This is a genomic window from Mesorhizobium sanjuanii, from assembly GCF_002529485.1.
GTDB lineage: Bacteria > Pseudomonadota > Alphaproteobacteria > Rhizobiales > Rhizobiaceae > Mesorhizobium > Mesorhizobium sanjuanii.
Genome location: NZ_NWQG01000159.1, coordinates 1 through 43,602, shown reverse-complemented (window position 1 = coordinate 43,602; position 43,602 = coordinate 1). Strand labels below are relative to the sequence as shown.

At 63.2% G+C, this 43,602-nt stretch carries 50 protein-coding genes and 1 pseudogene; 20 read left to right on the top strand and 31 right to left on the bottom strand.

Translation table 11 applies throughout. From position 1 onward, the window contains the following. Window positions 1–100: 100 nt before the first annotated feature. Together gntR and CN311_RS22220 are read right to left on the bottom strand one after the other, a co-directional pair. Window positions 101–1,129 (bottom strand): HTH-type transcriptional regulator GntR, encoded by a 1,029-nt coding sequence (gene gntR / locus CN311_RS22225; RefSeq protein WP_097575853.1) that lies wholly within the window; start codon window positions 1,127–1,129, stop codon window positions 101–103. Between the two features lie 175 nt (window positions 1,130–1,304). Continuing rightward, window positions 1,305–2,537, bottom strand: coding sequence for an MFS transporter (locus CN311_RS22220; RefSeq protein ID WP_097575847.1), 1,233 nt, complete (start codon window positions 2,535–2,537; stop codon window positions 1,305–1,307). Between the two features lie 176 nt (window positions 2,538–2,713). On the opposite strand from CN311_RS22220, the gene CN311_RS22215 reads away from it, so the two are divergent. Continuing rightward, window positions 2,714–3,001 (top strand): DUF3175 domain-containing protein, encoded by a 288-nt coding sequence (locus CN311_RS22215; protein ID WP_097575846.1) that lies wholly within the window; start codon window positions 2,714–2,716, stop codon window positions 2,999–3,001. A gap of 20 nt (window positions 3,002–3,021) precedes the next feature. Here the strand turns inward: CN311_RS22215 and CN311_RS22210 are convergent, their stop codons facing one another. Further along, window positions 3,022–3,798 (bottom strand): FadR/GntR family transcriptional regulator, encoded by a 777-nt coding sequence (locus CN311_RS22210; RefSeq protein WP_097575845.1) that lies wholly within the window; start codon window positions 3,796–3,798, stop codon window positions 3,022–3,024. 91 nt (window positions 3,799–3,889) lie between these two features. Next, window positions 3,890–4,786 (bottom strand): NAD-dependent epimerase/dehydratase family protein, encoded by an 897-nt coding sequence (locus tag CN311_RS22205; RefSeq protein ID WP_097575844.1) that lies wholly within the window; start codon window positions 4,784–4,786, stop codon window positions 3,890–3,892. Window positions 4,787–4,904: 118 nt separating this feature from the next. On the opposite strand from CN311_RS22205, the gene CN311_RS22200 reads away from it, so the two are divergent. After that, window positions 4,905–5,843: an NAD(P)-dependent oxidoreductase gene (locus tag CN311_RS22200; RefSeq protein ID WP_097575843.1), complete on the top strand. Its 939-nt coding sequence runs from the start codon at window positions 4,905–4,907 to the stop codon at window positions 5,841–5,843. A gap of 90 nt (window positions 5,844–5,933) precedes the next feature. Here the strand turns inward: CN311_RS22200 and CN311_RS22195 are convergent, their stop codons facing one another. Both CN311_RS22195 and CN311_RS22190 read right to left on the bottom strand, forming a co-directional pair. After that, on the bottom strand, window positions 5,934–6,716 hold the full coding sequence (locus tag CN311_RS22195) for a FadR/GntR family transcriptional regulator (RefSeq protein ID WP_097575842.1): 783 nt from the start codon (window positions 6,714–6,716) through the stop codon (window positions 5,934–5,936). 207 nt (window positions 6,717–6,923) lie between these two features. Then, window positions 6,924–7,913, bottom strand: coding sequence for a sugar-binding protein (locus tag CN311_RS22190; RefSeq protein WP_097575841.1), 990 nt, complete (start codon window positions 7,911–7,913; stop codon window positions 6,924–6,926). Window positions 7,914–8,389: 476 nt separating this feature from the next. Between CN311_RS22190 and CN311_RS22185 the strand changes: the two genes are divergently transcribed. The 11 genes from CN311_RS22185 to CN311_RS22135 all read left to right on the top strand — a co-directional run bounded on the left by CN311_RS22185 (window position 8,390) and on the right by CN311_RS22135 (window position 18,458). Next, a complete protein-coding gene (locus CN311_RS22185; RefSeq protein ID WP_097575840.1) occupies window positions 8,390–9,133 on the top strand; it encodes an ATP-binding cassette domain-containing protein in 744 nt (247 codons plus the stop codon). 72 nt (window positions 9,134–9,205) lie between these two features. Further along, entirely contained in the window at window positions 9,206–10,204 is a 999-nt protein-coding gene (locus CN311_RS22180) for an ABC transporter permease (RefSeq protein WP_097575839.1), read from the top strand. A gap of 174 nt (window positions 10,205–10,378) precedes the next feature. Then, window positions 10,379–11,206 (top strand): AraC family transcriptional regulator, encoded by an 828-nt coding sequence (locus CN311_RS22175; protein ID WP_097575838.1) that lies wholly within the window; start codon window positions 10,379–10,381, stop codon window positions 11,204–11,206. Between the two features lie 130 nt (window positions 11,207–11,336). Continuing rightward, window positions 11,337–11,780, top strand: a complete 444-nt coding sequence (locus CN311_RS22170) for an SRPBCC family protein (RefSeq protein ID WP_097575837.1) — start codon at window positions 11,337–11,339, stop codon at window positions 11,778–11,780. 31 nt (window positions 11,781–11,811) lie between these two features. Next, entirely contained in the window at window positions 11,812–12,633 is an 822-nt protein-coding gene (locus CN311_RS22165) for an FAD binding domain-containing protein (protein WP_097575836.1), read from the top strand. 52 nt (window positions 12,634–12,685) lie between these two features. Then, window positions 12,686–13,168, top strand: coding sequence for a (2Fe-2S)-binding protein (locus CN311_RS22160; RefSeq protein ID WP_097575835.1), 483 nt, complete (start codon window positions 12,686–12,688; stop codon window positions 13,166–13,168). A 14-nt stretch (window positions 13,169–13,182) separates the two neighbouring features. After that, on the top strand, window positions 13,183–14,550 hold the full coding sequence (locus CN311_RS33685) for a xanthine dehydrogenase family protein molybdopterin-binding subunit (RefSeq protein WP_097575834.1): 1,368 nt from the start codon (window positions 13,183–13,185) through the stop codon (window positions 14,548–14,550). Window position 14,551: 1 nt separating this feature from the next. After that, complete coding sequence (locus CN311_RS33680) at window positions 14,552–15,556, top strand: xanthine dehydrogenase family protein molybdopterin-binding subunit (protein ID WP_097575833.1); 1,005 nt, start codon at window positions 14,552–14,554, stop codon at window positions 15,554–15,556. Between the two features lie 9 nt (window positions 15,557–15,565). Next, complete coding sequence (locus CN311_RS22145; protein ID WP_097575852.1) at window positions 15,566–16,447, top strand: AAA family ATPase; 882 nt, start codon at window positions 15,566–15,568, stop codon at window positions 16,445–16,447. Between the two features lie 5 nt (window positions 16,448–16,452). Then, entirely contained in the window at window positions 16,453–17,571 is a 1,119-nt protein-coding gene (locus CN311_RS22140) for a VWA domain-containing protein (RefSeq protein WP_165779801.1), read from the top strand. Next, on the top strand, window positions 17,571–18,458 hold the full coding sequence (locus CN311_RS22135; protein ID WP_165779800.1) for an amidohydrolase family protein: 888 nt from the start codon (window positions 17,571–17,573) through the stop codon (window positions 18,456–18,458). The genes CN311_RS22140 and CN311_RS22135 overlap by 1 nt, the downstream gene beginning before the upstream one ends. Window positions 18,459–18,496: 38 nt before the next feature. On the opposite strand, the gene CN311_RS22130 is transcribed toward CN311_RS22135, so the two are convergent. Beyond that, window positions 18,497–19,930 (bottom strand): DHA2 family efflux MFS transporter permease subunit, encoded by a 1,434-nt coding sequence (locus tag CN311_RS22130; protein ID WP_097575851.1) that lies wholly within the window; start codon window positions 19,928–19,930, stop codon window positions 18,497–18,499. A gap of 218 nt (window positions 19,931–20,148) precedes the next feature. Here CN311_RS22130 and CN311_RS22125 point away from each other — a divergent pair, with 218 nt between their 5' ends. Both CN311_RS22125 and CN311_RS22120 read left to right on the top strand, forming a co-directional pair. Beyond that, the gene (locus tag CN311_RS22125; RefSeq protein ID WP_097575830.1) at window positions 20,149–21,150 is read left to right on the top strand and encodes an ornithine cyclodeaminase family protein; all 1,002 of its coding nucleotides are present in this window, start codon (window positions 20,149–20,151) and stop codon (window positions 21,148–21,150) included. Further along, window positions 21,147–22,628: an HAL/PAL/TAL family ammonia-lyase gene (locus tag CN311_RS22120; protein ID WP_097575829.1), complete on the top strand. Its 1,482-nt coding sequence runs from the start codon at window positions 21,147–21,149 to the stop codon at window positions 22,626–22,628. Before CN311_RS22125 ends, CN311_RS22120 begins: the two co-directional genes overlap by 4 nt. Before the next feature lie 28 nt (window positions 22,629–22,656). Here CN311_RS22120 and CN311_RS33495 read toward each other — a convergent pair. Together CN311_RS33495 and CN311_RS22110 are read right to left on the bottom strand one after the other, a co-directional pair. Beyond that, window positions 22,657–22,833 (bottom strand): annotated as a pseudogene (locus tag CN311_RS33495) (3-methyl-2-oxobutanoate hydroxymethyltransferase); the annotation flags it as partial. Window positions 22,834–22,849: 16 nt separating this feature from the next. Next, complete coding sequence (locus CN311_RS22110) at window positions 22,850–23,800, bottom strand: heme/hemin ABC transporter substrate-binding protein (RefSeq protein WP_097575828.1); 951 nt, start codon at window positions 23,798–23,800, stop codon at window positions 22,850–22,852. Between the two features lie 182 nt (window positions 23,801–23,982). Between CN311_RS22110 and CN311_RS22105 the strand changes: the two genes are divergently transcribed. Beyond that, window positions 23,983–26,106 carry a TonB-dependent hemoglobin/transferrin/lactoferrin family receptor gene (locus CN311_RS22105; RefSeq protein WP_097575827.1) on the top strand — a complete coding sequence of 708 codons (2,124 nt, stop codon included), beginning with the start codon at window positions 23,983–23,985 and terminating at the stop codon, window positions 26,104–26,106. A gap of 2 nt (window positions 26,107–26,108) precedes the next feature. Then, window positions 26,109–27,194, top strand: coding sequence for a siderophore-interacting protein (locus CN311_RS22100; protein ID WP_097575826.1), 1,086 nt, complete (start codon window positions 26,109–26,111; stop codon window positions 27,192–27,194). Here the strand turns inward: CN311_RS22100 and CN311_RS22095 are convergent. The 12 genes from CN311_RS22095 to CN311_RS22040 all read right to left on the bottom strand — a co-directional run bounded on the left by CN311_RS22095 (window position 27,191) and on the right by CN311_RS22040 (window position 38,240). Then, entirely contained in the window at window positions 27,191–27,613 is a 423-nt protein-coding gene (locus tag CN311_RS22095; protein WP_097575825.1) for an aconitase X swivel domain-containing protein, read from the bottom strand. The two genes, CN311_RS22100 and CN311_RS22095, sit on opposite strands and share 4 nt — an antisense overlap. Beyond that, on the bottom strand, window positions 27,610–28,860 hold the full coding sequence (locus tag CN311_RS22090; protein ID WP_097575824.1) for an aconitase X: 1,251 nt from the start codon (window positions 28,858–28,860) through the stop codon (window positions 27,610–27,612). Before CN311_RS22090 ends, CN311_RS22095 begins: the two co-directional genes overlap by 4 nt. A 77-nt stretch (window positions 28,861–28,937) precedes the next feature. Beyond that, a complete protein-coding gene (locus CN311_RS22085) occupies window positions 28,938–30,005 on the bottom strand; it encodes an ABC transporter ATP-binding protein (RefSeq protein WP_097575823.1) in 1,068 nt (355 codons plus the stop codon). Further along, window positions 30,005–30,793, bottom strand: coding sequence for an ABC transporter permease (locus CN311_RS22080; RefSeq protein ID WP_097575822.1), 789 nt, complete (start codon window positions 30,791–30,793; stop codon window positions 30,005–30,007). Before CN311_RS22080 ends, CN311_RS22085 begins: the two co-directional genes overlap by 1 nt. Continuing rightward, a complete protein-coding gene (locus CN311_RS22075) occupies window positions 30,793–31,662 on the bottom strand; it encodes an ABC transporter permease (RefSeq protein ID WP_165779799.1) in 870 nt (289 codons plus the stop codon). Before CN311_RS22075 ends, CN311_RS22080 begins: the two co-directional genes overlap by 1 nt. Window positions 31,663–31,727: 65 nt before the next feature. Further along, window positions 31,728–32,789, bottom strand: a complete 1,062-nt coding sequence (locus CN311_RS22070; protein WP_097575821.1) for an ABC transporter substrate-binding protein — start codon at window positions 32,787–32,789, stop codon at window positions 31,728–31,730. Between the two features lie 55 nt (window positions 32,790–32,844). Next, window positions 32,845–33,822 carry a PfkB family carbohydrate kinase gene (locus CN311_RS22065; protein ID WP_097575820.1) on the bottom strand — a complete coding sequence of 326 codons (978 nt, stop codon included), beginning with the start codon at window positions 33,820–33,822 and terminating at the stop codon, window positions 32,845–32,847. After that, entirely contained in the window at window positions 33,819–34,877 is a 1,059-nt protein-coding gene (locus tag CN311_RS22060; RefSeq protein WP_097575819.1) for an ADP-ribosylglycohydrolase family protein, read from the bottom strand. Before CN311_RS22060 ends, CN311_RS22065 begins: the two co-directional genes overlap by 4 nt. 1 nt (window position 34,878) lies before the next feature. Further along, window positions 34,879–35,604, bottom strand: a complete 726-nt coding sequence (locus tag CN311_RS22055; RefSeq protein ID WP_097575818.1) for a GntR family transcriptional regulator — start codon at window positions 35,602–35,604, stop codon at window positions 34,879–34,881. A gap of 216 nt (window positions 35,605–35,820) precedes the next feature. After that, a complete protein-coding gene (locus tag CN311_RS22050) occupies window positions 35,821–36,429 on the bottom strand; it encodes a hypothetical protein (protein WP_097575817.1) in 609 nt (202 codons plus the stop codon). A gap of 258 nt (window positions 36,430–36,687) precedes the next feature. Continuing rightward, window positions 36,688–36,900 carry a hypothetical protein gene (locus CN311_RS22045; protein ID WP_097575816.1) on the bottom strand — a complete coding sequence of 71 codons (213 nt, stop codon included), beginning with the start codon at window positions 36,898–36,900 and terminating at the stop codon, window positions 36,688–36,690. Then, on the bottom strand, window positions 36,897–38,240 hold the full coding sequence (locus CN311_RS22040) for a PAS domain S-box protein (RefSeq protein WP_097575815.1): 1,344 nt from the start codon (window positions 38,238–38,240) through the stop codon (window positions 36,897–36,899). Before CN311_RS22040 ends, CN311_RS22045 begins: the two co-directional genes overlap by 4 nt. 146 nt (window positions 38,241–38,386) lie before the next feature. Here CN311_RS22040 and CN311_RS22035 point away from each other — a divergent pair, with 146 nt between their 5' ends. Then, complete coding sequence (locus tag CN311_RS22035; RefSeq protein ID WP_342586705.1) at window positions 38,387–38,836, top strand: hypothetical protein; 450 nt, start codon at window positions 38,387–38,389, stop codon at window positions 38,834–38,836. Between the two features lie 140 nt (window positions 38,837–38,976). Here CN311_RS22035 and CN311_RS22030 read toward each other — a convergent pair whose 3' ends face one another. The 3 genes from CN311_RS22030 to CN311_RS22020 all read right to left on the bottom strand — a co-directional run bounded on the left by CN311_RS22030 (window position 38,977) and on the right by CN311_RS22020 (window position 39,864). Beyond that, window positions 38,977–39,180: a DUF2934 domain-containing protein gene (locus CN311_RS22030; protein ID WP_097575849.1), complete on the bottom strand. Its 204-nt coding sequence runs from the start codon at window positions 39,178–39,180 to the stop codon at window positions 38,977–38,979. A 79-nt stretch (window positions 39,181–39,259) separates the two neighbouring features. After that, entirely contained in the window at window positions 39,260–39,466 is a 207-nt protein-coding gene (locus CN311_RS22025; RefSeq protein ID WP_097575813.1) for a hypothetical protein, read from the bottom strand. A 98-nt stretch (window positions 39,467–39,564) separates the two neighbouring features. Beyond that, window positions 39,565–39,864 carry a DUF1236 domain-containing protein gene (locus CN311_RS22020; protein WP_097575812.1) on the bottom strand — a complete coding sequence of 100 codons (300 nt, stop codon included), beginning with the start codon at window positions 39,862–39,864 and terminating at the stop codon, window positions 39,565–39,567. Window positions 39,865–40,112: 248 nt separating this feature from the next. Between CN311_RS22020 and CN311_RS22015 the strand changes: the two genes are divergently transcribed. Beyond that, window positions 40,113–40,433, top strand: a complete 321-nt coding sequence (locus CN311_RS22015; protein WP_097575811.1) for a DUF982 domain-containing protein — start codon at window positions 40,113–40,115, stop codon at window positions 40,431–40,433. A 27-nt stretch (window positions 40,434–40,460) separates the two neighbouring features. Here the strand turns inward: CN311_RS22015 and CN311_RS22010 are convergent, their stop codons facing one another. Continuing rightward, complete coding sequence (locus CN311_RS22010) at window positions 40,461–40,784, bottom strand: hypothetical protein (protein WP_097575810.1); 324 nt, start codon at window positions 40,782–40,784, stop codon at window positions 40,461–40,463. 151 nt (window positions 40,785–40,935) lie between these two features. On the opposite strand from CN311_RS22010, the gene CN311_RS22005 reads away from it, so the two are divergent. Beyond that, entirely contained in the window at window positions 40,936–41,340 is a 405-nt protein-coding gene (locus tag CN311_RS22005; RefSeq protein WP_133117235.1) for a hypothetical protein, read from the top strand. Between the two features lie 278 nt (window positions 41,341–41,618). Here the strand turns inward: CN311_RS22005 and CN311_RS21995 are convergent, their stop codons facing one another. The 6 genes from CN311_RS21995 to CN311_RS32675 all read right to left on the bottom strand — a co-directional run bounded on the left by CN311_RS21995 (window position 41,619) and on the right by CN311_RS32675 (window position 43,504). After that, window positions 41,619–41,915, bottom strand: a complete 297-nt coding sequence (locus CN311_RS21995; RefSeq protein WP_097575807.1) for a hypothetical protein — start codon at window positions 41,913–41,915, stop codon at window positions 41,619–41,621. 183 nt (window positions 41,916–42,098) lie between these two features. Then, window positions 42,099–42,203, bottom strand: coding sequence for a hypothetical protein (locus CN311_RS21990; RefSeq protein ID WP_097575806.1), 105 nt, complete (start codon window positions 42,201–42,203; stop codon window positions 42,099–42,101). Window positions 42,204–42,447: 244 nt separating this feature from the next. Next, on the bottom strand, window positions 42,448–42,786 hold the full coding sequence (locus tag CN311_RS21985; RefSeq protein ID WP_165779798.1) for a hypothetical protein: 339 nt from the start codon (window positions 42,784–42,786) through the stop codon (window positions 42,448–42,450). Then, entirely contained in the window at window positions 42,765–42,983 is a 219-nt protein-coding gene (locus CN311_RS21980) for a hypothetical protein (protein ID WP_097575805.1), read from the bottom strand. The genes CN311_RS21985 and CN311_RS21980 overlap by 22 nt, the downstream gene beginning before the upstream one ends. Next, complete coding sequence (locus tag CN311_RS21975) at window positions 42,968–43,237, bottom strand: hypothetical protein (protein WP_097575804.1); 270 nt, start codon at window positions 43,235–43,237, stop codon at window positions 42,968–42,970. The genes CN311_RS21980 and CN311_RS21975 overlap by 16 nt, the downstream gene beginning before the upstream one ends. Window positions 43,238–43,336: 99 nt before the next feature. Then, a complete protein-coding gene (locus CN311_RS32675; protein ID WP_165779797.1) occupies window positions 43,337–43,504 on the bottom strand; it encodes a hypothetical protein in 168 nt (55 codons plus the stop codon). Between the last annotated feature and the right edge of the window lie 98 nt (window positions 43,505–43,602).

Below are 43,602 nucleotides of genomic sequence, written 5' to 3'. Positions count from 1 at the left end.
TAAACAGCCTTCAGGCCTTGTCTCGGCTTTGCGGCAGCGACAGATGGTAGCGCTACCATGGCGGGGTGTAAAGGACCATTGTGCTACGCCTGGAATGCGTTCAGCGTGCCGTGCTCTCGCGGCGTATGAGCTCGAAGCCGAGGTCGACCACCCGCTGCTCCGGCCGTTTCCCTGCGATCGCCGCCAGCGCCATGGCGACCGAACGCCGGCCAATCTCGTAGCGATAGGTGCGGATGCTGGTGATCGATGGGAACGCGGATTGCATCATGTCGAGATCGTTGAAGCCGACGATGCCGATGGTTCTAGGGACAGAGATCGCGGCGCGGTGGCACTCGAACAGCACGCCGAGCGCGATATCGTCATTGTTGCAGAAGACGCCGTCGAGCGTCGGCGCCTTGGCCAGCGCATCGCGAAACAGTTCACGGCCAAGCGTGACGCTGGACGGCACAGGCGTGGTGGTGACCAGCCGTGCATCGAACAGGCCGGCAGCTTCCATAGCCGCGCGATAGCCAGCCAGACGCCGCTGCGACCGCGGGTCCATGCGCGCACCGATGAAACCGATCCGCCTGTAACCCGCCTCGATCAGATGCTCCGTCGCCGTGCGTCCGCCGTCGAGATGCGAGAACCCGACCAGCATGTCGACAGGATCGGGCCCGGTTTCCATGACCTGCACCACCGGGCAGCCAGCTGTCTCCAGCAATTTTCGCGCGGTCGGCGTCTGGTCGATGCCGGCCACGATGAGGGCTGCCGGGCGCTGCGGGCCAAATACCTGCAGCAGCCGTTCTTCCTCGAGGCCAGAATAATGCGTGTTGCCGAGCTGGACGCGGAATGGGCCATCCGACAGGCTGTCATAGATGCCGCGCACCACTTCGGCGAAAACGTTATTGGTGAGCGACGGCACCAGAACGCCGAACACGTCGGCGCGCGCCGAGGCCAGCGCGCGCGCATTCGGATCGGGCACATAGCCGAGTTCGTTGACGGCCGCCTGTATCTGGCGCCGCAAATCCTCCGAAACGCGCTCCGGCTCGCGCAAGGCACGCGACACGGTGATGGCGCCGACGCCGGCCTTGCGCGCGACATCGGCGATGGTGGGGCGGCCGCCGCCACGGCGCGAGCGCGGCTTGATCATGGCCTTGCCCCCGACACCGGGCCTTTGCCGATGCGCGGTCGCAGCGTCAACCTTGTCGCCATGATCATCCCGCTTCCTCGCCACGCCCCGTCAGTCCGGCGTCGCGCAGCCTCTGCCCATTGTCAAGGCCAACAGTCCGTGGCGGCATCAACGCCAGGACGCTGGCTCCAACTCCTCAGGCCGTCGCCATGGCGCTGCGCCGCGCCTTCCATATCAGAAGACCGATGGCCACCAAATTCACCAGATTCCAAGCGATACCGTTCAGGAATGCGGCTGCGTAGGAGCCAGTGAGGTCGTAGATCCAGCCCGACATCCAGCCGCCGACCGCCATGCCGAATATGGTCGCCATGATCACGATGCCGACACGCTGGCCGGCCTCCTTGGCTGGCATATAGTCGCGCACGATGATCGCATAGCAAGGCACGATACCGCCTTGCGACAGGCCGAAGACCAGCGAGACGACATAAAGCGAGGCAAGCCCATCGAAGGGGATGTAGAACAGCAGCGACAGGCATTGCAGCACCGAGCCGATGAGCAGCGTTTTCACCGCGCCGATGCGATCGGCGAGGAACCCCGACGCCAGCCGGCTGACGACGCCCGCCGCCAGCATGATCGACAGCATGTCGGCGCCTCGCGCCACGCCGTAGCCGAGGTCCATGCAATAGGCGACGATATGGACCTGCGGCATCGACATCGCCATGCAGCAACCGAAGCCGGCGACGACGAGCAGCACCTGCAGGGCAGTCGGCGACAGCGAGATCGGCCGAACTCGCTGGCTGCCGCGCGATCCGGCGGCGGCGGCAAGTGGCGCGCGGCGCTTGAGCAGCAGAACCAGCGGCACCATGGTTGCGAGGCAGACGACGCCGATCGCGGCATAGGTGAAACGCCAGCCTTCGCTCTGCATGACATAGGGCATCGCCATTGGCCAGATCGTCCCGGCGAGATAGCTGCCGGCAGCAGCGGCAGCCACCGCGACGCCGCGCCGGCGGTTGAACCAGTGCGAGATGTCGGCGATCAGCGGGCCGAAGATCGCCGACGTGCCGACGCCGATCAGGAGCCCCTGCGCAAGGGTGAACCCAAGGATCGAGGTGGTCAGCGACGCCAGCAAGAATCCGACGCCGAGCGCGATTGAAGCGATCAATGCCGGGATCCAGTAGCCTATGCGGTCGATGGCGCGCCCGACCAGCACGTTGCCGGCGGCGAAGCCGACCATGGTCGCGGTATAAGGCATTGAGGCAGCCGCCCGATCGACACCGAATTCGGCCTGCACGGCGGGCAGCACGACTACAACTGCCCACATGCCGACACCGCCGATTGTCGCCAGCAGCATCGAGATGGCGAGCCGTATCCAGGCGTAGGCGCTGTCGATGCCGGGGCTGCTTGCCTGGCGGGCGGCGGTTGTGGTCAAGAGGTTTCCTGTCCGCGGTTTTAAAAATCGACCGGTTCCTTCGCCACTATCGACGCATTCGTGGCGCTGAGCAGCGCCACATCAGCAATTCCGTGGCTCCAGGGATTTGAAGCCGCAATGGAACAGCGGCCACCGTCCGGAGTTCTCCATGAACTCACGGTGGAAGGAGTTTTACCATGACCGCAAAAAGAAAATGGTCGGCCGAGGTGACCGAACACAGCGACGCCATGGATCTCGAGGAACACGTCTTCGAATCCCATGACGCCAGGAAAATAGCGGCCTCGTTGAAGCGCTCGGCCGAACACAGCGACCGGCGCAAGGCCGAGCAGTTCCAGTCCGCCATGTCGATGCTGAACTTCTACATCAACCGTGCCGGCAAGAACCTGCCGGCCAGGCAGAAGAAAGTGCTGGAGAGCGCAAAGGACGAGCTGCGCGCCGCCTTCGGACGCCCGAAAGAAGATTAGGACCGCACCTCGGTATCGATCTATCTCGACCTGATGACGACGTCAGTATTGGCCAACAGCTTGCGCACCGCATTGCGCGCCGCATCCGGTCGCTGCAGGCGAATATTCTTCTCGATCGCCTCGTGCAGCTTCTGCGCGTGCTGCAAATCGTCCAGTTCCCGCGTCGTATAGGCGAACAGATGATCGAAAGCCGATTCGATCAGCACACCCAGCGGCACCAGGAGATCGTTGCCCGACGCCCGCAAGATGGCCAGATGGAATCGCGTGTCGGCACGGGTGCGCTCCTGCAGCGTCGCCGCCTCGCCCATCTCGCGGCAGGCCTGGCTGATTTCGGCCATCTGCTCATCGCTGCGCCGCATGGCAGCGAAGGCGCTGGCCTCCGGCTCGATGATATGGCGGAATTCCTGCACGGTTTTCAGGAAAACCTCGCGGTCGGGCGAAGTTGCGTACCAGGCGAGCACGTCGCGGTCGAGCAGGTTCCAGCGTTCCTTCGGCTCGACCCAACTGCCGATCTTGGGACGCGAGGCCAGCAGGCTTTTCGCCATCAGCATCTTGATGGCTTCCCGCACCGCCGAGCGGCTGACATCGAAGGTCTCCGACCATTTGGCTTCGTTAGGCAGGATGGTTCCCGGCGGATAGTCGCCGCGCACGATCCGCAAGCCGATCTCGTTGGCCAGCGACGCATGCACGCTCGACCCGGGAATGCGGGCCGATGCGGCCCGGCGAGCGGCGGTCGGACGTTCGGCGGGCGCCGCACCGGCCAATTTTCTTTCCCTGTTCGGCTTTGCGTCCCGCATCCGTTCCAGAAAGTCCGGATTTCAAAGCCTGTCAAGCACAGGACCGCAAAGCCTGTTTCTGTGCACAGATCAGCCCCGGATCGTCGGTCGATCAGACCGTTTTGACATATTTCCGCCAGCTGTGCTCAGGACGGAAGCCGAGCACGTCCCTCGCCTTGCGGTTGGAGAGCAGCGTCTCATATTCGCCGAGTTCAGCCTTGACCGGCACTTCGGGATAAAACCGCTTCAGCAACTCGGCTGTCGGCAGATCGGACGAACAATCGTCATTGGCGGCATTGAACACCTGATAGCCAAGCCCGTCCTTTTCGATCGCCCGCAGCGTGATCTGGCCAAGGTCGCGCGCATCGATGTAGCTCCAGGCGATGCGCTTGCGGAAACCCGGATCGGCGAACCATTTCGGAAACAGCTGATATTCATGCGGCTCGATGACGTTGCCGATACGCAAGGCATAGATATCGGTGCCGTTGCGTTGAGCAAACGCCCGTGCCGTCTTCTCATTGACGACTTTTGACAGCGCGTAGCTGTCCATCGGATCGACGTCGTACTCCTCATCGAGCGGGAAATATTCGGGGTCTCGCGGCTCGTTGGCGAAGACCAGCCCATAGGTGGTCTCGCTGGAGGCGATCACGACCTTTGGGATGCCGAGCTTCACCGCTGCCTCGATGATATTGTAGGTGCCGAGCGCATTGATGCGGAACACCTCGTTGTCGGTCGTGATCATGATGCGCGGGATGGCCGCGAAATGCACCACGGCATCGACCGGCTGTGCACGCAGCGACGGATCGAATTCATGCAAGCCCATATAGCTCGACAGCGCGTTAAACACTTGCCCGCTATCGGTGATGTCGGTGACCAGCGTGCGCACCTTGGGATTGTCGAGCGGCTTGGTGTCGATATTGAGCACCTGGCAGCCATGCTCGACCAGATATTGCACGACATGACGCCCGGCCTTGCCGCTGCCACCGGTGAACATGATCCGCTTCGTCATTTTGCTCTCCACATCGCTTGGGAATTATGTGTATTGTCAGACAATATTGCATTCCGCAACCGGTTGCGGCAAGAACGGCAGCGCTATTATCGATAATTTCCAGACAGGACAAAATGACATGACCACGACTGCTGCGAGCGAAAAGATCGGCTTCATCGGCCTTGGCCTGATGGGGCATGGAATCGCCAAGAACATCGTCGACAAGGGCTATGCGCTGACCTTTCTCGGCCGCAAGAACCGCAAGCCCGCGGAAGATCTGCTCGGCCGCGGCGCCAAGGAAGCAACCACCTCGCGCGATGTTGCGGCGGCATCCGATATCGTCTTCATCTGCGTCACCGGCTCGCGCGAGGTGGAAGCCATTGTCCGCGGACCAGGCGGCCTCAAGGAGGGCTTGAAGAAAGGCTCTGTCGTCGTCGATTGCTCGACCTCCGATCCGGTTTCGACGGTGGCCATCGCCGCCGAACTCAAGGCGCTCGGCGTCGACTATGTCGATGCACCGCTCAGCCGCACGCCGAAGGAGGCGTGGGAAGGTACGCTCGACGCCATGGTCGGCGCCTCCGACGCGGTTTTTGCCCGTCTCAAGCCGGTGCTCGACACCTGGGCCGGACGCATCGTCCATATTGGCGGCACCGGCGACGGTCACCGCATGAAGCTGCTCAACAATTTCATTTCGCTGGGCTATGCGGCGATCTATTCCGAGGCGCTGGTCTTAGCCGAGAAGGTCGGCATTTCGCCGCCGCGTTTCGACAGCGTCATCCGCAACGGCCGCATGGATTGCGGCTTCTACCAGACCTTCATGCGCTGGACGCTGGAGGGCGACCGCGACGCCCATAAATTTACCATTGCCAATGCCTTCAAGGACCTCACCTATCTCGAATCGATGGCGGGTGCGGCCGGCATCGCCAACCCGCTTGGCAATGCCACCAAGAACGCCTTTGCCGGCGCCTTCGCCGCCGGGCCTGCCGACCAATATGTGCCGATGCTGGCAACGCATGTCGCCAAGGTCAACGGTGTCGACCTGATGCCGACGAAGGATGGGAAAAAGCAGACGATCTGAGCGCGACCGGCCGGCCTCAGGATTCCACCTGATTCAATTCAGGAGGACCGACCTCCATATCATTGTTCGGATTTCGATTTTCGCGATCGATCACCGCCGCGATCGTCCGATCACATCATCGGTGTTGGCTAGCAATCTGTGCACTGCATTGCGCGCCGCGCCCGGCCGCCGCAGACGGATGTTCTTCTCAATCGCCTCATGCAGCGCCTGCGCCCGGCGCTGGTCGCTGGTTTCGCGGGTGACGAAAACAAAGAGATGGTCGAGCGCAGATTCGATCAGCACGCCGAGCGGCACCAGCAGGTCATTGCCCGACGCCCGCAAGATGGCGAGATGGAAGCGCGTATCGGCACGCGTGCGTTCCTGCAGGTTCGTGGCATCGCCCATCTCCCGGCAGGCCTGGCTGATCTCGCCCATCTGCTCTTCGCTGCGCCGGATAGCGGCAAAGGCACTGGCTTCGGGTTCGATGATATGGCGAAATTCCTGCACGGTGCGCAGGAACGCCTCGCGGTCGGGTGCGGTCGCATACCAGGCGAGCACGTCGCGGTCGAGCAGGTTCCAGCGCTCCTTCGGCTCGACCCAACTGCCGATCTTGGGGCGCGATGCCAACAGGCTTTTGGCCATCAGCATCTTGATCGCCTCACGCACGGCCGAGCGGCTGACGTTGAAGGTTTCCGACCATTTGGCTTCGTTGGGCAGGATGGCCCCAGGTGGATAGTCGCCGCGCACGATCCTCAAGCCGATCTCGCTTGCCAGCGAGGCATGGACGCTGGAGCCGGGAAAGTGTGCCGCGTCGGCGCGCCGAAAGGCAGTCGGGGCTCCGACCACAGCCTCCGCCTTGGCGGGCCGTTTCCTTGATTTTCCGTCGTTCGGCATCCACGTTCCAATGCGTCGGCTGTCTATCGCGGGCAATTGTCGGGAATGTGAGGTTTCTTTGCCGGATAGCCCTTCGCCGAAATGCGAACCATGGGCGCGTCGAAACCGGGGCATTCCGCCCCGACCGCGCTGTTTCGTCCCTATTATGAACCGGTTGACGGGGCGCCCCGCTCTACGACCAAGCGTCCGGCGCCCCGAAATTGCGGCTTACTTCTGGATGCAGGTGTCGACCGTATCCTTGGTGCATTCGTCGAGGCCGGTGAACACCGGATCGGCGACGGTCTTGCCTTCGATCAGGTCGATCATCACAGACGGCGCCTTGTAACCCATCTCGAACGGTCGCTGGCCGACAAGTGCGGTGACAAGGCCTTCACTGGCGATCGCCACCTCGTCGCCGATCGTGTCGGCAGCGCCGATGACGAATTCGTTCTTGGCGATCTTGTCGGCCATCGGCTTGAACAGGTCGCGATAGGGCTGCGGCGCGCCGAACAGCGGCCAGCCCCCCATGATGCCGAAAGCGTCGAGATCGGGATTGGCGGCGAGGATATCGGTCATCGCCTGCACGCCCTTGGCGCCGTCGTCATTGGTGAACACCGGGCAGCCGGCGACTTCCGTCCAGCCGCCTTCGCCAGCGAGCGCCGCAAGACCTTCCTTGCCCGAAAGCGCGTCACGCATGCCTTGCGCACGGCGCAGGATGTTGTCGGCCGCGGGATTGCCCTCGATGGTGCAGATCTTGCCACCATTCGGCTTGCCGTTCTTGATGTATTCGCCGATCTTGAACCCCATCAGGTAGTTGTCGGTGCCGAGATAGGTCTTGCGCAGGCCGGCATCTTCCTTGGCCAGGTCGGCGTCGATGGTCATGATCGGGATCGTCGGGTTGGCACTCTTGATCGTCTGCGCGATCAGCGGTGCATTGGACGGCGAAATTGCCATCGCCACCGTATCGGGCTTGCTCAGCATGTCCTGAACGATCTGGGCCTCACCGGCCTCATCGGAGGTCGAAGCCGGACCAGTGTAGAAGCACTCATATTCCGAGCTGGCGTTTTCCTTGTTCCATTTCTGGCAACCCTGGTTGATGGCCTCGAAGAACGGATTGTCGAGACCCTTCACGACGATGACGAGTTGTTTCTTGGCCAAAGCCGGCCCGGCGCCAAGCGCCATGACGGCGGCAGCAGCGAGCAATAATGATTTCCTCATGTCAGTCCTCCCTTGAAAACAGACGGACACGACGTGTCCGCCACACAGACCGACCCGGATCAAGCAATGACAGAGGATCGTTGCACGAACGCTCATGTCGCCAAGCCAGGTCGGTAAGCATTTCCAGATACGATCCCGAACCTGCTCGACAAACGCTGCTGTCGGCGTGCCCTTGACCCGGTAAGCCTCCGCCGACCCACCCGGCAAACCGGCACAGGGTCGGGATATTCTCCTCCGACGCTTAGCTAATATCGGCTCGCTGCCAACGTCAATCTCTATTTGTCCTACAAAACTGATTTTTAAAAGCGCTCTCCCCGCAATTCGTCGGACAATTGCGAGATCTTATTCGTCCGACAATTGACGCCAGTGCGGGCATTCGCATAATGGACTTCAAAATCGCTGTCCCGGGAGGAGCTGGGGCGAGCGGGGCCGCGGCAGAACCGCAGGCCGCAAAGCACGGGGAGGCATGAAGGCTGGTGGCGGTTCTCGAACTCACCAATATCTCGAAACATTTCGGCGCCATCCAGGCGGTCAACGACGTGTCGCTGTCGATCGAGCCCGGGCAGGTCGTCGGCCTGATGGGCGACAATGGCGCCGGCAAGTCGACCCTGGTCAAGATGATCGCTGGCAATTTCCGCCCGAGCCTTGGCATGATGCAGATGGACGGCAAGGAGTTGATCCTGCACAAGCCGGTCGAGGCGCGCCAGCACGGCATCGAGATCGTCCATCAGGACCTGGCGCTGTGCAACAATCTGACGGCCGCCGCGAACGTCTATCTCGGCCGCGAGCTGCGCCGGGGCGTTGGGCCGTTCCGCATCCTCGACTATGCCGCCATGTACAAGCGAGCCGGCCAGATCTTTGCTGTGCTTAAGTCCGAAACCCGGCCGCGCGACCTCGTCAAGCAGATGTCCGGCGGCCAGCGGCAAGCGGTGGCGATCGCCCGTACGATGCTTTCCCAGGCCAAGATCGTGCTGATGGACGAGCCGACGGCGGCGATCTCGGTCCGACAGGTGGCGGAAGTGTTGAACCTGATCCGCCATCTGCGCGACCAGGGTATATCAGTCGTGCTGATCAGTCACCGCATGCCCGACGTCTTTGACGTCGCCGACCGCGTCATCGTCATGCGGCGCGGCCGCAAGGTCGCCGACAAGACGATCGCATCGAGTTCGCCCGAGGAGGTCACGGGCCTGATTACCGGCGCCATCGAGCAGGCGTCATGAAAGTGGTCCGGAATTTCGAAGCTTGGAATTTGCCGTGCTGGCGCGTTTGGCCACCGGCATGAGAGGTCGATAATGGCAGTCACCCTTGACCAGACGATTGAACAGAAACAGCACACCTTGCTTTCCAGGGTGTTCGCCACCCAGACCTTCTGGGTGGTGATTGCGGTCATCCTGGCCTGCCTGTTCCTGTCGTTTGCCACCGATTCCTTCGCCACCCCGAAGAACCTCTACAACATTACCCGCAACGTCACCTTCGTCGCCATCGTCGCGCTCGGCATGACCTTCGTCATCATCACCGGAGGCATCGACCTGTCGGTCGGCTCGGTGCTTTGCCTGTGTTCGATGATATTGGCTGTCACCATGCACGCCGGCTACAGCATTGAGATCGGCATTGCCGCCGCGATCGCGACGGCGCTGATCGTCGGCGCCTTCAATGGGATTCTGATCGCCTATCTCGGCTTTCCGCCCTTCGTGGTGACGCTCGGCATGCTCTCGATCGCGCGCAGCCTCGCCATGGTCGCCTCCAATAACACCGTCGTCTTCCAGTTCGGACCCGACCACGACAAGCTTCTGGCGCTGGGCGGCGGAGCCTGGGTGTTCGGCATCGCCAATCCGGTGCTCTATACGATCCTGCTGGCGCTGATCACCGGCTTCGTCCTGCGCTGGACCAAATTCGGCCGGCACATCTTCGCCATCGGCGGCAATGAGCATGCGGCAACGCTGACCGGCGTTCCGGTGCGTCAGATCAAGGTCGCAGTCTACATGATTTCGGCGCTGGCCGCCGGCATAGCCGGTATCATCCAGACCGGCTGGCTGGGCGCCGTCACCACCAATCTCGGTAACGGCATGGAGCTTCAGGTGATCGCCGCCACCGTTATCGGCGGCGCCAACCTGGCCGGCGGTGTCGGCACCGCCTTCGGCGCCATTGTCGGCGCGGCGCTAATCGAGGTCATCCGCAACAGCCTCGGCCTGCTCGGCATCAATGCCTTCTGGCAAGGCGTGTTCATCGGCGGCGCGATTCTGCTCGCGGTCCTGTTCGACCGGATCCGCAACTTCCGGCGCAGCGACTAGGACCGGGCCTGGCCCGTTATTCGTTCTCGTTCCTATCGCTCAGTCTGAAAATCGGTCAACGCAAACCACGGCTGGCTTGAGCCAGGCGCATGCGCCTTGACGTGGACCCGAACTGGACCACAGTATCCCCATTGCAGGCGAAGGGAGGCCAGTCGCCTGCGGGAGGATATACCCATGACGGAAGCGATCAGGCTCTACTGGGGCCGGTTCGGACATGTTTCTGTCCTGAACGTCGCCAGCGACTTCGTCACCCATGCCCATGTCGAGGCGCATATCATCATCTGGCTGGAGGGCACGGCCGGCGAGATGACCATCGGCCGCGAGACTGTGCGGCTCGGACCTGGTACAGCCGCCGGCATCAATTCCTTCCAGCCGCACAGCCACGCCCTGTCGCGCGACGGCACGCCAGGCCTGTTCCTCGCCTTCTACATCGATCCGGACTGGGCCCGCCGGCGCCGCGACCTGCCAGCATCGGCGCCGCTGTTTTCGACCCCGGCGATCACGCTCGAGCCATGGCTGCACAAGGCAGCGGCCAGCCTTCTCGATCATCTAAGCGACAATGAGAGCATCGACGACATCGCCAATTACGAGATCGAGCGCTTCATCGACAGCGTGCTCGACGCCGCCGACGCCTCGGCGCCGCAGGTGGCACGCGCCCGCATCAACACCATGCAGGACTTCCGCGTTCGCAAGGCGATCCAGCTGATGAAGGCCAATGTCTGCGAGCGCATCTGCTTCGATGACGTCGCGCGCAGCGTCGGCCTGTCGCGCCCGCACTTCTTCGCTTTGTTCAAGGAGCAGACCAATCTGACGCCCAACGTCTACTGGAACACGCTGCGCATGGAGGAAGCGGTGCGGCAGTTGCAGTGGTCCGAGGCGCCACTGATCTCGGTTGCCTGCAACCTCGGCTTCACCACGCAGGGCAATTTCTCGCGCTTCTTCCGCGATCATGTCGGCGTCCCACCGACGCTCTATCGCGAGGCGGCCCGGGCGATAGCCTGAGCCGCGCGCCCATTTTTTCGGACTGCCCGCTTTTTCAGACTCCTTGATAGGCGGTCAAGACGCATTGATAAGCGCCGCCAGCGTCGGCGCCCTATCCTCCCAGGCAGCTGATTTGCAAGGGAACATCCATATGGCAAAAGTCACCATCTCCAGCGTCATCCACGCGCCGGTCGAAAAGGTCTGGGCGCGCATACGCGACTTCAACGGACTACCCAGCTGGCACCCGCGGATGGTCGAAAGCCATATCGAGGACGGCAAGGATGCCGGCACGATTGGCTGCGTCCGCAATTTCCAGCTCGCCAGCGGCGCCCGCATCCGCGAAAAGCTGCTCGATTTCTCCGACGACAATTTCCTGGTCAGCTACTCCATACTGGAGACGCCGCAGCCACTGACCAACCACAAGGCGACGTTGCAATTACGACGAGTGACAGACGGCGACCGCACCTATGCCGAATGGACCGCCAGCTTCGACGCAGCACCCGAAGAAGCCGACAAGCTGGCCGAAGGCATGGGCGCCAATGTCTTCCAGGGCGGCTTCAATGCCTTGAAGAGCCATTTTGGCGGCCAAGGCTGAACTGAATTGGGCTGATAAACAGGAGCGTGCCATGGCGCTTGCACTCCAGACTTTCTCAACGGTGAAGGATGCCAATGCGGCGCTGAAGGCAGCCGGCACCCGCTATCTCGGCGGCGGCACGCTGGTCGTGCGCGCCACCAATGAAGGCGACGTGTCGCTCTCCAGCTTCGTGCGCTCGACCGAGCCGTCTTTGTCGACCATAGCCGTCTCCGGCGGCAAGGTCCGACTTGGCGCCTCGGTGACCATGGCGACGGTCGCCCGTCATCTGGAACTCGGCACTCTATCGCCTGCCGCGCGCGCTGTCGGCGGTCCGGCGATCCGCAACATGGCGACCGTCGGCGGCAATCTCTTCGCACCGGCGCCCTATGGCGATTTCACCGTTGCGCTGCTGGCGTTGGACGCCACCGTCAGCACCGATGGCGGCGACCTGCCGATCGAAACCTTCCTGGCAAAACGCGAAAGCAACCACGCCATCGTGACCGCGGTCGGCTTTGCGCTTCCCGCGGGCGGCGGCTTTCGCTTCCTGAAAGTGTCGCGAGTCAAGCCGAAAGGCGTCTCGGTGCTCAGCATCGCCGCCGTGCTGGAACAGGCGCCGGATGGCGTCGTGTCATCGGCACGGATCGCGCTTGGCTGCATGGCCGACCGGCCGATGCGCGCCAAGGCCGCGGAGAAGGCATTGGCAGGCCGACCCCTGACCAGCGACGGTATCGCGCCGGCGCTGGCCGCCGTGGCTGAAGGCACCTCGCCCATCACCGATCCCATCGCCAGCGCCTGGTATCGCTCGCAAGTCATGCCGGTCCATCTCGGCCGGCTGCTGCTTGGCCAGGTCACCGGCATGGAAACAAAGGCTTAAGCCCGTTGGGCGCGCGCGTCTGCCCTTCAGGGCAGGCGCGCAGGGAGGAACAATGGCAAAGGTCCCGGTTCAGTTCACGCTCAACGGCGCGGAAAAGGCCGAATTCATCGACAGCGGCACGACGCTGTTTCATGCCTTGCGCGACAAGATCGGCGACACCTCGCCGAAAGGCGGCTGCCACCAGGGCACATGCGGCGCCTGCTCGGTCATCATCGACGGCGAGTTGCGGCTTTCTTGCCTGACGCTGGCCGAGACCTGCAACGGTGCCACCATCACCACGACGTCAGGGCTGTCGGAAGGCGGTGTTCTGCATCCGCTGCAGCGCGCCTTTCTCGACGCCTTCGCCACCCAATGCGGCTTCTGCACGCCGGGCATGATCATGGCGGCCAAGGTTCTGCTCGACCACACGCCGAACCCCAGCCGCGACGATGTCGTCGAGGCGCTGTCGGGCAATATCTGCCGCTGCACCGGCTATGAGCCGATCATCCAGGCGGTGCTGACCGCCGCGCGGTCCAATTCGCAGAACGCGGCTTGAGGGGAGTGAAAAATATGGAACTCCGCAAGAGCTACTTCGCCGACCAGCGCAAGGACGATCTGCACGAGATCGGCCAGCCCCGGCCGCGCTCGGATTCGCCCGGCCACGTCACCGGCAAGACCGCCTATTTCGCCGACCGCAACTTTCCCGGCATGCTGCACTTGAAGATGGTGCGCAGCCCGCACCACCATGCCCGCATCCGTTCGATCGACACTTCGGAGGCGGAAAAGCATCCAGGTGTGGTGAAGATCCTGACGGCCAAGGATGTGCCGCACAATGTCTACACCATCCTGATCCTGATCCAGATCGGGCCGGAGGACGAGACGGTGCTGGCCGACGGCAAGGTGCGCTGGAAGGGCGAGGCCGTGGTGGCGGTGCTGGCCGAGACCGAGCGCGCCGCGCAGGAGGCGGCGGCCAAGGTCAAGGTCGACTACGAAGTGCTGCCGGCCGTGTTCGACATGGAAGAGGCGCTGAAGCCCGGCGCGCCCATCGTCAACGAATATCACGGCCAGAACCACTATCTCTACGACAGCGGCGAGTGCCGCAAGGTTCGCTTCGGCGATGTCGAGGCCGGCTTCGCCCAAGCCGATCACATCCTGGAACAGACCTACCAGTCTTCGCCGATCGAGCACGCGCCGACCGAGACGACCGGCTGCATCGTCGCGCCCGAAGGCAATGACCGTTTCACCTGCTACACCAACACGCAGGCGATGTTCTTCACCCTCGACAACGCCTCGATCATCCTGCAGATGCCCGGCAACAAGCTGCATTTCGTCGGCGGCACCGTCGGCGGCGGCTTTGGCGGCAAGGTCGACGTCATCGTCGAGCCGATCGCCATCCTCGGAGCAAAACTAACCGGACGACCGGTCTGTTTCATCTACAGCCGCGAGGAGGAGATGCAGATCTCCTCGCCCCGCGCCGCCGAAAAAATCGTCATCAAGGACGGCGTCATGAAGGACGGCCGCATCGTCGCCCGCAAGGTCACCGGCTACACCGATGCCGGCGCCTATTCGCGCCACTCGCCCTACGGCGCGCAGAAGGGCGCGGGCCACTATCCCGGCCCCTACACCATCCCGAATGTCTGGATCGACACCTACTGCGTCTACACCAACCGTACGCCTTCCTCCGCCATGCGCGGCTTTGGCGTAACCATCGGCGATTTCGCGCTTGAGGTGCAGATGGACAAGCTCGCCCGGCTGATCGGCATGGACCCGCTCGAATTCCGTTTCGTCAACGCCTATCGCGACGGCGACATGAAGGCGCATCGCCAGCCGACGGAAGGGGCGGCGCTGATCGAATGCATGCAGGAGGCCTCGCGCGCCGCCAACTGGCCGGTGGCGGAAAAATATCTGGCCATGTCATCCTACGCGAAGGGAGCTTGAGATGGCGATCAGGCGCGGACGCGGCGTCGCCGCGATCAACTATCCGACCGGCATGAATCTCGGCGGCGACCCGACCCAGGCACTGGTGCATTCGACGCCGACCGGCAATTTCATGGTGACGCTGTCATCAGTCGATCTTGGCCAGGGCATGAAGCAGATCATGGCGCAGATCTGCGCCGAGACGATCGGCGTGCCGACCGACCGCGTCGTCGTCGACACCGCCGACACCGACACCGGCCCGCACTGCATGGGCACCTTCGCCTCGCGCGGCACGCACCGCGCCGGCAACGCCGTCATCCAGGCGGCCAGGGAGGCCCGCCAGGTGATGCTGGAAGTGGCGGCCGAGGAGCTGGAAGTCAACGCCTCCGACCTCGAGACCGATGGCCAGGGCAATATTCTGGTCAAGGGCGCGCCGCAGAAATCGATCTCGATTTTCGATGTCGCGCTGTCGGCGCATTTCAAGCGCGGCCGCTCGATCTCCGGCCGCGGCATGTTCCTGATCCCACGCTCCTATCCGGAAAAGGAAACCGGCGCGATGAAGCCGTCGACCTGCTATGCCCATGCCTGCACGGTGGCCGAGGTCGAGGTCGATGACGAGACCGGCGAAGTCACCGTGCTGACGGTGAAGAACATCTTCGAGATCGGCCGCGCGCTGAACCCGAAAATGGTCGAGCAGCAGCTCGTCGGCGGCTCGTGGATGGGCATCAGCCATGCACTCTACGAGACCACCGAGCCCTATTATCCCAGCCGCGACCATGGCGGCACTGACTTCAACCAGTACCTGATGCCGGGTCCCGGCGATCTTGCCGAAACCGAGATCATCGTGCTGGAGCGGCCCTCGGCCGATGGCCCCTACGGCGCCAAGGGACCTGGCGAGATGTGCGCCAACCCGCAAATCCCCGCTGTCGCCAATGCCGTCTTCGACGCGGTCGGCGTGCGCATCGACACGCTGCCGATCACGCCGGAGCGCATCCTGCGGGCGCTGAAGGCGCAGGCATCGAACTGAGTGCTGGAAATGACCAAGAGAAGCGCCGAGACTGTCGCGACCTCGCCGGAGGCGGTGGCGCAGCACCTCGCCGCCTCGCGCTATCTGGCCGATGAGAGCCTGGCGACCGCGATCTTCCTGGCGATCCGGCTGGGCAAGCCGCTACTACTCGAAGGCGCGCCCGGCGTCGGCAAGACCGAGGCAGCGAAGGCGATCGCCTTAGTGCTCGGGCGCGATCTGGTGCGGCTGCAATGCTACGAAGGCATCGACGCCGCGCATGCGCTCTACGAATGGAATTACCAGCGCCAGTTGCTCGCCATCCGTCATGCTGGCGAGCACGAGATCGACATCTACGACGACCGCTTCCTGATTGCCCGGCCGCTGCTGCAGGTACTGAAGGCACCGGAAAAACGCGTGCTGCTGGTCGACGAGATCGACCGTTCGGATCACGAATTCGAGGCCCTGCTTCTGGAATTCCTCTCCGATTTCCAGATCAGCATTCCCGAGCGCGGCACCATCCACGCGACGGCGCAGCCGATCGTCATCCTGACCTCCAACCGCACGCGCGAACTGGCGGAGGCGCTGCGCCGGCGCTGCGTCTACCACTGGATCACCTATCCCGACTCCGAGCGCGAGGCCGAGATCATCATGCTGCGCGCAGGCGACGTCGCTGAGGCTACGGCGCGTGCTGTCGCTTCTGCCGTGCGTGACATCCGCGCACGCCCGCTGGCCAAACCGCCCGGCATCGCCGAGGCGGTCGAATGGGCCAATGCCGCCACCATCCTCGAAAAAGGCGGCAGCCCGTGGCCGGAAGCCTTCCGCCGCGCCATCGGAGTGCTGATCAAGGACGAGGAAGACCTGTCCTATATCACGCCGGAGCTTGGCCGCATCGTCGAGGAGGCGCTCGCGTGAGCGCCCTGCCCCGCGCCGCGGCACCTTTTCTTGGCTTCGGCCGGCTACTACGCCGCTACGGCTTCCCGATTGCGCCAGAGCAAGTATCCGGCTTCATGCAGGCCGTGACGCTGCTCGGGCCACGCTCCATTGCCGACATCCACGAAGCGGCCCTCGCCACGCTGGCGCCGACGCCCGATCGCCGCGACGAATTCGAGGCGCATTTCCAGAGCTATTTCTACGGCAACACATCTGCCGTGGTCGAAGGCGATACGGATAAAGAAACCCGCATCAAGGATGATGGCGGCGAGAACGACGAACAGATCGAAGCGAAGCAGCACGACGAAGGCGGCGATCTGTCCTCGGCCATCGAACAGTTGAGCACGCGCGAATTCCAGCGAGATGACGCCAGGCTGACCACCTTTCGCCGCAAGCTGGCGTCCGCTTTGCCCGCGCGCCGCTCCTTCCGCACTGTGCGCACCCATTCACGCGGCAAGCTCGACCTGCGCCGGTCCCTGCGGGAAATCGTCAGCGCCGACGGTGACGTCCCCTCGCCGTTGCTGCGCCGCCGCCAGACCGTGCCGCGCAAGCTGCTGATACTGATCGACGTCTCCGGCTCGATGAAGCTGCATACGTCGGACTATCTCAAGCTGGCGCATGCCGCCGTGCAAGGTGCGGACCGCGCCGAGATCTTCACCTTTGGCACGCGGCTGACCCGTATCACTTCGGCGTTGCGCATTCGCGACTGCGACCAGGCGCTGGCCCGCGCCGCCGCACTGGTCGACGACTGGGACGGCGGCACCCGCATGGGGCCGACGCTGCTCGCCTTCCTCTCGGTGCCACGCTTTTCCGCTTTCGCTCGGGGTGCGGCGGTCGTCATCCTGTCCGATGCGCTGGAGCGCGGCGACCATACCGAGCTGGAGATCGCGATGCGCCGGCTGAGCGCCCGCGCCTTCCGGCTTTCGCTGGCGACACCGCTGGCCGGTGACCCGCGCTTCCGCCCGGCAACGGCGGCCCTGCGTGCCATCCTGCCGGTGCTCGACGACCTCGTCGATGGCTCATCCATCGCCGGCCTCAGCGATTTCATCCTGTCGCTCGCGCGCCCTGCCCCGGCGGCAGCGGCAATCTGGAAGAGGGTTTCATGATGCAGAAGGCGATCGACGCGCATTTCCACATCTGGCGCCAAAAGGACCAGCCCTGGCTGGTCGGCCCGATGGTGCCGCGCATCTTCGGCCCCTACCAGCCGATCCGCCGCGACTATCCGATCGAGGAGTTCCTCGCCGACCAGCGCGGCTCGGGCGTCGAGAAGGCGGTCTACGTCCAGACCAACTGGGCCAAGGAGGATTTCGAGAAGGAAGTCGCCTTCCTGCAGAAGACGGCCGACGAAACCGGCTGGCCGCACGCCATCGTCGGCTATGCCGATATGACGGTGGACGATGTCCGCCCGCAGATCGACCGGCTGAAAAAATACCCACTGCTGCGCGGCGTGCGCATGCAACTGCACTGGCATGAGACGCCGGCCTTCCGCTTCGCCGCCTCGGCCGATCAGGTCATCGACCCGAAGGTGCGGGCCAATGTTGCCCGACTGAAGGAGTATGGCTTGTCCTTCGACCTGCAACTCTTCCCCGCCCAAATGAAGGATGGGCTGACACTGGTCGGCGAGAATCCCGAGACGAATTTCATCCTCACCCATGCCGGCATGTTGACCGGCATGGAGCCGGAGACCGCGGAGGCCTGGAAGGCAGGCTTGCGCACCCTTTCGGCGGCACCCAACTTCTACGCCAAGCTGTCAGGCCTCGGCACCTTCGTCCACCGCAACGACCCGGCCCTGATCGCCTATATCGTCGACAACGCGATCGATATTCTGGGCAGCGACCATCTGATGTTCGGCTCGAACTTCCCGATCGAGAAACTGTGGACCAGCCACGCCGAACTGATCAAGGCGCACCGGGCAGCGGTGGCCAAGCATGGCGCGGCGGCCGAAGCGGATATTTTCCGGAACACGGCGGAGAAGGTATACCGGCCGGTGTGAGCGCTGCTTCTCGCTTCACCCTGAACTGCGGGGCGATTTCAATTCCGCGGAAGATGACCCGAAACCTCGGCGCCTGCACTTGCCGGCAATGCCAGGAAACGCAAGGCGGCCACAAGCCCGATAGCGCCGATCGCCAGGAAGGCGAGGCGAAAGTCTATGAGGTCGAGCGCCGGCCCGCCCCTGGCGATCTGCGACAGGTTTAACAGCGCCGCCGCCACCGCCACGCCGAACAGCATCGCCACCTGCTGCAGCATGCTGGACAATGTCGCCGCCGAACTGCGCTGTGACGCGGTCACGTCGGCGAAGGCCAGTGTGTTGAGCGCGGTGAACTGCATCGAACGCGTCAGCCCGGCGATCAGCATCAGCGCCACCACCAGCGCCTGCGGCGTCTGCGGCGAGATCGCCGCGCAGGCCATGATCGACAGCGATGCGATCACCCCGTTGACGATCAGCACTAGGCGGAAGCCGAAGCGCCTCAGCGTCGGCGTTGTCGCCGTCTTCATGCCGAGATTGCCGAGGAAATAGGCCAGGATCATCAGGCCGGCATCGACGGGGCTGAGGCCAAAACCGACCTGGAACAAGAGCGGCAACAGGAACGGCGTGGCGTTGATGGCAACCCGGAAGACTGTGCCGGCCGTCAAAGTCGATATGGCGAAAGTCTGCACCTTGAATGCCGTGAGGTCGAGCAACGGATGTTGGGTACGCGCGAGATGCCGCACCGCCACCCAGCCGACGAGGATGCCCGCGCCAAGCAGCGCCACGGTCGGCAACGCGCCGTCTTCCGGATGCGCGATGCGCTCGAGGCCGTAGAGCATTGATGCTAGCCCCACCGACGTCAGCAGGAAGCCCGGCCAGTCGAGCGGCCTGGTCTCGGCTTCACGATCGCCGGGGATGAAGCGGGCGACCAGCCCCAGCCCGGCCACCCCCAGCGGAATGTTGATGAAGAAGTTCCAGTGCCAGGAGAGATAGGTGGTGATGAAGCCGCCAAGCACCGGCCCGACCACTGGCGCAAACAGGGCCGGCCAGGTAATCAGCGCCGTGGCGTTGAGCAACTCGGATTTCGGGGCGTTGCGCAACACCAGTATGCGCCCGACCGGCGTCATAAGAGCGCTGCCCAAGCCCTGCACCGCGCGTGCGGCAACGAACTGGGTCAAATTCCCGGAGACGCCGCAGGCAACCGAGGCCATCGTGAACAGGGCGATGGCGATGAGGAAGATATTGCGCGCGCCAAAACGATCGGCGAGCCAGCCGGACAGCGGCACGAACACCGCCATGGTCAGCATGTAAACGGTGATGCCGATGCTCATCGCTACTGCCGGCACGCCGAAGGATTGGCCCATCTGCGGCAGCGACGTCGAGATGATCGTCGAATCCAGGAGCTGCATGAAGAAGGCAACGGCGACGATCAGCGCCACGCGGCGCGCCGCCGTCGCGGTTTCGGGCAAGGCTTTGTTTTCGGGAATGGCGGTCATGCGCAGGAGTGTCCGAAGCTCCATCGGCAACCGAACAATTGTCCGGCAAATCGATGACGCACCGGTTTGAACAGCATTTGGGCGGCGCCGTCCAGACATGGACCAACAAACTTTCGTGTCGTGTCGCGAGCTGCTATGCGATGACTGAACCTCGCCATCGAACCAGCCTTTGACACTTCGCGATTTCGGTTCATCTTTTCTGAGCAGGAACTGTGTGCATGAAACCAATCTACATCGACTATCTCAACGCCCTCGACATCGAAGCCCTTGCAATGACCGACGCCGAAATCGTCGATGCGGTCGAGGCGGGCCTGGTGGCTCAGGGCAACGGCCAGACGGTGATCGAGCCGCGCGTCCACCTCGAGCCGGACCCGTCCTTCCACGGCCATTTCAATGTTCTGCGCGGCTACGTCGCGCCACTGGATGCGGCTGGCGTCAAGATCGTCGGCGACTATGTCGACAACTATTTGCACGGCCTGCCGTCGGAATTCGGCATCCTCAACCTGTTCGATCCGCGCACCGGCACGCCGCGCGCCATACTCGATGCCACTGTCATCACCGATATGCGCACCGGCGCCGTCACCGCCATTGGCGCGAAGCATCTGGCGAAAAAGACGTCGAAAGTGCTTGGCCATATCGGCGCCCGCGGCACCGCCTACTGGAATGTGCGCCTGCTCGACCATCTCTTCGACTTCGACGAAATCCGCGTCCATTCGCGCCGGCCGGAAAGCCGCGACGGCTTTGCCGCGAAGCTTGCCGCCGATCTCGGCAAGAAGGTCACGGCGGTGGCCGACTGGAAAAGCTGTGTCGAGGGCGCCGACATCGTCGTCGAGGCCTCGCGCCTGCCGGAGCCGCAGCCGCTGCTCAAAACCGAATGGATCAAGCCCGGCGCGCTGGTGGTGCCCTATGGCACGATGAGCGCGGTGGAGCTCTCCTTGACCGACATCATGCAGAAGATGGTCGTCGACGATTGGGGCCAGTGCAAGGGCGGCAAGTTCGGCTCGCTGCGTGCCCATGTCGAGACCGGACGGCTGAGCGAACAGACGCTGCACGCCGAACTCGGTCAGATCGCCGCCGGCCTCAAGAGCGGGCGTCAAAGCGATGAAGAGACCATCCTGTTCTGGCATCGCGGGCTGTCGCTGTCCGACATTGCGCTGGGCAAGGCGATGCTGGCCAAGGCACAGACGCAAGGCATCGGCCAGAGGCTGCGCTTCGCATGAGCGTGCTCGTCCTGACCGGAGCCGGCGTCAGCATCGAGGATGTCGCCTCGGTCGCCCGCGACGCGCGGAAGGTGGACGTCGCACCCGACGTCATGGAGCGGCTCGACAAAGCGCGAAAGATACTCGACCAGACCGCCGTGTCCGGCCAGCAGATTTATGGTCTCAACACCGGGCTCGGCGCCAATCTCGGCACCACGGTGGAGGGTGATGCCAGCGCTTTCCAGCGCCAGCTCCTGGAAGGACGCAGCGGCGCGGTCGGCGAAGCGCTGCCGGTCGAGACCGTGCGGGCAACGATGTTGGCCCGGGCAGCGATGCTGTCGGCCGGCGGCTCCGGCCTGTCGCCTGCCGTGTTTGTCGCACTGGTCCATGCGCTCAATGCCGGCGTCCATCCGGTGATGCCATCACTGGGCTCGATCGGCGCCGGCGACCTGGTGCTGATGACAGCGCTTGCCCGTTTGCTGATCGGCGAAGGCGAAGCCGAATACCAGGGCCGGCGCATGCCGGCGGCCAAGGCGCTGATGATGGCGCGCCTCGCGCCCGTAAGCCTTGCGCCCAAGGACGGGCTTTCGCTGATCAACGCCTCGGCGGTTTCGGCCGGCAGCGGCGCGCTGGCAGCGGCCGACGCGCTGTCCGCCCTCGCGCAGCAACAGCAGGCCGGCGCGCTGACCATGGAAGCACTCGGCGCCAATCGCACAATCCTCGATCCGCGCCTGCAAGCGGCACGGCCTGCCGCCGGCCAGGAGCAGGCCGCCAAGGAACTGCGCGACCTGCTGGCCCGCGACGAGACACCGACGCCGAAGACCCTGCAGGATCCGTTGTCGATCCGCTGCATGCCGTCGATCCACGGCGCGCTGACCGAGGCGATCGGTCAGGCAAAGCGCGCCGTCGAGATCGAACTCAATGCCGCCGCCGACAATCCGCTGGTGCTCGGCGACGACGGCATGGTTATGTCGACCGGTAATTTCCACACCGCCTCGCTGGCGCTCGCCTTCGAGACGCTCGGCCTCGCCATCGCTCAATGTGCGGCGGCCTGCGCCGCCCGCTTCATCCAGCTCACCGGCTCCAGCCGCCACGGCCTGCCCAAATATCTGTCGCCGGTCGGCGGCGCCTCCGCCGGTTTCGTGCCGCTGCAGAAGACGGTGGCGGCGATCCTTGCCAGCATCCGCCATAAGGCCAACCCGGTGATGCTCGACTTCCTTCCCGTCTCGGAAGGCGTCGAGGATCATGCCACGCAAACGCCGCTGGCCGTTGCGAAATGCGCCGAGATGATCGTGCTGTGGCGGCGGCTGATCGCCTTCGAGCTGATGGCCGCAGCACAGGCCGTCGACCTGCGCGACGGGTTCGCACTGGCGCCGGCCACTGCCGCAATTCACGGCGCGATGCGCGCGCTTGTTCCCCAGCTCAAGGAGGACCGGCCGCTCGGCGCCGAGGCCGAAGCGCTATATGCGGCGCTGACGAATGGGACCTGGCTGCCCTAGCTGGTCTACGCTCGCTCAAACTGCGCCGTACCTTCTTCATGAACAGGCTGAGTTCGTTGGGGTCCATGTGCACGATGTGCCTGTCTTCCGGATAGGCGCCGCTGTTGACGTCGGCGACACCTTCCGAGAACGCGGCGACGCGTTCGGCTTGCAGGCGATCATATTCAGCGGCGAAATTGCGATAGACCTTGGAATGGCGGGGCATATCATAAGCTCATGTCCTAATCCGCGTCCGCCACCTCTGGATACAGTGCCTGCGCAAGGTCGCGGACCGCATCGGCGGTGCGCGGACCGAAGCCGATCATATAGGCGCCGTCCAGCACGATCAGCGCTTTGTTCTGCGCCGCCGGCGTGGCGCTCAGTGCGCGTGTGCCGAACACCTGCTCTGCGGTCGGCCCGCCCTTGCCGTCGCTCATCATCAGGATGACATCGGGCGCCATCTCGATCAGTTTCTCCTCCGATGCGGGCTTGTAGCCCTTCAGGATCTCCATCGGATTGATGCCGCCGGCATAGCGGATGATCGCATCGGCCGCCGTGCCGGCGCCGGCTGCGCTCAGCCGCACCAGACCGTGGAAGAACACCACCTTCTTGCGGCGCTCCGGGGTAACTTTCGATGCGAGATCGACTGCGGCTTGAAAGGCGCCGAGCACCTCGGCGGAAACCACCCTGCCCTTGTCCTCGCGCCCGAGCGACGCTGCGATCAGCGTGATCTTGCGTTCGATGCCTTGCGGGCTGTTGTCCTCGGGGATGAAGACGATCGGAATTGCCAGCGACTTCAGCACCTCGACCGCTTCGGGTGGCCCGCTGTCCTCAGCCGCCAGGATCAGATCAGGGCGCAGACCGGCCAGCCCTTCGACGGAGAGCTGGCGGCGGTAGCCGACATTGGGTTTTTGCGTGACGGATGGTGGGTATTTGCTGCCGCGGTCGACAGCAATGATCCGCTCGCCGGCGCCAAGCGCATGCACGATCTCGGTGACGTCGGAGCCAAGCGTGAGGATTCTCGTCGCCGGTCCCGGCGCGACGGTGCGCGCCAGCGCATCCACCACCGTCTCGGCGGCCAGCGCCTTGAAGCCGCAGGACGGCGCCAGCACGGACAGCGCCACAATGAGCACCGTCGCGATCTTGCCCGGCGGTCGGAACCAATGCACCCACCCGTCCTCAGTGCCGACCATGCTGTTCACTCCTGTCAGGATTTCGCTGATGGTGTTGGCCTATAAATTTAAAGTTGACTTGTGTCATCATGTTTTAATATGTGACCCATGCCCTGACCCGGTTGGTCGAGGGATTTCCGTCATGCCAGCCAAGGCCGCTCAGCCACCGCCAGCAGTTTGCTTTGCCTGTGGGCTGGGATCACATGAGAACGACAACCAACACGACTTTGATGGCGAGCACCGCGCTCGCCTTCGCGCTGAGCCTATACGCCGCGCCGCAGGCCAGCGCGCAGGAACAGGAAAAGAAGGGCGCCTCTGCCAAGACCGGCCGGCTCGCACCGGCCAACGCCGCGCAGGACGAGCCGGCCACCATGCTCGATGTCATCACCATCTCGGCGACGATGATCAAGACGGCGGTCATCGAATCTATGGCCGCGATTAGTGCCATCGATCAGGAAGAGCTCGAGCGCATCCAGCCTGATACCGCTGCCGACATCTTCCGCACCACGCCGGGCGTCGCCGCCTCGATGAACGGCGACGATCCGGCGACCGCCATCAACATTCGCGGACTGGAGCAGTATGGCCGCGTGGTGGTGACGCTCGACGGCGCCCGCCAGGACTACTGGCGCGTCGGCCACGGTTCGGGATCGTTCTATGTCGAGCCTGACCTGATCAAGGAAGCCACCGTCATCCGCGGACCGGTGTCCAATGCCTATGGTTCGGGCGGCATCGGCGGCGTCGTCTCCTTCGAGACCAAGGACGCCGGCGACTTCCTCAAGCCGGAGGAGCGCTGGGCGCTGAGCGAAAAGCTCGGCTATGAGGACAATGGCGACGGCTTCACCACAAGCACCACCGGCGCCTATCGCTTCAGCGAAGACGCCGACATCATCGGCAACCTCATCTACCGCGACCGCGACAGCTACACCGACGGCAATGGCGACACCGTGCCGTGGACCGGCGAGCGGGTGACCAGTGGCTACATGAAGACGACCCTGCGCCCGGCCGACGGCCATGAGCTGAAGCTCGGCGTCATCCTGCAGCGCTACAACGACCAGATCACCGGATCGAGCGGCTCGACCTCGCCGACGCTTAGCCGCTACGACACCAACACAACCAACCAGACCTACACGGCTGCCTACACCTGGAAGCCTGACGACAACGCGCTGATCGACTTCAGCGCCAACGCCTACCACAACCGCACGCGCGCCGAGCAGACGCAGGTCTGGCCGATTTCCGCAACTGGCAACTTCCGCTACTACGATGTCGCCACCACGGGCTTCAACGTCAAGAACTCCTCGCGTTTCGACGCCTGGGAGATGGCCCACACGCTGACCTACGGGCTCGACTACTACTATCTGGAGGCCTCGTCGGAAGCCGCGCATTTCGGCGCCGGCGAGCAGCAGGGCTATGGCGGCTTCCTGCAATGGCAGGGCGACTATGAGAACTGGCTCCAGCTCATTGCCGCCATGCGCTATGACGGCTACCAGCTCGACGGCGAGACAAAGACCTTGCCGCCGGAGAAAGCCTCAATGTCGGGCGACCGCTGGTCGCCACGCCTCACCGTCGGCGTGACCCCGCTCGAAGGCTTCCAGCTCTACGGCACCTATTCCGAAGGCTACCGGGCGCCCGGTTTGCAGGATGTTTATCGCGGCGGCGGCGCGCATGGCTCTGGCGACACCTACGTGCCCAATCTGCTTCTTCAACCCGAAACGGCCAGGAACTGGGAAGCTGGCGTCAATCTCAAATATGACGACGTGCTGACCGGCGGCGACCTGTTTCGTGCCAAGGTCAACGTCTTCCACACCGATATCGAGGACTATATCGATGTCGACCTGACCGTCCTGCCGCGCACGGCAATCAATATCGGCGACGCGCGGCTGAAGGGCATCGAGGCCGAGGCGGTCTACGACTATGGCTGGGGCTTCGTGAACCTTGCCGGCGCGCTGATCGATGCCAAGATCGTCAGCGGCGTCTATTCCGGCCAGGCGCTCAACAACACCCCGCTCGACCGCTTCTCAGCCACGCTTGGGTTCCGCATGCTGGAAGACCAGCTCACCGTCGGCGCGCAGTATCTCAGCGTTGGCAAGATCACCCGGACCAGCCGCACCAATCCAAACGCCGTGCCCGTCGTCAATGACAGTTTCGACCTGGTCAATGTCTTCGCCAACTGGCGCATCAACGACCACGCCAGGCTCGATCTCGCTGTCGATAACCTCTTCAACACCGCCTACACCGACCCGCAAAGCGCCTGGTCGACATCGGCGGCAACTGAACAGGGCAAGGGCCGCACCTTCAAGGTGGCGCTGACCGGCAGAATCGGAGGTTGAGCGTGAGCGAAGTATCGGCAAGCGGACTGACCTGCGAAGCGCGCCTGAACCTGCGGCATCTGCCGCATTACATGGATCGTATCAGCGACAGGCTGCTGAGTTTCGAAGCCGATGCTTCGCAAGAGGGACAGCGGATCGATTTCCGCTTTGCCTTCGGCGCCGCTTCCTTCGACATGGAGCGGCTGGTGATGCGGGCCAATGCCGCTGACCGCGATGGCCTTGCCCGCATCAAGGACCTGTTGGCCACCGCGGTCCAGGTCTATGCCAGGGACGAAAACCCCGAGATCGTCTGGACCGGCGATCTTGCTGATGAGACCCGCCTCGCCCAATTTCGCGAGATGATCGTCACCCACGTCGGCGATCTCACACCGCACATGCGCCGCATCCGCTTCGCCGGCGAGGATCTGGGGCGTTTCGCGAAATTCGGCGGCATGCATATACGCATGTTGTTTCCGACCAGGAACGTCCCCGATCCGATCTGGCCCGTGCTCGGCAGCAATGGCCTGCCGGCCTGGCCCTCGGATGACAGGCGCCCGGTGGCGCGCGTCTACACCATTCGTGCGCTCGACGTGGAAAAGGGCTTCATCGATGTCGACTTCCTCGTCCATCCGGGCGAGAGCGTCGGCGCAAGCTTTGCCATGCAGGCCGCACCCGGCATGAAGGTTGGCATCATGGGGCCGGTAGGCCGTCCGGTGCGACCAGCGTCATGGTATATGCTGGGTGCCGACGAAACCGGCCTGCCGGCGCTGGCGCGGCTATTGGAGACGCTGCCCGCCGAGACCAAGGGCGTGGCCTTCGTCGAGATCGCCGACGAGGCCGAAAAGCAACCCATCGACAATGCCACCAGCATCGAGCTGCACTGGCTTTCGAGAAACGGCGTGCCGGCGGGCGAAGACCAGCGGCTCGCCAATGCCGTCCGGTCTGTGGCATGGCCCCACATCGGTTCGGCCTTCGGCTGGTTCGCCGCCGAAGCCGCTGCCGCGAAAATCGTTCGCGAACACTGGCGCGGCACACTAGGGCTCGGCCGCGACGAGACACTGGCGGCCGCCTATTGGCGGCGTGGCGCGGCCGGGCTGATGGCGGGTTAGATCCTGATGATCGCCCGGGTATCCTCGCCGAGGCCGATCGCGATCCTGTGGCCCGAGACAATGCCGGATATGTCGCAGACGACCAGCGGCACACTCATACCATAGAGGAATTCTGCGACGATCGCGCCGACGGCAAGAATCGGATCCGGCCGCTCCATGAGGATGCCGGCCGGCGCGGTGCCCCTGCGGATCGCCTCGGCCAGAACCGAGGACGAGGAGGACGAGCCCCGCCCGCTCGGCATCACCAGGATCTTGCCGGCGACGTTTTCGCCAAGGCCAGGATGCGAATGGTCGATGATGTCGCCCGTTTCGGCGTCGATGCCGCCCCAGAAGCTGAGTGGTTGCGAAAGCACCAGCGCCGAGCCCTGCGCCGAGCCGGCCAGCTGGAAAATGCCGGTGCGTCCGACAGGCCTCGTCATGACACGCTCCGCAAGACATGACCCACCGCCGCCGAACGGATGCAATCCCTGATATCGGCGAAGGCAACGGACACGCCGATATTGCCGGGCGCGTAATGCGCCCATTTGCCGGAATTGGTCATCACCACGCCGTCGAGACGCTCAAGGATGGCGGTGACATAGGTGCAGGTGTCGGCAACCGGAATCAGGCCGAACGCCTCCATGCCGGCCAGTGCGCCCTCGTCCTGCAATCGTGTCAGCGTGGCACGTCCGGTGTTGACATAGATCGGGATGCCCCTGCTCGGCGCAAGCTCGCGCAGCAGCGGCAACAGCCGCATCCATTCCTCATGCGAGAAATGCGGCGTGCCGAGCGACACCGCCGCCAGCGGCGCGCCGTCGGGCACGCTCGACAGTTTTGCCAGCGCGTGGTCAATGTCGGCGCGCGTGATGCGGATCGTCTCGTCCGGAGCCATGCCATGAAACGCCTCGTCGAGCGTATTCGCTTCCGGCGTGATACCGACCGCATGGAAGAGCCCCACAGCACCCGTCGTCGCAGCGGCAGCGCCTAGCGCTTTCAACTGATCCTCATCGCGCGGTTTTGGCAGGCCCGAGATCACCGGGATGCGATCGCCAGTCGCTTGCCCGATGATCAGTCCGACGCCGACGAACAGGGCGTCGCTCGGTTCCTGGTCGGCATCGGTCAGCTCGAACAGGACCCGGCCGCGCCGGTTTTCGCTCAGGTGCAGGCCCCAGGCCGGCGCCCGCCCGGTCATGGCGCAGCACAGGTCGATGAAATCGCCATAGCGGTTGGTCCGCGCGCCGATCACCGAATTGGCGAACACGATGGCGTTGGATTCACCCCAGGCGATCTGCTCGCCGAAGCCCGGTCGGAACCGCGTCTGGTAGGGCGCGCAGGTGAAGGTCGCCTGGCAGCCGAGTTCCAGATGCGCCTTCATCAGCCGCCGCGCCGGCGCCTCTTGCGCAGCCGGCATCTTCACCATGCCGGGATGGATGAGATCGAACGAGCCGACGTTCAGCGTCGTCGGCACAAGGACGCGACCGTTGCCCTCGACCAGCCTCTCGACGAAATCGAGACCGGCCTTGCCATGATACAGGCAACCGTCGATATGGGCGCCAGAAATATCGAGCAGCTTCGGCGCGCCTACTGCGTTCGAGAACGCGACCAGGATCTTCATGGCGGCAGCAGCTACGGGGCCGTGCTCGCCCTGCAGCATCGATTGGTCGTCCGCGCTCAGTTCAAGCATCATCGGCTGTTTCGCTTTTCGCAGCACCCCGACAATGCTCTCCCCGATTGCGGGCCGGCTGGCAAGTCCGCCGGCCTGATCTAGCTCGCGGCGATCAGCACCGTGCTCTCCGGCGACCAGCTGAGCATCACATCCTGCCCCTCCACCAGCCGTTCGATGCCGGTATTCTGCACTATAACCTTTATTGTCTGGCTATCACGCTCGACGAAATAGGTGCTGTTGTTGCCAGCGAAGATGCGCTTGGAGACTTGGCCCTTGAGCAGATTGGCATAAGTCTGATCTGGCACCCCGGCATCGATGGCGATGCGAATGCGTTCGGGCCGCACAGCGCAGCTCGCCTTGGTCCCTGCCGCTAGCGACACGCCAGCTCCGGCGGCGATCGTCGTGCCGTCGGGCAGTCGGATGCCGGTGCCCGTGGTGTCGCCGCGCAATATGTTGGCATCGCCGAGGAAGGTGGCGGCGAACTCGCTCTTCGGGCTGTCGTAGATCTCCTCCGGCGGCCCCTCCTGCACCAGCCGACCGTCGCGCAAGATGCCGATGCGGTCACTCATCGTCAGCGCCTCTTCCTGGTCGTGGGTGACGAAGATGGTGGTGATGCCGATCTCGCGCTGGATGCGTTTCAACTCGATCTGCATGTCGACGCGCAGCGCCTTGTCGAGCGCACCCAATGGCTCGTCGAGCAAAAGCACGCGCGGCTTGGTGACGATGGCGCGCGCCAGCGCGACGCGTTGGCGCTGACCGCCGGAGAGCTGGTGCGGTCGCCGGCTGCCGAGCTTGCCGAGCTGCACGAGGTCGAGCGCGCGCTGCACCTCGTCGGCAATCACCGCCTTGGCCTCTCCGCGCACCGACAGCCCGAAGGCAACATTGTCGGCGACGCTCATGTTGGGAAACAGCGCATAGTTCTGGAACACGATGCCGATCCGCCGCTTCTCAACCGGCACCCGCTCGACACTTTCGCCGCCAATCGCAATGCGGCCAGAGTCGGGGAAATCGAAGCCGGCGATCTGTCGCAGAAGCGTGGTCTTGCCGCTGCCCGACGGCCCAAGCAGCGCATAGAAACCACCATCGGCGAAATCGATCGAGACATCGTCAAGCGCCTTGTGCGCGCCGAAACTGCGCGACAAATTCGATACCTGCACGCCGGCCATTATTTCCCCCCGCCGAATTTGAAGAAGCGTGCCGCGAACAGCATCAGCGCCATCGATACGACGATGATGATGGTCGAGACCGCGTTGATCTCAGGCGTAAAACCCTTGCGGATCGCCGCGTAGATTTCGACGGGCAGCGTCGTCTGGCCAGGCGTCGACAGGAAGTAGGAAACCACGAACTGGTCGAACGACACGGCAAAGGCAAACAGCCCGCCGGCAATGACGCCCGGCATGATCCAGGGCAACGTCACGCGCCGCGTCACTTGCCACTGATTGGCGCCGAGCGAGCGCGCCGCTTCTTCCAGTTCCGGTGCGAAGGTCTGCAGCCGGGCCGAGACGACGACGATGACATAAGGCAGCGCCAGGGCGACATGGCCAAGCAGGATGGCCAAGAGGCCGCGCCCAATGCCGACGCCGAAGAAGAAGATCAGCATCGCCGTGCCGGTGATTAGCCACGGAATGGCGATCGGCGGAAACAGCAGCGCCTGCAAGATTTTCTTGCCGCGGAAATCGTAGCGGAAAAGCGCCAGCGACGCCGCCGAGCCGAGCACCACGCTGATGATTGTGGTGATGATCGCGATTTCGAGGCTGTTTCGCGTGGCCGAGATCAACTGTTCGTTCTGCCACAGCGCGGCGTACCACTCGGTCGTCCATTCGAACGGCAATTGGTAGAAGGGCGAAACGTTGAACGACATCAGCGCCATGATGATGATGGGCAGATAGAGAAAGGCGAGCAGCAGCCAGATGTAGAGCCGGCCGAGCCATTCGAGGATACGCGTCGTCGCCATCACGCAGCCTTCCGCAACACCGGTGCGGCCAACGCCAGGATGACCAACACGACGGCCAGCAGAATGAAGGAGAGAGCAGCACCCAGCGGCCAGTTGAAGACGGCAACGAACTGGTCTTCGATGACCGTGCCGTAGAAGGTGCCGGTGCGGCCGCCGAGAATGCGCGGTTCCATGAAGGAGCCGACAACCGGTACAAAGATAAGTGCCGCGCCCGCAACCAGCCCCGGCATGGAGAGCGGGATGATCACCCGTTTCAGCATTTGCAGCCGCGAGGCGCCGAGCGAGCGCCCGGCCTCGATCAGTGAATCGTCTATGGCCTGCAGCGTGAGATAACAGGTCAGCACCATATAGGGCACGTAAGAGTGCACCAGGCCGATGATGACAGCCGGATAGGAATACATCAGATCGATGTTGATCTTGAACGGCAGCACCGCGTTGAGCGCGGTGTCGAGGATGCCGCCTTCGCGCAGCACCATCGCCCAGGAGAATATGCGCACCAGCCCGTTCGACCAGAACGGCAGGATGACGAGCAGGAAGATCGCCTCGCGGCTGCGCCCCTTTAGCACCTTGGCCAGCACATAGGCCGCGGGGTAGCCGATGACGATGCACCATAGCGTCACCTCGAGACCAAGGCGCAGCGAGGCCCAAAGCAGCGTCGGATAGAGGCTTTGCGAAAAGAAGGCCGCATAATTGCCAAGCGTGAACGCCCACGGCTTTCCCGACAGAGGCAGATCGGTCATGAAGGAGAAGAAGACCATGGCCGACAAAGGCAGGAAGATCGCCACCGTCAGCCAGAGATAGGCGGGAAGAAGCAGCGGCAAGGCCGACCTCAGCCCGCTGCGCGAAGCGGTCGCACCCTGTATCGCCATGATACCTCCTCCCCAGGATCGGAAGAACCAGCCGGCGAGGACCGCCGGCTGGTCGGGACATCAATCTATTTCACGTCGACCTTGAGCTGCTGCCACAGCGCCAGATAGGCCTCGCGCTGGGTGTCGGTGATCGGCGCCTGGAACTGGATGCGCTTGGCGACATCAGGATCGCCCATCACCTTGCGGTTGAAGGCGTCCTCGGGAAGGGCTTCCACTGCCTTGGTGTTGGCCGACACTGGCGCGCCGACCTTGGTCACCCATTCGACATAGAATTTTGGATCGATCATGTAGTTGATGAAGGCTTCGGCCCCAGTGACATTCTTGGAGCCGACCGGAATGGAAAAGGCATCGAGCCAGGCGACCGCGCCTTCCTGCGGGATCACCAGCGAGACCGGCAGCTTGAAATGCGTCTTGGCGCGGTCGGCCGAACCGCTCCAATAGGTGCCGATGTCGATCTGGTTGGAGGCGACCATCTGGTTCCAGTCGTTCTCCGAACTCCAGAATGTCTTGATCTGCGGCATCAGCGAGGTCAGCTTCGCCTTGACCGCTTCCATATCCTTGATGTCGTTGATGTTCTGGCCAGTGGCGATGGCGCCGAACTGGACCGCCTCGACGGCGTCATCACGAATGACCACCCGGCCCTTATGGGCCTCATTCCACATTTCGGTGATGCTGGTCGGCGGCGTGTCGAAGGATTTCTCGTTGATCGCAAGCGCCGTCAGCCCCCACACCCATGGCACGCCATAGACCTTGCCGTCACGGACGAGCATCGGCGAGCCTGCCTTGTCCGGGCTGATATCGGCGTAGTTCGGCAGCTTCGACACATCGATCGGCTGGATCAGCTTTTCCGCCATCGCCTGGTCGTTGAAGGCGGCGTTGATCATGACGACGTCGTAGAGGCCGGGATTGGTCCGCAGCTTGGTCAGCATTTCCTGTTCGGAATTGAAGAAGTCGTTGACGACCTTGTTGCCGGTCGCCTTTTCAAAGGCGGCAATCGCCCACGGCTCGTCGGCGCCGTAGCCCTTCCAGTTGAGCACATGCACGTCGGCGGCAGTGGCGGCCAGTGTAAGTACGGAGGTGAAGACGGCAGTCGCCGTCAGCAATGCAGTCAGTTTGGGCATGCGCATGTTCGTTCCTCTCTTTTGCTTGCCCGGTTCCCGGGCTTGTCAGGTTTTCAGGCAGTCAGGCATGAGCCTTCCGGTTCCGGCCGTCCGCTCCGTTCGACGGACCGGCGATGTGGCTCAGGAATGTCTTGATTTCCTCATCCGTCGGCGCCGAGGACCCGCCATGACGAGTGACCGACAGCGCCGCCGCAGCATTGGCGTAGCGTGCCGCTTCGAAAGCCCGCAGACCGCGCGACAGTGCACTGACAAAAGCGCCAATATGGGTGTCGCCGGCGCCATTGGTGTCGACGGCCGTGACCTCGAAGCCAGGAATTGTCTGTGTGTCGCCGTCGGCGAGCCGCACGAAACAGCCCTTTGCGCCGGCGCGAGCGATGACGCCTTCAGCCTTCGGGCAATGGCTGGAAAGCAGCCGGGCGGCGATTGCCTCGACATCGCCTGGGCCGGCGATCTCGACCGCCTCCGCCATATTGCAGCTCAGCCAGGTCGTGCGCGCAAGCACCCGATCAAGAATGGCACGCGGAATGTCCGCAATCACCGGCGTCGGGTCAAAGACGAAGGGAATATTCGCCGGCAGCGCCTCTATCCAGTCGGCCAGCGCATCGCGGCTGCCGGGATAGCTCAGCGTATAGCCGGAGGCGAATACCCAGTCGTCCGGCGCAACCCGGACCGGCGCCATCATATCGAAGCTGAGCACGCTCTCGGCGCCGGGCCACGAGACGAAAGTGCGCTCGGCATCGCAGCTGATCATGGCGACGCAATTGCCGCTGTCCATCGTGGGTGACGCCGGCGTCAATGTCGTGATGCCTTCGGCAGCCAAGCCAGCGCGCAGGAAATCACCATTGGGTCCGGTACCAAGCTGGCCGCCGAAGACGACCTTCATGCCGGTGCGGCTGGCCGCGACCATCATGTTGAAGCCGCCACCGGCGACCTGGGCAAAGCTCGATGCGGTCTTTTCGGTGCCGGGCGTCGGCAAGGCGTCGATGCGGTAGACATAGTCGACCACCGCGCTGCCGATATGGACCAGACGCCCGCTCATGTCAGGCCGAGCTCTGCTCGTGCCGCGGCATCCTTGCCGGAACCGGCTTTGCTGATCCGCGCCGAGACAAGATCGGCAGCCAGCGAGCGCACTTGCGTCAAATCGATACCGACCAACCTGGCGATGCGCTGTTGCGGCAGCCGGGAAAAGCCCGTGCAGGCGCCGGCCATGCCGGCGGCGATAGCACCGATCGTGTCGGTGTCGCCGCCGAGATTGGCACTGATGATGGCGGCCTGCCATGGATCGCCGCCGGCGATTTCCAGCACCGCGAAAGCCGCCGGAACCGATTCCTGGCTGGCCACGCCGGTGCCGACCAGATCGACGATCAGCCGGATGCCGTCAGGAACAGCCTTGCCGCGAACGAGCCCCCTCGCCCAGTCGATGCGCCCGGCGATGTCGCCGCCGGTGACCCAGTGACCGAGTGCCGCGCCGCGCCTGGCTGCCGCGACCGCGCGGTCCGATGCCGCTTGCCAGTCGCCGCCGGCAACGCCGCAACTGACGGCCGCGGCGACTGCCGCGGCCGAGGCGATCGCAATCGAAGTGTTGTGCGTTGCGCGACAGGTTTCTGCTACCTTGGCGACCAGCGCGTCGAGCGGCTCCAGCGGCATCATGATACCGACCGGCGCGATGCGCATCGCTGCGCCATTGGTATCGCCGCCGCTTCCCGCTTCTTCGGCCGGCACGCCATTGTTGATGGCGTCGATGGCGCGCTTGGTCGATGGGCCGAGCAGATCGTAGCTGCCGCGCGCCTTGACGTCGCACTCCCAGTCTAACAGCGCGTTGACCCAGCGCGTGTGGTCGAAGCGATCACCTGAAGCGACCAAGATGCGGCCGAGCAGAAGCGCCTGTTCGGTGTCGTCAGTGATGGTGCCGGCCGCCAGCCCTTTCGACACCGGATGATCGACGACGGGTGCGACGAAATCCTCGACATGGCCGTAGAGCTCGGCGATGCGCGCCGGCGACAAGAGCTGTGTCGGCATGCCGAGCGCATCACCCAGCGCGCCGCCGATGAGCGCGCCCATAGCCCGGTCGATCGTCTCGGTCCGATCCATCATCTCAGAACTCCAGATGAAGGGCGAAATGCGCCGGGTTGAGCAGGCTGGTAACGAACTCGATGGCGCGCCCGTCGGCGGCACGCGTCAGCCGTCGCGTGCGCAGGAACGGCGTCCCTGGCCCGCAGTCGAGGATCGCCGCGTCCCCGGCGCTCAGCATTTCGATATCGACCCATTCCTCGCCGTGATCGGGAACAAGCCCCGCACCGCGCAGCGTTTGGTGCAGCGAGCCTTCGCGCAACCCGCGCAGCGGCACGTCCTCCAGCTCCGGCGACAGCGGCAGACGGCTGCGCTCGATCGAGATGGCATGGCCGTCATCCGCGTTGCTGCGCACCCGGTCGACGGCGATGAAGAACGGGCTGTCGACGCCGAGCTTCGTTGCCAGTTCGGCGTCCTGCATGACTTCGAGTCTGAGTGTGCGTGTCTCGGCATTGGCGCCGGCGTTGGCAAGTGCCCGCGACCAGCCGACCGCGTCGTCGACGGGCATGCCATCGAAGGTGACGAAGGAGCCAATGCCGACCTTGGTGGTGATCAGCCCGCGGCTCGACAGTTCCTCCAGACCCTTGCGGATGGTGTTGCGGCTGACGGAGAAGCGCTGGACGAGTTCGTTCTCGCTCTGCAGGCGGTCGCCGAAGCCGAGCACGCCGGAGCGGATCTCATGTTCGAGAACAGTCGCGATCTGTTCGGGCTTGCCCGTTCCAGGAGATGACAGAACCGCGCGGCGTGCCATGGAATACCTGTTCAGTGCACCTGTATAGTCCTGTTCATTACAAGATGGCGATGGTCGCGTCAATGCCGGGAGTGATGCACTTGTCGCTGAAGCAGGAGTGCATCAAAGCACAGAAAGCCCGCCACTGCGTGACGGGCTTTCCGGCGAACCGGAGGCTAGGAGAGTGTGGACGAAGCCTCGCGGCCGGTTCGACACTTCCTTCCGGATGGCGTCTGATCAGCGGCGCGCGATCAGCAGGCACAGTTGGCGAAGGTCACGATCATAAGTGCCTCCGTTGCTGAGCACGTCCACACAGCGCTTCTTCATTCTCACCAGCTGGCTGCTCGACATGTCGGCAACCACCGATGGCAGGCTCGGATTGCTCGGATTGGATGGGTTGCTCGGGTTGCTGGGGTTGCTTGGATTGGACGGGTTGCTCGGATTGGTCCCGATGCCGACGCCAAGACCGACATTGATGCCGCTGCCGACGCCGACACCGGCACCGGCGGCGACGCCGCTTCCGACCCTTGCTCCGGCGCCAGCGGTGATCCCGCTGCTGCCTCCGACGGACGCGCCGGCACCGGCGTTTATGCCGCCGCTACCGCCCACCGATGCGCCGAGGCCGGCATTGACACCGCTCGAGCCACCTACCGACGCGCCGGCACCGGCTTTGATCCCGCCGCCACCACCAACGGACGCACCCACGCCAGCATTGATGCCGCCGCTGCCGCCCACAGATGCACCGACGCCAACGCCGATACCACCAGCGTTCGCCGGCAGCGAAAGTATGAAGATGACTGCGCTGCCCGCCAACACACCGGTGATTGTTTTGAGTTTGAACGTCATAACACTCTCCATGTCGTAGTTGCCTAAAGCAACCGCACGTATCGCCGGTTGCATTTCTTACTACGTGCGGGAAAGGTTTACAGTTTCTTCGGCAGAAAGATTAATTAAGTCAATAGTATACAACGATAAAATCCGAGTAGGAGGATTATATTAAAATTTTCTAATAATACTCTATGTAGAAAGCTACATCTCGGAAAACGCCTTGAGAATATCCGAGGAAACAGCCTGCACCGAACAAGCTGCATGGAACCTTGATATTCAGGCGTCGTCACAAGGGGCAGCCTCCTCGCGCAGAATGCGATGGAACTGGGGAGCGATGATCAAGGTGTGGGTGGTGAAATTGTAGAACGAGAAGCCGGACAACAGGAAAAAGGATTGCCCATCCAATAACCGGCGCAGATTGGGTGCCGCACCCGTCGATAGGCTCAAGTCGCGAGCCGGGAATCGTGCCAGCCGGATTTCATCCTTCAACCGGTGGCAATGTCGGAAAGAGACATTTCGACAGACCGCAATGGCGCTTCGAGCGTCCAGATGACGCCCTGCTTGTCGAACTCCAGCCGTCCGTTGCCACTGAGTGCCTGGGGTGCGACCCGCTTGAGAACGACGGTTCCGAAACCACGTCGCGCGATCGCATCCACGACCGGCCCGTCCAGTTCGCGCCAGATCAGGCGAAAAGTGCCGGCGCCGTCGGCGGCAATGGTCACATCCCACTCGATTTCGACCTGGCCGCCGTGATGGGACAGCGCTCCGTACTTGGTCGAATTGGTGGCCAGTTCGTGGAAGGCAATGCCCAGATATTGCACGGCATTGGGCTGGAGCATGACCGCCGGCCCAGTCATCGACACGCGAGATTGCACTGCGAACGCCTTGAGCTGCGCCCGGACGAGTTCGCCGACCGTCGCGCCGCGCCATTCGGCGTTGACCAGAAGGTCGTGGGATTCCGAAAGTGCCGTGATGCGTTCTCGCACCTGCCCCAGGAATGCCTCCGGGGTGCTCGTCAACTTGCTGGTCTCGCGGATCATCGAAATGATGACGGAGTACTGATTCTTGACGCGATGATTGACTTCGCGCATGAGCAAGCGGATGCGCCGCTCGCTCTCCTTGGAAGAACTGATGTCGCGCGCGATCTTGGAAGCGCCGATGATCCGCCCGATGCCGTCGCGGATCGGCGAGACGGTGAGCGACACCGGAATGAGCGCGCCGTCCTTGCGCAGGCGGATCGTTTCGTAGCTCGGCACGCGCTCGCCGGCACGGATGCGACTGATGATCGAGACTTCCTCGTCGAGATGGCCGGGCGGAATGAGAATGGTCACCGGCTTGCCGATCGCCTCGGCCGGGGTGTAGCCGAACAGGTGCTCTGCCGCATCGTTCCAACTGGTGATGATGCCATTGATATCTTTCGAAACGATGGCATCCATCGATGAGTCGACAATGGCGGCAAGCCGCATGCGGGTTTCGTCGGCCAGTGTCTGGGTACGCAGATCGAGTAGCGTGTTGATGGCACCGACCACTGCGCCCGCTTCGTCGCGAAGCAAAACCGGGTGCGCACTGAATGGGATGAGCTGGCCATCCGGCCGTTCGGCGATCGCCTGGCCCCAGCGAACATCCCGCTCTTCAAGCAAAGCGATGGCCATAGGGCATTCGTCATGCGCCATTGCGCTTCCGTCAAGATGGCGAAGCTTCCATGAACCGCACCATCGATCCTCGCCGATGACGGGACGATGCCCCCACAGATCTGCCGCGGCTTCATTGAAGAAAGTGATCAGGCCCTGTTTGTCGGTGGTATAGACGGCGACAGGCAGCGCCTGCATCAAATCAATCGCCGGTACCCCTGGAATCCCGGCCCTCGCTTGTTGGATGACGTTCACGTACTCCCCGCCCCCTCGATTTCTAACGGATTGCTACGACTGCTGAAATGCATGGAAGTGGTTTCAGTTCCCCGCCGGGAGGCCACTCGATGTTTCTTCCGATGCCTTTGTCACAGGCGCAATGGGGGGTTCCTGACCAGAATTTTACGGGAACCTTCGCTACCTCAAGCGGTTTCCACCACAGTCGCACCGCGGCGACAATCGAAAAATGGAGACAAACCATGTTTACGAAAATCCTCGCAGCTTCTGCACTAGCGGTGGGTTTGGCCACCTCGGCCATGGCCCAGAGCGCCGGCGGCAACACTGCTGGGACTGGCAGCGACAAAAGCGTCGTAGTTGACCCGGCAGATCCCAATCCCGCGGCTCCTAATGCTGTTGACTTCGGCATCACCAACAGCATCATCGGCGCGCCCGACGGCTGGAATTCGAATGCCGATCAAAACTGTCCGTTGAACCCGCAAGGCGCGCAGCCCGACGCGTCGAACAGGGTTGGCGGTTCGGTCTCACCGACCGTCAACGACAACCATTGCGGCAAGTAAAACCGGGATGAACTCGGATTCCAGCAATTCAAATTTCTGCCGCGGCACGGGCCGAACTCCGTCCGCGGCAGAGAGGGTCATATTTCCGACAGCGGAACGAAGCGGTGCTGCCTTGTACGGGATGATTTCAACTGGCGTCGCTAGGTAGACGCCTTCTTCGGCTTGCTGCTCTTGGCGGCCGCAGGCTTCTTGGGTGCCGCTTTCGCTTTCGGCTTGCTGTCCTCGCTGTCGATCTCGGCGGCAGCCTGGTCCCAGTGCTGCTGATGCGCGCCATCGGGGCGGCCGGCCTGTTCCCAGATCGCGTGTGCCCGCTTGCGAATGCGTTCCTGCCTCTCGTCCGTCACTGTTGCCTCCATCGGTTCCATTCAAATCCGTGAGCAACAGCTGTTTTAGCTGAAATTTCGATCGGCGTCTTGGGTGGCCTCAGCCTTTGTCCGACAGAACCGCGACACCAAGCAACGCCGCCTTCTTCTTGATCAGCCCCGCCAGATCCGCGTCCGAGCGCTCCGTTCCGGTGCGCTCACGCACGACCTCAATCACCTCCTTCATCGACAAGAGGCCAGTTCCCCGTTCTACAAGCAATTTGTCGACGACCGCGACCACATTGGGCGAATCGACACGCGGCAACATGGAAATAGCTCCTTCATTCCCGAGACAAAACACGTTCCTGCGGCCAGAGACAGCCCGCCGCTCTCTCTTTCAACTTCCGGAGAGAACGGCGGGTTAGGTCAGTCTATGACCTGCACAATTCTGCGGGTGCCGGGGTCGACCAGCACGGTATGATTGTCAACGACCACATATCTATACTGCACGTCGGGGATCTCCTGGAGTTCGACCGTGTCGGGCAAAGCGGAACCGACATTGAGTTCCACGCCCAGCAGGCTAACCGACGCCAGCGGGTGCTTTTGCACATGTTCGCGAATGACGGTCTGCTGTTCGGGTGTGACAATCACCTGATCCGCAGCGGCCACGCCTATGCCGGCCAGCAGAACAAACCCTGCCACGGCAGGGACAAGGTGGATTTTCATCATCTTCTCCTGTTGCTGTTGGCAGGCTCGCCATCAGTGGCTTTAAGAGCATCACTGCCGAGATGGGCGAGCCCTGCGAGCAAACGCCGGGAAATCCCTCTTGTTCCGTAAGTCGAGACTAATTGATCAACGGATTTGCCGGCCGCCACTATCGGCTGTCGCACCGCCACGACCTATCGATAGCATCGGGAACCGTATCGCCCAGATTTGCATTGAAAGCGCGCTGCGATTCTGTCTGGGAGGTTCTTATGGATGACATGAAGTTCGACGCCCCTGTGGCGATTGCCGTCGGTGCCGGCTTCAAACGTGAAATCGCGTCACTCGCTGAAATGCAGAATTTTCTGAAGGAATGGTCCCCAGCCCGGCGCGGTCCCATCTACGAGACGGCCGTCCGGGCTTGTAACGCGGCGCGCGCCGGGCACTTAACCGTCGACCAGGCGCGGCGGGCATTCATCCGCTTCGCCGAGGTGACCGGCATGATGTGGACCGGCGTCAATCCGGTGACAGTGTTGCGTGAAGCCAAGAGCGCAAGGAGCATTCGCCCCAGGACCACGCGACACCCGCATTGAGGCCGGAGATTTAGGCGCGAACGGTGCCTACTGCTTGGGCGGCTGGGCCGGCACCTCGCCGGGCTTGATCACCGGGGTCTTGCCTTCGTCCGGCGGTGGCGCGGCCAGACCTTGATCGCCCGTCGGTGGTGGCTGCAGCACGCCGTCGCAACGATCGAGCGTGTCGGACAGGCTGTTCTTGTTGCTGCCATTGACGGGCGGCTTCTGTTCACCATTCTGTAGATCGGCCTGGCAACGCCCGGACTGGAACGGGGTCTGGTCGTCTGTCTGATCGGGGGTCTGGGCAGCAGCCGGTGTCGCCAGGGGCAAGGCCAGTGCGCCCGCCACAAGCAATCTATGGAGGGGTTTCATGTCCAGCTCCTTTCTTTGCGAGCTACTTGCCAAAGCAAATGGGCGGCGATTGGTTCCGGCGTGCGGCAACGCACCCCAGTCCGGCGCACTCAGGAGGTGCGTTGCTCCTGTTCGACCGAGACGATAGTTTCCAGCGATGATGAGGAATGACATGCGCTTGAAACGACTGCTGCTCATCGCAGCTATATTCTGCGCGCATGATGCGAATGCGAAGCCCGCATGTGAGCACGGTTCGCCCGACGTTCTCGAAATGCTGGAATGGACGACCACGCACGGCGACCAGAGCGCCGGCATCACCTTGAAGGTCTTCAATCCGAACGATCGCGAGATCAACAGGATCGACGCCACGGCATGGTTCAAGGATGCAGCGGGGGCAGTCATCGGCCAGATCAAGATCGATCCGGACCTCCACCTGGAAGCAAGCAAGTTCATCTACGACGTGAGCGATCTGCCGTGGGCCGGTGGCCTGGAGGCGGTCGCCCGCAAAGACATCAGCGGCGTCATTTGCACGCTTTCGGTGCTCTTCGTCGACGGCACGGCGCAGGAATTCAAATAGCCCACACAGGACTAAAACCCGCTCGGCTTACGGGCGGCGGGCGTGGCCCGTTGGGGAATCGTTAATCAGCGATTGCTACTATACCGGACTATGACCAAGAATCTCGGAAATGCGCAAAGGAACATTCCTAGGGAAACGGTGAACCGCTCTCTCGTGAGCCGGGTGGCGCCGGCCATGTTTCCGTTGGCGGTCGTCGTGCTTGGATATCTGGTCGGCCGGCAATTCTTCGGATTCTAACCCATAAGCGTCGATTGAATCTGTTTCGACGGGCCTGTATCTCAATCCGGGAAATCGAAGACCGGCTCCTGGCAGCGATGGACCAGGCACTGTCCGTCACGTGTCTTGACGTAGGCGGCGGTTGGCACTTCCGGCCAATCGCACTCATTGCCGAATTGGCGGACATATCGATCGTAAGTGTTGCGGCCGGTGGTCAGCACGACCGAGCGATGTTTCTGGATCAGCAGCTGCGTCTGCTCGCACGTCATGGTGCGCGTGTCCGGCCGGCCGTAAGCCATGCTTGTGGCGGCAAACAGGATCGCTCCGGCGGCTATCAACACGATTGGGCGAGTTGGCATGGCGGTATCCTCACGAGATTCGTCGTGCTAACCCGCACGGTCGCTCGTGGTTTCGCAAGACTGGCAACGGCGAGGCAACGCGTGATCTTGATCACCAAGCCGAAGAGTGAGATGGACCGAGTGCGAAAAAAGCAAAAAAGCCCGCCACACCTTTCGGCGTGGCGGGCTCTCAAAGAATTGACTTCACTGCGGTGTCGGCACTTCCGGCTCATTTGACACCACCGCGGCAGCAATCGCCGCGAGCCTGCCCTTCTTGATGAGCATCGGCTTTTCGTAGGTTTTCTTCATAGGCCCTCTCCTCGTTACATCGAAAAATTGGCGTGTCGATCCAGTTCTGTCAATAGGCGGCAATTGCCGTGAGATTTACTCGAACGACAGACCCGGGAACGCGTCGCATTTGAACCGACCCATGCGATACGCTTCAAGATTCTTTTTATATGCATATCGTCATCGCAAGACCTCCACACGCCCTCGGATCAAGCCTCGAGGAATGCTCCAGCCGATGCGCTTTAAACTTCCGCCAGGCACGACTTCACTCTTCCCTCCCCGGTTTGAACCGCCGCACCATCACCTCGAACACAATGTCCGATATCCACATCGCCGAGACGCCGATGAGGAACGCCGCGGCCAGCGTCGTGGTGTCGTCGTCGGGGACCGGCAGGCCGGTCGCTCGAAAATAATGCGCCACGGGAAGCGTGAGATAGGCTGCCGCCAGCGCGCCGCAGATCGGCGACGCCACCATCTCGCGGACCTTGTAGCGGTGGCGCGACAAGGCCCGCAAAATGCCGCCGGAAAGGCCGGCGACCACCACCGGCGCCTTGATGCCGAGCGTATCGAGAAACTCCTGTATCATGGCGCCCACCCGCACCATCTGGCGCCCTTTCCGTTATAGGCGTTCATCTCGTCGAGTTCGGACCGCGTCATCGCCGCGACGACGGAAGCTGACGAGCGGCGCGGCTGGTTGTGGTCGCACCAGACCTGGCGCGGATTGCCGACCGAGGCCGGCGTTGTGCATCCGGCGAGCAACAAGCTCCCAGGCAGTATCGCGATCATCAGCGCCTTGCCCATCGCATCGCCTCCCGCCGCGCTGCCTCGTCTGGCAGGTCGCGCGCCGAGCGCTCGACATCGGTCGCTTCGCGGTCCATTTCGAGGCGGTCCTCGGCGGCGACGAGTTTTTCAGCCGCTTGCCTGGCTGCATCCTTTTTCGCCCGGTTGACCCCGCCGGCGACATAGAGCCCGAGGCCGCCGACGAGCGTGGCGAAGATCGCCATGATCGTCCGGTTGCCGGCGAGCGCCGACAGGATTGCGAGGAGCGCGCTCATAGCAACAGCCCAAGGATCAAGCCGGCGACCGCGCCGACGACGAGCGGCGGCCAGGATTGGCGAAGGTAGGCGGTGATGAGTTCGACCCGGCCTTCCATGTCACGCGCCCTGGTTCGGGATGCGATAAACGCCGCCGGCCACAAGGGCGCCGACGATCAGGTCTCGCACCACGCCGCCGAGGCCGGGGATTTCGACCTGAAGCTGCTGAAGGCCGATCAGGACGCCGATGCCCGCGACTGCGACGATGAATTTCGAATAGCAAGCCATGGTTCATTCCCTTCCGAACAGTTTGACAATGAGATTGAGCAGCGCCGTCCAGGGGCTTTGCTTTGCCACAGGCGTGGGCGCGGGCGGCGCGGCGGGCT

Bases quoted from the DNA above. Each gene is read 5' to 3' on its own strand.
- gntR (WP_097575853.1), bottom strand. From the start codon at position 1,129: ATGATCAAGCCGCGCTCGCGCCGTGGCGGCGGCCGCCCCACCATCGCC.
- CN311_RS22215 (WP_097575846.1), top strand. From the start codon at position 2,714: ATGACCGCAAAAAGAAAATGGTCGGCCGAGGTGACCGAACACAGCGAC.
- CN311_RS22210 (WP_097575845.1), bottom strand. From the start codon at position 3,798: ATGCGGGACGCAAAGCCGAACAGGGAAAGAAAATTGGCCGGTGCGGCG.
- CN311_RS22205 (WP_097575844.1), bottom strand. From the start codon at position 4,786: ATGACGAAGCGGATCATGTTCACCGGTGGCAGCGGCAAGGCCGGGCGT.
- CN311_RS22200 (WP_097575843.1), top strand. From the start codon at position 4,905: ATGACCACGACTGCTGCGAGCGAAAAGATCGGCTTCATCGGCCTTGGC.
- CN311_RS22195 (WP_097575842.1), bottom strand. From the start codon at position 6,716: ATGCCGAACGACGGAAAATCAAGGAAACGGCCCGCCAAGGCGGAGGCT.
- CN311_RS22190 (WP_097575841.1), bottom strand. From the start codon at position 7,913: ATGAGGAAATCATTATTGCTCGCTGCTGCCGCCGTCATGGCGCTTGGC.
- CN311_RS22180 (WP_097575839.1), top strand. From the start codon at position 9,206: ATGGCAGTCACCCTTGACCAGACGATTGAACAGAAACAGCACACCTTG.
- CN311_RS22175 (WP_097575838.1), top strand. From the start codon at position 10,379: ATGACGGAAGCGATCAGGCTCTACTGGGGCCGGTTCGGACATGTTTCT.
- CN311_RS22170 (WP_097575837.1), top strand. From the start codon at position 11,337: ATGGCAAAAGTCACCATCTCCAGCGTCATCCACGCGCCGGTCGAAAAG.
- CN311_RS22165 (WP_097575836.1), top strand. From the start codon at position 11,812: ATGGCGCTTGCACTCCAGACTTTCTCAACGGTGAAGGATGCCAATGCG.
- CN311_RS22160 (WP_097575835.1), top strand. From the start codon at position 12,686: ATGGCAAAGGTCCCGGTTCAGTTCACGCTCAACGGCGCGGAAAAGGCC.
- CN311_RS33685 (WP_097575834.1), top strand. From the start codon at position 13,183: ATGGAACTCCGCAAGAGCTACTTCGCCGACCAGCGCAAGGACGATCTG.
- CN311_RS33680 (WP_097575833.1), top strand. From the start codon at position 14,552: ATGGCGATCAGGCGCGGACGCGGCGTCGCCGCGATCAACTATCCGACC.
- CN311_RS22145 (WP_097575852.1), top strand. From the start codon at position 15,566: ATGACCAAGAGAAGCGCCGAGACTGTCGCGACCTCGCCGGAGGCGGTG.
- CN311_RS22135 (WP_165779800.1), top strand. From the start codon at position 17,571: ATGCAGAAGGCGATCGACGCGCATTTCCACATCTGGCGCCAAAAGGAC.
- CN311_RS22130 (WP_097575851.1), bottom strand. From the start codon at position 19,930: ATGACCGCCATTCCCGAAAACAAAGCCTTGCCCGAAACCGCGACGGCG.
- CN311_RS22125 (WP_097575830.1), top strand. From the start codon at position 20,149: ATGAAACCAATCTACATCGACTATCTCAACGCCCTCGACATCGAAGCC.
- CN311_RS22120 (WP_097575829.1), top strand. From the start codon at position 21,147: ATGAGCGTGCTCGTCCTGACCGGAGCCGGCGTCAGCATCGAGGATGTC.
- CN311_RS22110 (WP_097575828.1), bottom strand. From the start codon at position 23,800: ATGGTCGGCACTGAGGACGGGTGGGTGCATTGGTTCCGACCGCCGGGC.
- CN311_RS22105 (WP_097575827.1), top strand. From the start codon at position 23,983: ATGAGAACGACAACCAACACGACTTTGATGGCGAGCACCGCGCTCGCC.
- CN311_RS22095 (WP_097575825.1), bottom strand. From the start codon at position 27,613: ATGACGAGGCCTGTCGGACGCACCGGCATTTTCCAGCTGGCCGGCTCG.
- CN311_RS22090 (WP_097575824.1), bottom strand. From the start codon at position 28,860: ATGATGCTTGAACTGAGCGCGGACGACCAATCGATGCTGCAGGGCGAG.
- CN311_RS22085 (WP_097575823.1), bottom strand. From the start codon at position 30,005: ATGGCCGGCGTGCAGGTATCGAATTTGTCGCGCAGTTTCGGCGCGCAC.
- CN311_RS22080 (WP_097575822.1), bottom strand. From the start codon at position 30,793: ATGGCGACGACGCGTATCCTCGAATGGCTCGGCCGGCTCTACATCTGG.
- CN311_RS22075 (WP_165779799.1), bottom strand. From the start codon at position 31,662: ATGGCGATACAGGGTGCGACCGCTTCGCGCAGCGGGCTGAGGTCGGCC.
- CN311_RS22070 (WP_097575821.1), bottom strand. From the start codon at position 32,789: ATGCGCATGCCCAAACTGACTGCATTGCTGACGGCGACTGCCGTCTTC.
- CN311_RS22065 (WP_097575820.1), bottom strand. From the start codon at position 33,822: ATGAGCGGGCGTCTGGTCCATATCGGCAGCGCGGTGGTCGACTATGTC.
- CN311_RS22060 (WP_097575819.1), bottom strand. From the start codon at position 34,877: ATGATGGATCGGACCGAGACGATCGACCGGGCTATGGGCGCGCTCATC.
- CN311_RS22055 (WP_097575818.1), bottom strand. From the start codon at position 35,604: ATGGCACGCCGCGCGGTTCTGTCATCTCCTGGAACGGGCAAGCCCGAA.
- CN311_RS22050 (WP_097575817.1), bottom strand. From the start codon at position 36,429: ATGACGTTCAAACTCAAAACAATCACCGGTGTGTTGGCGGGCAGCGCA.
- CN311_RS22040 (WP_097575815.1), bottom strand. From the start codon at position 38,240: ATGCAGGCGCTGCCTGTCGCCGTCTATACCACCGACAAACAGGGCCTG.
- CN311_RS22035 (WP_342586705.1), top strand. From the start codon at position 38,387: ATGTTTCTTCCGATGCCTTTGTCACAGGCGCAATGGGGGGTTCCTGAC.
- CN311_RS22025 (WP_097575813.1), bottom strand. From the start codon at position 39,466: ATGTTGCCGCGTGTCGATTCGCCCAATGTGGTCGCGGTCGTCGACAAA.
- CN311_RS22020 (WP_097575812.1), bottom strand. From the start codon at position 39,864: ATGAAAATCCACCTTGTCCCTGCCGTGGCAGGGTTTGTTCTGCTGGCC.
- CN311_RS22015 (WP_097575811.1), top strand. From the start codon at position 40,113: ATGGATGACATGAAGTTCGACGCCCCTGTGGCGATTGCCGTCGGTGCC.
- CN311_RS22010 (WP_097575810.1), bottom strand. From the start codon at position 40,784: ATGAAACCCCTCCATAGATTGCTTGTGGCGGGCGCACTGGCCTTGCCC.
- CN311_RS22005 (WP_133117235.1), top strand. From the start codon at position 40,936: ATGCGCTTGAAACGACTGCTGCTCATCGCAGCTATATTCTGCGCGCAT.
- CN311_RS21995 (WP_097575807.1), bottom strand. From the start codon at position 41,915: ATGCCAACTCGCCCAATCGTGTTGATAGCCGCCGGAGCGATCCTGTTT.
- CN311_RS21990 (WP_097575806.1), bottom strand. From the start codon at position 42,203: ATGAAGAAAACCTACGAAAAGCCGATGCTCATCAAGAAGGGCAGGCTC.
- CN311_RS21985 (WP_165779798.1), bottom strand. From the start codon at position 42,786: ATGGTGCGGGTGGGCGCCATGATACAGGAGTTTCTCGATACGCTCGGC.
- CN311_RS21980 (WP_097575805.1), bottom strand. From the start codon at position 42,983: ATGGGCAAGGCGCTGATGATCGCGATACTGCCTGGGAGCTTGTTGCTC.
- CN311_RS21975 (WP_097575804.1), bottom strand. From the start codon at position 43,237: ATGAGCGCGCTCCTCGCAATCCTGTCGGCGCTCGCCGGCAACCGGACG.
- CN311_RS32675 (WP_165779797.1), bottom strand. From the start codon at position 43,504: ATGGCTTGCTATTCGAAATTCATCGTCGCAGTCGCGGGCATCGGCGTC.